Origin of the sequence: Nostoc sp. LPT, from assembly GCF_017115165.1 — a bacterium.
Taxonomy (GTDB): Bacteria; Cyanobacteriota; Cyanobacteriia; order Cyanobacteriales; family Nostocaceae; genus Nostoc.
Window position 1 is genome coordinate 1 of sequence record NZ_JABXKF010000017.1, and the last position, 57,671, is coordinate 57,671.

Annotated in this window: 49 protein-coding genes, 1 tRNA gene and 3 pseudogenes (1 of these 53 running past the window's edge); 26 read left to right on the forward strand and 27 right to left on the reverse strand. The window is 42.4% G+C overall.

Annotated elements, in window-relative coordinates:
- From HWQ58_RS03040 to HWQ58_RS03050, 3 genes are all read left to right on the forward strand, one after another.
- Positions 1 to 319 (forward strand): hypothetical protein (locus HWQ58_RS03040; protein WP_292857581.1); only part of this gene is annotated, 319 nt, incomplete at its 5' end.
- A gap of 94 nt (positions 320 to 413) precedes the next feature.
- A complete protein-coding gene (locus tag HWQ58_RS03045) occupies positions 414 to 710 on the forward strand; it encodes a transposase (RefSeq protein WP_292857582.1) in 297 nt (98 codons plus the stop codon).
- A gap of 324 nt (positions 711 to 1,034) precedes the next feature.
- Positions 1,035 to 1,295 carry a four helix bundle protein gene (locus tag HWQ58_RS03050; RefSeq protein WP_292857583.1) on the forward strand — a complete coding sequence of 87 codons (261 nt, stop codon included), beginning with the start codon at positions 1,035 to 1,037 and terminating at the stop codon, positions 1,293 to 1,295.
- 341 nt (positions 1,296 to 1,636) lie between these two features.
- Here HWQ58_RS03050 and HWQ58_RS03055 read toward each other — a convergent pair whose 3' ends face one another.
- Complete coding sequence (locus tag HWQ58_RS03055) at positions 1,637 to 1,867, reverse strand: glucose-repressible protein Grg1 (RefSeq protein ID WP_292857584.1); 231 nt, start codon at positions 1,865 to 1,867, stop codon at positions 1,637 to 1,639.
- 498 nt (positions 1,868 to 2,365) lie between these two features.
- The gene (locus tag HWQ58_RS03060) at positions 2,366 to 3,544 is read right to left on the reverse strand and encodes a GNAT family N-acetyltransferase (RefSeq protein ID WP_292857585.1); all 1,179 of its coding nucleotides are present in this window, start codon (positions 3,542 to 3,544) and stop codon (positions 2,366 to 2,368) included.
- 435 nt (positions 3,545 to 3,979) lie between these two features.
- Between HWQ58_RS03060 and HWQ58_RS03065 the strand changes: the two genes are divergently transcribed.
- The gene (locus tag HWQ58_RS03065; protein ID WP_292857586.1) at positions 3,980 to 4,300 is read left to right on the forward strand and encodes a multidrug efflux SMR transporter; all 321 of its coding nucleotides are present in this window, start codon (positions 3,980 to 3,982) and stop codon (positions 4,298 to 4,300) included.
- Positions 4,301 to 4,538: 238 nt separating this feature from the next.
- Positions 4,539 to 5,219, forward strand: a complete 681-nt coding sequence (locus tag HWQ58_RS03070) for a RibD family protein (protein WP_292857587.1) — start codon at positions 4,539 to 4,541, stop codon at positions 5,217 to 5,219.
- Between the two features lie 273 nt (positions 5,220 to 5,492).
- Here the strand turns inward: HWQ58_RS03070 and HWQ58_RS03075 are convergent, their stop codons facing one another.
- From HWQ58_RS03075 to HWQ58_RS03095, 5 genes are all read right to left on the reverse strand, one after another.
- Positions 5,493 to 5,843: a histidine triad nucleotide-binding protein gene (locus tag HWQ58_RS03075; RefSeq protein ID WP_292857588.1), complete on the reverse strand. Its 351-nt coding sequence runs from the start codon at positions 5,841 to 5,843 to the stop codon at positions 5,493 to 5,495.
- Between the two features lie 181 nt (positions 5,844 to 6,024).
- A tRNA-Pro gene (locus tag HWQ58_RS03080) sits at positions 6,025 to 6,098 on the reverse strand.
- A gap of 50 nt (positions 6,099 to 6,148) precedes the next feature.
- Entirely contained in the window at positions 6,149 to 6,514 is a 366-nt protein-coding gene (locus HWQ58_RS03085) for a DUF1818 family protein (RefSeq protein ID WP_289796143.1), read from the reverse strand.
- 65 nt (positions 6,515 to 6,579) lie between these two features.
- Entirely contained in the window at positions 6,580 to 7,119 is a 540-nt protein-coding gene (locus HWQ58_RS03090; RefSeq protein ID WP_292857712.1) for a hypothetical protein, read from the reverse strand.
- Between the two features lie 183 nt (positions 7,120 to 7,302).
- On the reverse strand, positions 7,303 to 7,539 hold the full coding sequence (locus HWQ58_RS03095; protein WP_094351515.1) for a DNA-directed RNA polymerase subunit omega: 237 nt from the start codon (positions 7,537 to 7,539) through the stop codon (positions 7,303 to 7,305).
- A 150-nt stretch (positions 7,540 to 7,689) separates the two neighbouring features.
- Here HWQ58_RS03095 and HWQ58_RS03100 point away from each other — a divergent pair, with 150 nt between their 5' ends.
- Positions 7,690 to 8,109 carry a fasciclin domain-containing protein gene (locus tag HWQ58_RS03100; protein ID WP_292776510.1) on the forward strand — a complete coding sequence of 140 codons (420 nt, stop codon included), beginning with the start codon at positions 7,690 to 7,692 and terminating at the stop codon, positions 8,107 to 8,109.
- A 97-nt stretch (positions 8,110 to 8,206) separates the two neighbouring features.
- On the opposite strand, the gene HWQ58_RS03105 is transcribed toward HWQ58_RS03100, so the two are convergent.
- Positions 8,207 to 9,673 carry a glycoside hydrolase family 13 protein gene (locus HWQ58_RS03105; protein WP_292857589.1) on the reverse strand — a complete coding sequence of 489 codons (1,467 nt, stop codon included), beginning with the start codon at positions 9,671 to 9,673 and terminating at the stop codon, positions 8,207 to 8,209.
- A 607-nt stretch (positions 9,674 to 10,280) separates the two neighbouring features.
- Between HWQ58_RS03105 and HWQ58_RS03110 the strand changes: the two genes are divergently transcribed.
- Both HWQ58_RS03110 and HWQ58_RS03115 read left to right on the forward strand, forming a co-directional pair.
- Positions 10,281 to 12,008: a S8 family peptidase gene (locus HWQ58_RS03110; protein ID WP_292857590.1), complete on the forward strand. Its 1,728-nt coding sequence runs from the start codon at positions 10,281 to 10,283 to the stop codon at positions 12,006 to 12,008.
- 114 nt (positions 12,009 to 12,122) lie between these two features.
- Complete coding sequence (locus HWQ58_RS03115) at positions 12,123 to 12,422, forward strand: hypothetical protein (RefSeq protein WP_292857592.1); 300 nt, start codon at positions 12,123 to 12,125, stop codon at positions 12,420 to 12,422.
- 43 nt (positions 12,423 to 12,465) lie between these two features.
- On the opposite strand, the gene HWQ58_RS03120 is transcribed toward HWQ58_RS03115, so the two are convergent.
- Positions 12,466 to 12,837 carry a CU044_2847 family protein gene (locus HWQ58_RS03120; RefSeq protein ID WP_292857594.1) on the reverse strand — a complete coding sequence of 124 codons (372 nt, stop codon included), beginning with the start codon at positions 12,835 to 12,837 and terminating at the stop codon, positions 12,466 to 12,468.
- Between the two features lie 147 nt (positions 12,838 to 12,984).
- On the opposite strand from HWQ58_RS03120, the gene HWQ58_RS03125 reads away from it, so the two are divergent.
- From HWQ58_RS03125 to HWQ58_RS03140, 4 genes are all read left to right on the forward strand, one after another.
- Complete coding sequence (locus tag HWQ58_RS03125; RefSeq protein ID WP_292857596.1) at positions 12,985 to 15,843, forward strand: caspase family protein; 2,859 nt, start codon at positions 12,985 to 12,987, stop codon at positions 15,841 to 15,843.
- Between the two features lie 493 nt (positions 15,844 to 16,336).
- Positions 16,337 to 17,626, forward strand: a complete 1,290-nt coding sequence (locus tag HWQ58_RS03130) for a glucose-1-phosphate adenylyltransferase (protein WP_292857598.1) — start codon at positions 16,337 to 16,339, stop codon at positions 17,624 to 17,626.
- Positions 17,627 to 17,673: 47 nt separating this feature from the next.
- Positions 17,674 to 18,264 (forward strand): AAA family ATPase, encoded by a 591-nt coding sequence (locus HWQ58_RS03135; protein ID WP_292857600.1) that lies wholly within the window; start codon positions 17,674 to 17,676, stop codon positions 18,262 to 18,264.
- A 127-nt stretch (positions 18,265 to 18,391) separates the two neighbouring features.
- Positions 18,392 to 19,408 carry a J domain-containing protein gene (locus HWQ58_RS03140; RefSeq protein WP_292857602.1) on the forward strand — a complete coding sequence of 339 codons (1,017 nt, stop codon included), beginning with the start codon at positions 18,392 to 18,394 and terminating at the stop codon, positions 19,406 to 19,408.
- A gap of 464 nt (positions 19,409 to 19,872) precedes the next feature.
- On the opposite strand, the gene HWQ58_RS03145 is transcribed toward HWQ58_RS03140, so the two are convergent.
- Together HWQ58_RS03145 and HWQ58_RS03150 are read right to left on the reverse strand one after the other, a co-directional pair.
- Positions 19,873 to 20,409 (reverse strand): peroxiredoxin, encoded by a 537-nt coding sequence (locus tag HWQ58_RS03145; RefSeq protein WP_292857604.1) that lies wholly within the window; start codon positions 20,407 to 20,409, stop codon positions 19,873 to 19,875.
- Between the two features lie 176 nt (positions 20,410 to 20,585).
- A complete protein-coding gene (locus HWQ58_RS03150; protein ID WP_292857606.1) occupies positions 20,586 to 21,197 on the reverse strand; it encodes a peroxiredoxin in 612 nt (203 codons plus the stop codon).
- A gap of 131 nt (positions 21,198 to 21,328) precedes the next feature.
- Between HWQ58_RS03150 and HWQ58_RS03155 the strand changes: the two genes are divergently transcribed.
- The 4 genes and pseudogenes from HWQ58_RS03155 to HWQ58_RS03170 all read left to right on the forward strand — a co-directional run.
- Positions 21,329 to 23,677 (forward strand): amylo-alpha-1,6-glucosidase, encoded by a 2,349-nt coding sequence (locus tag HWQ58_RS03155; protein WP_292857608.1) that lies wholly within the window; start codon positions 21,329 to 21,331, stop codon positions 23,675 to 23,677.
- A gap of 463 nt (positions 23,678 to 24,140) precedes the next feature.
- Positions 24,141 to 25,625: a galactose oxidase-like domain-containing protein gene (locus tag HWQ58_RS03160; protein ID WP_292857610.1), complete on the forward strand. Its 1,485-nt coding sequence runs from the start codon at positions 24,141 to 24,143 to the stop codon at positions 25,623 to 25,625.
- A gap of 61 nt (positions 25,626 to 25,686) precedes the next feature.
- A complete protein-coding gene (locus HWQ58_RS03165) occupies positions 25,687 to 26,622 on the forward strand; it encodes a hypothetical protein (protein ID WP_292857612.1) in 936 nt (311 codons plus the stop codon).
- A 271-nt stretch (positions 26,623 to 26,893) separates the two neighbouring features.
- Positions 26,894 to 27,790 (forward strand): annotated as a pseudogene (locus tag HWQ58_RS03170) (transposase); the annotation flags it as partial.
- Between the two features lie 490 nt (positions 27,791 to 28,280).
- Here the strand turns inward: HWQ58_RS03170 and HWQ58_RS03175 are convergent.
- Positions 28,281 to 28,598, reverse strand: a complete 318-nt coding sequence (locus tag HWQ58_RS03175) for an RNA-binding protein (protein WP_292857615.1) — start codon at positions 28,596 to 28,598, stop codon at positions 28,281 to 28,283.
- Positions 28,599 to 28,957: 359 nt separating this feature from the next.
- Here HWQ58_RS03175 and HWQ58_RS03180 point away from each other — a divergent pair, with 359 nt between their 5' ends.
- The gene (locus tag HWQ58_RS03180; protein WP_292857618.1) at positions 28,958 to 30,352 is read left to right on the forward strand and encodes a TldD/PmbA family protein; all 1,395 of its coding nucleotides are present in this window, start codon (positions 28,958 to 28,960) and stop codon (positions 30,350 to 30,352) included.
- Between the two features lie 149 nt (positions 30,353 to 30,501).
- Here HWQ58_RS03180 and HWQ58_RS03185 read toward each other — a convergent pair whose 3' ends face one another.
- The gene (locus tag HWQ58_RS03185) at positions 30,502 to 31,392 is read right to left on the reverse strand and encodes a hypothetical protein (protein ID WP_292857621.1); all 891 of its coding nucleotides are present in this window, start codon (positions 31,390 to 31,392) and stop codon (positions 30,502 to 30,504) included.
- A 422-nt stretch (positions 31,393 to 31,814) separates the two neighbouring features.
- On the opposite strand from HWQ58_RS03185, the gene HWQ58_RS03190 reads away from it, so the two are divergent.
- The 4 genes from HWQ58_RS03190 to HWQ58_RS03205 all read left to right on the forward strand — a co-directional run bounded on the left by HWQ58_RS03190 (position 31,815) and on the right by HWQ58_RS03205 (position 35,770).
- On the forward strand, positions 31,815 to 32,345 hold the full coding sequence (locus HWQ58_RS03190) for a pentapeptide repeat-containing protein (protein ID WP_292857624.1): 531 nt from the start codon (positions 31,815 to 31,817) through the stop codon (positions 32,343 to 32,345).
- 615 nt (positions 32,346 to 32,960) lie between these two features.
- Positions 32,961 to 33,173 (forward strand): hypothetical protein, encoded by a 213-nt coding sequence (locus tag HWQ58_RS03195; RefSeq protein WP_292857627.1) that lies wholly within the window; start codon positions 32,961 to 32,963, stop codon positions 33,171 to 33,173.
- A 152-nt stretch (positions 33,174 to 33,325) separates the two neighbouring features.
- Positions 33,326 to 34,843: a DUF1565 domain-containing protein gene (locus tag HWQ58_RS03200; RefSeq protein ID WP_292857630.1), complete on the forward strand. Its 1,518-nt coding sequence runs from the start codon at positions 33,326 to 33,328 to the stop codon at positions 34,841 to 34,843.
- Positions 34,844 to 34,975: 132 nt separating this feature from the next.
- Complete coding sequence (locus HWQ58_RS03205; protein WP_292857633.1) at positions 34,976 to 35,770, forward strand: hypothetical protein; 795 nt, start codon at positions 34,976 to 34,978, stop codon at positions 35,768 to 35,770.
- Between the two features lie 103 nt (positions 35,771 to 35,873).
- Here the strand turns inward: HWQ58_RS03205 and HWQ58_RS03210 are convergent, their stop codons facing one another.
- Positions 35,874 to 37,943 carry a tetratricopeptide repeat protein gene (locus tag HWQ58_RS03210; protein ID WP_292857715.1) on the reverse strand — a complete coding sequence of 690 codons (2,070 nt, stop codon included), beginning with the start codon at positions 37,941 to 37,943 and terminating at the stop codon, positions 35,874 to 35,876.
- 483 nt (positions 37,944 to 38,426) lie between these two features.
- Here HWQ58_RS03210 and HWQ58_RS03215 point away from each other — a divergent pair, with 483 nt between their 5' ends.
- Both HWQ58_RS03215 and HWQ58_RS03220 read left to right on the forward strand, forming a co-directional pair.
- On the forward strand, positions 38,427 to 38,687 hold the full coding sequence (locus HWQ58_RS03215) for a hypothetical protein (protein ID WP_179068682.1): 261 nt from the start codon (positions 38,427 to 38,429) through the stop codon (positions 38,685 to 38,687).
- 319 nt (positions 38,688 to 39,006) lie between these two features.
- Positions 39,007 to 39,552 (forward strand): PEP-CTERM sorting domain-containing protein, encoded by a 546-nt coding sequence (locus tag HWQ58_RS03220; protein ID WP_292857637.1) that lies wholly within the window; start codon positions 39,007 to 39,009, stop codon positions 39,550 to 39,552.
- Positions 39,553 to 39,624: 72 nt separating this feature from the next.
- On the opposite strand, the gene HWQ58_RS03225 is transcribed toward HWQ58_RS03220, so the two are convergent.
- Positions 39,625 to 41,985: a PhoX family phosphatase gene (locus HWQ58_RS03225; RefSeq protein WP_292857640.1), complete on the reverse strand. Its 2,361-nt coding sequence runs from the start codon at positions 41,983 to 41,985 to the stop codon at positions 39,625 to 39,627.
- 357 nt (positions 41,986 to 42,342) lie between these two features.
- Entirely contained in the window at positions 42,343 to 44,682 is a 2,340-nt protein-coding gene (locus HWQ58_RS03230; protein WP_292857643.1) for a PhoX family phosphatase, read from the reverse strand.
- Between the two features lie 267 nt (positions 44,683 to 44,949).
- Here HWQ58_RS03230 and HWQ58_RS03235 point away from each other — a divergent pair, with 267 nt between their 5' ends.
- The gene (locus HWQ58_RS03235) at positions 44,950 to 45,903 is read left to right on the forward strand and encodes a glycosyltransferase (RefSeq protein ID WP_292857646.1); all 954 of its coding nucleotides are present in this window, start codon (positions 44,950 to 44,952) and stop codon (positions 45,901 to 45,903) included.
- A 128-nt stretch (positions 45,904 to 46,031) separates the two neighbouring features.
- Here HWQ58_RS03235 and HWQ58_RS03240 read toward each other — a convergent pair whose 3' ends face one another.
- The 7 genes from HWQ58_RS03240 to HWQ58_RS03270 all read right to left on the reverse strand — a co-directional run bounded on the left by HWQ58_RS03240 (position 46,032) and on the right by HWQ58_RS03270 (position 54,173).
- Positions 46,032 to 46,442 carry a GNAT family N-acetyltransferase gene (locus HWQ58_RS03240; RefSeq protein WP_292857648.1) on the reverse strand — a complete coding sequence of 137 codons (411 nt, stop codon included), beginning with the start codon at positions 46,440 to 46,442 and terminating at the stop codon, positions 46,032 to 46,034.
- 341 nt (positions 46,443 to 46,783) lie between these two features.
- Positions 46,784 to 49,264: an ATP-dependent DNA helicase RecG gene (gene recG / locus HWQ58_RS03245; RefSeq protein ID WP_292857651.1), complete on the reverse strand. Its 2,481-nt coding sequence runs from the start codon at positions 49,262 to 49,264 to the stop codon at positions 46,784 to 46,786.
- 94 nt (positions 49,265 to 49,358) lie between these two features.
- Positions 49,359 to 50,201 (reverse strand): hypothetical protein, encoded by an 843-nt coding sequence (locus HWQ58_RS03250; protein ID WP_292857654.1) that lies wholly within the window; start codon positions 50,199 to 50,201, stop codon positions 49,359 to 49,361.
- Between the two features lie 219 nt (positions 50,202 to 50,420).
- Positions 50,421 to 51,365 carry a translation elongation factor Ts gene (tsf, locus tag HWQ58_RS03255; protein WP_292857657.1) on the reverse strand — a complete coding sequence of 315 codons (945 nt, stop codon included), beginning with the start codon at positions 51,363 to 51,365 and terminating at the stop codon, positions 50,421 to 50,423.
- A gap of 238 nt (positions 51,366 to 51,603) precedes the next feature.
- Positions 51,604 to 52,398, reverse strand: a complete 795-nt coding sequence (gene rpsB / locus HWQ58_RS03260; protein WP_292857718.1) for a 30S ribosomal protein S2 — start codon at positions 52,396 to 52,398, stop codon at positions 51,604 to 51,606.
- A gap of 216 nt (positions 52,399 to 52,614) precedes the next feature.
- The gene (locus HWQ58_RS03265) at positions 52,615 to 52,782 is read right to left on the reverse strand and encodes a hypothetical protein (RefSeq protein WP_292857660.1); all 168 of its coding nucleotides are present in this window, start codon (positions 52,780 to 52,782) and stop codon (positions 52,615 to 52,617) included.
- A gap of 476 nt (positions 52,783 to 53,258) precedes the next feature.
- Positions 53,259 to 54,173 (reverse strand): AraC family transcriptional regulator, encoded by a 915-nt coding sequence (locus tag HWQ58_RS03270; RefSeq protein WP_292857663.1) that lies wholly within the window; start codon positions 54,171 to 54,173, stop codon positions 53,259 to 53,261.
- 151 nt (positions 54,174 to 54,324) lie between these two features.
- Here HWQ58_RS03270 and HWQ58_RS03275 point away from each other — a divergent pair, with 151 nt between their 5' ends.
- Positions 54,325 to 54,831 carry an MAPEG family protein gene (locus tag HWQ58_RS03275; RefSeq protein ID WP_292857666.1) on the forward strand — a complete coding sequence of 169 codons (507 nt, stop codon included), beginning with the start codon at positions 54,325 to 54,327 and terminating at the stop codon, positions 54,829 to 54,831.
- Positions 54,832 to 54,876: 45 nt separating this feature from the next.
- On the opposite strand, the pseudogene HWQ58_RS03280 reads toward HWQ58_RS03275, so the two are convergent.
- The 3 genes and pseudogenes from HWQ58_RS03280 to HWQ58_RS03290 all read right to left on the reverse strand — a co-directional run.
- Positions 54,877 to 55,242: pseudogene (locus HWQ58_RS03280) on the reverse strand (Uma2 family endonuclease); the annotation flags it as partial.
- Between the two features lie 151 nt (positions 55,243 to 55,393).
- A pseudogene (locus HWQ58_RS03285) lies at positions 55,394 to 55,483 on the reverse strand (Uma2 family endonuclease); the annotation flags it as partial.
- An 83-nt stretch (positions 55,484 to 55,566) separates the two neighbouring features.
- Entirely contained in the window at positions 55,567 to 56,364 is a 798-nt protein-coding gene (locus HWQ58_RS03290; protein WP_292857669.1) for an HAD family hydrolase, read from the reverse strand.
- A gap of 104 nt (positions 56,365 to 56,468) precedes the next feature.
- Here HWQ58_RS03290 and HWQ58_RS03295 point away from each other — a divergent pair, with 104 nt between their 5' ends.
- A complete protein-coding gene (locus HWQ58_RS03295) occupies positions 56,469 to 57,293 on the forward strand; it encodes a hypothetical protein (RefSeq protein WP_292857671.1) in 825 nt (274 codons plus the stop codon).
- A gap of 73 nt (positions 57,294 to 57,366) precedes the next feature.
- On the opposite strand, the gene HWQ58_RS03300 is transcribed toward HWQ58_RS03295, so the two are convergent.
- Positions 57,367 to 57,671, reverse strand: partial view of a DevA family ABC transporter ATP-binding protein gene (locus HWQ58_RS03300; RefSeq protein ID WP_292857721.1) — the 3' portion only. It continues 403 nt past the right edge of the window; the window shows 305 of its 708 coding nt (coding positions 404-708); the start codon falls outside the window, past its right edge; the stop codon is at positions 57,367 to 57,369.

Below are 57,671 nucleotides of genomic sequence, written 5' to 3' on the forward strand. Positions count from 1 at the left end.
TCATTTGTTATTTTGGCGAACTCATTTGTTATTTTGGCGAACTCATTTGTTATTTTGGCGGACTCATTTGTTATTTCGGCGTGTCCAGAACGCACTCTACTGGCGTGTCATTACTCAAATGTTGCAAAAAAATGTAGGTTGGGTTGACGTAAGGAAACCCAACCTACACCTTTTGACCACCCGCAACTGTTCGTTCCCAATGGACATCCGGGTAATGAGAGATCCGTTACCAACGATGGTACGGGCAAAGCTACAGATAGCCTACTGGAAATTCCTGCTGTTGGTAGGTATGGCGGTAGTGGTATACGAAATTTCTTGAATTAATACCATTTCACGAAATACCTGATACCGATCAAGGTGTAGGGCACGGCACTGCCGTGCCCCTACGGGTGTACTTCACGTAAACGAGAACTATGAGTCGCCAACCGAGAAATTTTCAACCAGGATTCTCTTATCACGTTACTACTCGCTGCAATAACCGCGAGTTTAATCTGGCGCAGCGAGAATGTCGGGAGGTCTTTTTGTATGCTATCAAAAAGGCTTTGGACAAATATGGTTTTAAGCTTTATGCTCTGTGCATTCTGTCAAACCACGTACACTATCTCATAGAACCTGCCGCCCACCAAGACTTGCCCAAAATCATGCATTTCTTGAATTGGTACAGCCCCTTTGGGGAATTCAAAAATCAAAAGTCAAAAGTTAAAAAATAGGTACTTTCATCTCGTAGTGTGATGATATTTTTGCCAGATTATGTTTTTAGTATGAATAATCACATACCAATTTCTGATAGAACATTTGAGTTTGCTGTTAGAATAAGCAAACTTTGTTCTTATCTAGATAAGCAACCAGGAACACCCCTTCTCTGCGAGACGCTACGCGTAGCTTGCTTCCCCGCAGGGGTACGGGGAAGTCAAAAGTATCAATTCAAAAGTCAAAATTAATAACCCTAAAAATAAATATGAGGATTTATAATCGGGACATAGTATTTCTTGTACCACGGAGTTTTTTATTTTTTGACTTTTGGCTTTTGACTTTTGAATTTGAGCGCAGCGAGTGGTACATCAATAGGCGCAAATATTGAAGAATCTCGTTCGGCTGAAAGTGATAGAGATTTTATAAGTAAGCAGTCTATAGCTTTGAAAGAGGCAAAAGAAACAAGATATTGGCTAAAGCTCTTAATTAAATCAGAAATGATGTCTGAAGAGAAAATATTAAGTCTTTTGGATGAATGCGAACAGTTGATTAAAATTATTGCTAAATCAATAATAACAACTAAAGAAAAGTTGAAGAAATAATTTTTTGACTTTTGACTTTTGACTTTTGACTTCCCGATAGGGAGTGGCATCCAGCTTTTTTACAACTGGGTAAAACATTAGATGAATGTGCCAAAAAGTATCGCGGGTTTTGCCAAAGGTATAAACCGAAATTAAAAACAGCCAGCAAGTCCTACTGGGGTAGTAAGCTGCTGGCTGGTCATCAGGTTCATAAAGGCAAGGGCAAATGTTCACCTGGTCAACTAGCATTGCCGATTGGGCAGTGCAGAAGTGGTACAGAAATTCGTCCAAGCAAATCGAGGTTGTAGGTTTGATGTGCGGGTGTGAGGTATTATGTACAGAAATCCGACACAACAAGCCAACTATATCGCTTGTTTGTGCCCTTTTTCTTCTTTTTTGTGTTTTCTTTCCTTGGCTTTGTCTCCAAGCGCATCTTTCGCAGCGCTTGCTCGAGATCCTATGCCAATCTCTTCATCCTCTTCATGTCTCTCTTCATGTCTGGTAAAGTCAGTAGTGTCCCTAACCAACTCGCCTACCACGTTTGCCGCATTTTTAATACTTTCTATCCCATTTTCCATTTTCTCTAATTCCACGTGTGTTGTATTATTTTAATTATATGCTATTAGCTGCATGATAAGACATTGGGCAGTGCCCTAGACGACAAGTCTATCGATTTTTTACCGTTGCGACAACGGAGCCTACTCAACTCCAACAAGCTTTTTCTACGCGACGCAGAGCGACCCATTTTTCTAGAGAGAGTGATGGAAGAGTGTTAGGGATTTCCAATAACGCCTTTAAGGGTGGGCATCTTGCCCGCTTTTGGCTGCGGGCGGGCGAGACGCCATACATGTCAACTTAAGGTCAAACCCTTGTAATGACGTGATGAATGAATTCACTCACGTACCATCATTCTTCGCATTACCCCACCCCGGCTTTGCTAACGCAAAACCTCCCCTCCCCGATGCTTTGGGGAGGGGTTGGGGGTGGGGTATAACCGTTGTGGAACAAAGGTTTGAGCTGAAGTTGACACCAATGGCGAGACGCCCACCCCACAAGAAGTAGTTGAGTATTTTTTTTTATTTGTCAGTCCTTTAAAAGAAATCAGCCACCCAAGGAGAACTACCTGCAAATATTTGCTCCGCTGCTGAAATAGCGGTTTGTGTCCCATGCAGTTTTCCAGCTATTTGCAAATGGTAGGGAGAGAACAAACTTGTATATAGTGGTGCTAGTTCTCGGATATCTAACTGCAACTCACCCTTTCCCCCTTTTGTAACTTCACCGCGTCCATTGGCGACAGAAAGAATGAATTTACCATTATTTCCAGGTAGTAAATTATCTTGAATATCTAAGTGCAGTTCAGTTTCAATTCCCGATGGATAACCCCGCATCTCCAGCGCCTTGACTACATCTACTACCCGCAGCATCCAACGCATCGTATTCTTAAGTTTGGCAGTTTGCTCTGGTAGCAGCAATGTCAAAGAATCAATTGCAGAACTCCGCCATCGCACCTGTTCAATTTGGGAGCGATGACTGGCAAGAAAAGACCAGAATGTTTGTGCAGCCGCAACTGTGAGAATTACCCAATCCTTTACTCGCAAGATTGCGCCATCCTCTTTTGAATGTTGACTGAAGAGGATGTAGCCTTCGGGTTTGTTTTTTGTACCGATAAAATATGCGTAAAATGTTTCTTTCTCATCTGGCTGGATTAACCGCTCCCAGATTGCTCGATGTCGGTCTAAATATCCATGCGTTAGTCTGGCCTGCTGCTGATATAGTTGATGAAAAACTTGATGATTGATACTCACTATTGGTTGCAAAGGTAGGAGTTGCTCTCGTACTTGGATACTCTTAGTAGAAACTTCCCAATTACACCAGCTACCCCCCTGCTCATACCCAACTTTTCGATACAAGCTTTGCACAGCTGGATAAAGAGTAGAGAGCGGTATACCTCTAGCATAAAGTTCCTTGAGCGTCTGCTGCATGAGAGCGATCGCAGCTCCCGAACCACGGTATTCTGGAGCAATACCCACAGAGGCAATTCCTGTCATTGGTACACGCACACCACCCCACCACTGACCCATATCCAGAGTTGCCAATCCACCAATTAATTGCCCAAATCCCCGAATAATACGGAAATTTTCTACGCCAATGAGATTGATATAAGCTTTTTCGCCACCGCCTCCGGTGATGAAACACTGCTCAAGGATATAAATTAGCTGCTGAATATCCTTTGGATCGGCAAGAGTACTGTATTCAAATTGAGCCGTCATCTCTTATACCATTAGTAGGATAAAAACACAATCATACTACAGCAGACGTTGCCCCAATGCTTGAGCAATTTCATCACCATAAAGCCCCGGAATCAGCCTCAATTATACTACTGCACGTTTGGTTTTAAATGTTGGTACTTATATCGCAATATGCTCGATTAAAGGTTATTGGTGTAGATAATTAGTTTTTCAAAACGCGATAAATCTGCGATAAATCGCGTCTCTACATTTGGGTTTTGTTGCTCATTCTGAACTGTATTTACTTAGATCGTTTCTTTGTGAGGCTGCATATATTTACCCTCGGCTACGCCTTGCCCCCAAAGCATCTTCATGGAGAATTAAGGTTATACTTGTAAAAATTTTTCATGAGTTACTTCAGGACTGTTTCTTCTATTTTTAGGGCCAGTTGCTCTTAACAAATTACTTACAAAAAATATGTCAACAAGTTGGATTTACCTTATATTAGCAATCCTTTTTGAGGTTTCAGGCACAACTTGCATGAAATTATCACAGGGATTTACTAAAATAGTTCCTTCAGTATTAATATTTGTCTTCTATGGACTTTGTTTTACTTTTTTGACCTTTGCCCTCAAAAGACTTGAAGTAAGTGTCGCCTATTCTGTCTGGGCTGGATTGGGAACTATTTTAATTGCTCTTATTGGTATTATTTGGTTTCGGGAATCTGCCACATTAATCAAACTTGTGTCGATCGCCTTAATCATCATCGGGGTAATTGGCATCAACGCAAGTCAATGAAGGAGGCAGGGGAGAGGGTTTACAGATTTTACACAGCTTAGTATTCGCTGCTTTTGCATTGCTGCTTGTCCAGCAGAGTTTGCCCCGCCTACCAAGTAAACCTCTTCGTTGGTGCAGGCGATCGCCTCAGTCATGGCAGCACCGTAATAAATTCCTGCTCCTGTGAGCTTCTCTGCTCCTGGAACCTATGGAGGGGATTCAAAAAGGTAAAATTATAAAGAATCGTTACAACATACTCATGTCAGCTATCCAAACAACTGTAGTTCTTGCCATGACAGCCGATGGAAAAATTAGTGCCGTAGATCCGAAAGCGCCTCGTGAACCCAATGTAGTCGATCAAGCACACTTGGAGTATCAAGTCTCCCTTGCCGATCTAGTCCTGGTAGGAGCAGGGACAATTCGGGCTGAGGGGGGAACCTTTACAATTCGCAATCCCGAACTGTTGGCAGGACGTGAGGTTCGGGGTCAATCTCCCCAGCCGATTACTTGTGTTGTTTCAGGTTCCCTTGACTTATCGCCGGACTTGCCTTTTTTGAGTCAGGACATTGAGCGATGGATATTTACGACACGGGCTGCTTTGCAGCGCAGTTCTGATACAACAACTTTGCAAAAACTGGCTGAATTAATTGATTTGGGAGATACAGACCTGGACTGGGATCGGGCCTACACCTTGATGGCAGAGCGGGGTATTCACAAAGTCGTTGCTTTGGGAGGTGGCTCTTTAACAGCTGCTCTAGTTCAGGCAGGGCGAATTGACGATTGGTGGTTGACCATTTGGCCCGTCATTTATGGAGGAAAGGACGCCCCTAGCCCAGTGGAGGGAGAGGGTTTTCTTCCCAATGCTGCTCCTCATCTCCAACTCATAGAAACTCGTCAGGTTGGAAGTGATTTGTTTTTACATTACCGCACAGTCAAGTGAAAACGCGCTGCCAGAATTAAGCACTATGATCCTTGATATTAAAAAGCAGGGGAGCAGAGGTACTTTTGCCCACAATTCCACTCAGTTTGTACCTTTATACCGTAAATCAAAGGGTTTAAGACCCCTACCTCTACAGGTAGCGCGGAGTCGGAGCCACTCCGCCTCCGATCATTTTCAGACGGGGATTTAAACCCCGACTGAAAATGTCTTTAATTTTGAATTTTGAATTTTGAATTTTGAATTTTTAACCTGCCCCCTGCCTGCTGTCTCTCATCAACCAGGGGGCCAATCCAACTGCCGTCCTCCCAAAATATGCAAATGTAAATGATCGACTGTTTGACCGCCGTCATCACCAGCATTGATGACAACTCGATAACCATTTTTTAGTCCAGCTTCTTCTGCAACACGTTTAGCAGTCAACAAAAGATGCCCCAACAAAGCATGATCCTCGGATTCCGTGTCAGCTAGTGTAGCAATGGTTTTTTTGGGAATGATCAGGATGTGAACGGGCGCTTGGGGATGGATATCTTTGAATGCCAGGGCTAAATTATCCTCATAAACAATATCAGCGGGAATTTCCCGACTAATGATTTTGCTGAAAATCGTTTCTGTACTTTCACTCATGCCAATCTACCTACTAATCTGCTAGAGATTTTATATTAAGTCCGCCTAATTACTTATCATTGAAGAAATTTGATTGTGCGGGTATATCCCAATTTACTGTTCGGTTAGGTTTTTTCAGGTAAAAGCTATGAAAAAACCTGCTAATCTTTTAAAAAGACTAGCAGGTATGGCTTATCATCAATCGGAGCGGCGGGATTCGAACCCACGACCTCCACTACCCCAAAGTGGCGCGCTACCAAGCTGCGCTACGCCCCGGTCAGAATTCCTATCGTATAGCAAAACTGTAGGATAATCAAGAGGCGATTTTAAAAAACCTTAAGCATCCCACTAGCTTGCAGTAAATCTGGAACAGCAGAAGCATTCCATTTACCTTCTACACATCGCCCTGTATTCAAGATGAAACGCAGACTGTAATCATGAGGATAGCCTTCCACTTCCATCCATAATAAATCGCTTTCGGCTTCACAAGTAATTTTTTCCTCTTCCATCAATTCAGTTGCGAGTTGCTTCATGGTGTCTGCTAGCTGTGCTAGTAGACGACAAAAATCATTTAACTCGGCTTCGGTTAACTCAATTGCCCAATCATCTGTTCCGACTAAACCTTTAAACTCAGGTGTGTCGGGGTTCCAGCCAATACGCCAACCCGATCCGGTTTTGACAACGCGTTCCATAGTTTAGTTTTTTAAACGCAGAGGTACGCAGAGGTGTAACGCAGAGGGGCGCAATGGAAAATTTATCATTTTAGTAGTTCGGCACCTCCCCGTTGTGGTGGCTGTGGGGTAGTTGATGTAGTCGGACTGGGTGCGGTATTGGGGTTAGGAGATAGGGTATTTTGGGAAGTAGGATTAAATATATTGACTAAGACTTGTACTAGGGCATCTCGTTGGCTGCGGGTGAGACTCTTGATGGCTTTGCGATCGCCTTCTATCGGATTTTCCCGTAGTGCATCATTTCCTGGATAGGTAGTATCATACATAATTTCATTTACACCCAGGTAATCAGCTAAAGTCAGCTTCCAATCTAAGCGATAAATAGGGGCCCGCCCTTTGGTATAAATGTGATATCTAATTAGACGATTTGCTAAAGTATTGTTTTCGGCAACTTTCCCATTTTCTTTGCTGATATACTTATTTTCCTGGGGAAAATCTGGCAATTGCTGATAAACTAGCTGCCAAACATCGCTAGGAGTGATTGTCTGGGCATCAGCAGGTTGGATACTAAATAAATTTCTATGTATTGATTTATCCGCCCCGGAACCTAAAATAATTACACCCATTACCATTAAGGTAAGCAGTAGTGGTGTTAGCGGATAACTAAAGTTGAGCCAGTGCAAAGTTGCGAGTTTTGATAAAATTGATTTAAACAGAAATTTTTTCTCTTTCATAGAACAATATTTTGGGCGTTGCTGAGTGAAAATATGAATTTGCCTGATTCAGAATTCAGCACTCAGCACTCTATCTTATAGTTCGCCGATAATTTCTGGTTGAGTCAATTCATCGGACATTTCGATTATTGCCCTTAGCACTGGCTTCATCATTGCATCTTCGTTACTTTCAAAGTCTTCGTAACGCCGACGTTTAGCACGATTTGCTACCTGAACCGTAATGCGATAACGATTTGAGGCTGCACTAATCAGATCCTCAGCACGGTGCATAATCTGAGATTGAGTTGTCTCGAATTTAGAACGCTTTAGCATAATCAGTGGTTCTTAGGGTCATTCTCCAGTGTAACAGTACTAAATCAGTCTGCTGCTGTCTGTTAAATCGCCAGCAACCTCTCTATTGATAGAGGCTAAGATATTTTAGTCACTTTATAAGTAACTTGTAGTATTAAATAACGCACCCTCATGGCTGATCTTGTGGAAACTGCGATCGCAGCAGGTAATTTCAATACCCTAATAAAGGCTGCTAAAGCTGTAAATTTCATCGAAACTTTGAAAAGCCCTGGTTCTTTCACGCTCTTTGCACCAACTGACGAAGCTTTTGCTAATCTACCAGAGGGAACTTTAGACTCGCTACTACAAGATATCCCCAAGCTCCAGAAAATTGTGGCGTATCATATCGCTAGTGGGGATGTTAGGTCTGATGATTTAGTACAGATTAACGAGGCAGAGACCCTTGAAGGTTCAATTGTAGCCATTGAATCTGCCGACGGCAAATTTAAGGTAAATAACGCCAATGTCCTGAAAACAGATATTCTGACAGACAATGGCGTGATCCATATCATTGATGCGGTGTTGATGCCTGCAATGGTGGCAGGGAAGTAATTTATGGGATGTGGGGCATGGGGCATGGTGCATCGGGCATTGGGGCAGAGGGAAAAAACTTACTGCAACTTCTCCCCAGTTCCCCAGTCCCCAATACCTAATCCCCAGTCCCCAAAATGCACCCACTCCGTGCGGGAACAGTCAATGACAACTGTTGAGTTTCTTCTTTACTATTCCACTCAACTTCAGCATTACCATATAAAAGTTTGTTGGGTTGAGTACGCAAAGTAGCGACATCTGCATTCGCTGTTGCCGAACTTGTACCAGCATTGATAGCAATTATCAATTCTTCTGTCCCCAAAGTTCGCGCAAAGATATAAAGTTGTCCTTGAGCATGGAGGACTTGGTAATCACCTGTACGCAAGGCTGGGTATGTGTGGCGCAGGGCAATTAATTGACGATGAGTATTGAAAATTTCTTGATTCCAATTACTCTCTAAAGGAAAACCACGGCGTGAGTCGGGATCTATTGCACCAGGTAAACCAACTTCATCACCATAGTAGATGCTGGGGGCACCGGGAAAAGTGAGTAACAGTAGAGTTGACAATTCTATACTGCCTATATCACCGCCTGCAATAGTCATCAATCGCGCTGTATCGTGACTTGCAAGCAAATTGAGTTGAGTTAGCTGAATTTCCCAAGGATAAAGTTGCAGTACTTCTTGAATTTTGGTGGCGTACTCGGCGGCAAATAAGGGTGGGTAGGGTTGATAGTCGCGGCTTTGGACTTGTTCTAAGACTACACGATCGCCTGCTGCAAAGGCAATTGTCGGCCCGGCAAATAAATAATTCATCACGCCGTCAAATTGCGTCCCATCCAACCACTCACGTGAATCTCCCCAGACTTCGCCCACAATGTAAGCTTCGGGATTGACTGCTTTAACGCGATCGCGAAATTCCTGCCAAAAACCAGGAGTTTTAATTTCAAATGGTACATCTAATCGCCAACCATCAATGCCGAATTTAATCCAATATTCGGCAATTTCCATAATGTATTCTCGTACTTCTGGATTATCGTGGTTAAATTCTGGCAAGGCACGATTTTCCGCCCAACCCACGTAGTTTGCAGGGAATTCACCATTGTAAGGTGAAAGCGGCCAGCCTTCTATTTTGAACCAATTTACCCAAGGCGAATGGGGGCCATTCTCTAAAACATCGTGGAAAAAGAAAAAACCACGGCTGGAATGGTTAAATACCCCATCTAGAACAACTTTGATATTCCGTTGATGGGCTGCATCAAGCAATTCTTTAAAAGCCTCGTTGCCCCCTAGCATGGGGTCAACTAGATAATAATCGTGGGTATGATAGCGATGATTGCTGGCGGATTGAAAAATGGGTGTGAAATAAATTGCATTAATTCCCAAATCCTGGATGTAGTCTAAACCCTCCATGATGCCCCATAAATCACCGCCTTTATAACCCTGGAGTGTTGGTATAGAGTCCCAATCTTCCCAACGGGCTTCACGCAGCAGCCGTTTGCGCGGCTGTTTGCTTCTAGCAAAGCGGTCTGGGAAGATTTGGTAGAAAACAGCGTGCTTTACCCAGTCTGGTGTTTGAATTTGCATGAATAACTTTTTGTACTTCAGAAGCGATCGTTGCAAATATTAGCTTCTTTATGGCTCTTACTTATGATAGAGAATCTGTCATTTCTCAGTATTCATTAGTGATTTAGCCTTTTTCATGCTGTTTTATACGCAAATGTTATCAGTCTTAACTATTTTGACTACAATTTGTTTTAGTTTTTAACAGGTCAACTAGATAGACTCGTCACTGATTGCATTCTGACTCCTAAATTCTTCTTTAAGAAATTTATTTATTACTTAATTATTCTTAATTTTATTTTCCTCACTTTGTCCGTAATGATTTAGGCAGACAATGGATTAGTTTAATAGCTTCATAAAAATTGCCTATTATCTCAGATTTCGGTAATTCTTAGATGCACCCGATCAAAGATGTCTCATGAACCACAGAAAATCACGATGATGGATACTTAATTCAAGAATATGAGTTATAAACTAGCAATTGTCTTAGGAATAACTTACCACTTCCTAAGCTTATTTGATGTTATCTATGAAAAAAATAGATAACTATAGTCTGCATTAATGTTAAAGCGACTTATCCTACTAAAATCACTACTTCGTTGACAGCAAATAAATTGAGTTTGAGGTAAAAATGAGACACGAAAAACTTTCTCCTGGACTACTTTTGGCATATCAAGACTATCAAAATGAAGGAGATAAAGCTTTAGTTACACATAAGCGATCGCTTGGCATCATTGCCCACAAAAGCCCGGTCAAGCCCACTAAAAGCGTCGTTTTTATTTACTGCGACCCTGATGCAGACTTAAGTTATCTATCACAATATAATATTGAAGTCAATCAAAACTCTGGGAGTGTGCGGACAGCTTTCTTACCGATAGAGAGTTTAGATGTCTTATCTGAAGAAGATGTGATTCAGCGGATTAAGCCATCACGCAAACTTCATTTGCGGATGGACAGTGCAATGAAAACAGTTAAACTGCCGGAGTTCCAGAATAAAACCGGACTGACTGGAAAAGGAGTAATCATCGGCATTATAGACAGTGGTATCGATCCCAAACACCCCGCCTTTGCTGGACGAATTTTACACATTTGGGATCAAACATTGCCAGGCCCAGGAGTCACAGAGGGCGGCTATGGGGCTGAATTTACGGGAGCGCAACTGACAGTTTCTCAGGATACTGGTGGTCATGGTACTCACGTTGCGGGAATTGCTGCCGGTGCCGATGCTAGTTATAGTGGTGTCGCACCAGAAGCGGAATTAGTTGTCGTCAGGTCTGATTTACAGGATGCCCACATCGCAGATGGTGTGCGTTATATTTTCCGAGTTGCTAGGGAGTTGGGACGCCCAGCAGTGGTAAATCTCAGCTTGGGTGGACACGCTGATGCCCATGATGGTAGTGATTCCTTATCCAAAGTCATCGACGCCGAAACTGGCCCTGGAAGAATTGTTTGCTGTGCTGCGGGTAACGAAGGAAACGATAACATTCATGGACAAGCGACGATACCCAGTGGACGCACTCGTGGTATGCGGTTTAATGTTCCTTTGAATCAAGTAGGTATAGTTTGGTTAAACGCTTGGTATGCCAAAGACAGCGAATTGGAAGTATCTGTGCGGAGTCCTAACGGTTTTGTCACCCCCTTTCAAAAAATCATTACTGAAGGTAATGCTGCCCAAGATTACCAATTACCAGATGCACGGGTGCAATTAGCGACACCAGCGCCAGACCAAGCCAACGGCGACCATAATTTCTTTGTGCAAATCCGGGGTATTGGCCCCTCACAAGTAATGGGAGGTGTTTGGCAGCTGCGAGTCCGCAACCCTTCTTCAACTGACACATGTTTAAATGTATGGACACTAGATGACAGTTCATCAGTGTTTTTCACAGGTAAAAGTGTGAAGGATGCGTTAAAAATTGGTTCGCCGGGAGCCGCCAGCAGTGCAATTACAGTTGCCGCCTATACTACTAAAACCAAATACACAGATATTGATAACCAAGTGCGAGAAATGGGCTTAGAATTGGATACTATTTCGGAATTCAGTAGTGAAGGGCCTCTACGCAATAATGGACAGAAGCCGGATGTAGCAGCACCAGGCGCAATGATCGTTTCGACACTTTCCGCCGATGCAAATTTTGACCGCTCATCGATGATTAATTCCAAGTTTGTGGTTCAGGCTGGTACGAGTATGGCGACACCGTTTGTTAGTGGGTTAGTGGCACTGCTGTTGCAGCGAGATCCTAAACTTGATCCGGCTGCGGTGAAAGACTTGCTACGTAAAAATAGTGCCATTCCCGGAAAACCCGCAGGCACATTTGATGACAAATGGGGTTATGGAGTCATTAACGCAGCTAATCTGTAATTAGACTGAGAAAGGTAGATATTATTTCTGCACAAGGGTAGGCGATAAAAACCTACAACTTTGATAGATTAGGGTAGGCAATTGTTGCCTGCCCTATTTACCAAGGAATTACTGATGAATTATCATAAACTAGATGCCGCTCTTGCTACAGCGCTGAATGATGTTCAAAATTCAGAAGAACCGAATTTAGGGGTTTTCATCCATACTGAACCAGTTTTAAACTCTGCTGCAACTGCTGTTTTAGAAAGTTTAGGCGTTAATGGTGTTAGCAGTGGCAAAGATATTTTCACCGCAACACTTTCACCAAATGCCATTTCTCAGTTATCAGAGCAACCTTGGGTGATGAGTCTGAAGCGATCGCAGCAATTGCGTTTGGTTAATAGGAAGATAAATACACCGAAGTTAGGTGTTTAATGGGCATTGCCTACCCTTACAATGTGTAGATAATTTTTTGCTGTTACTGTGAATCCGGTTTTGGTTTTTCTGGAAACTTACACTTCACCTCAATTTCCAAATTACTTTCAGCAGAGCCTTCGGTAATGTAAGGAATACCTGCTTTGCCACCCAACTTAATGCCAAATTTAAGTTTTACCTCCTCAATCTCAGCAGTATTGAAGTCTTTAAAAGCACTTAGAGCATAGATAGTATAAGAGCGAATCATTTGACGAGCTTGTTGCATCCGAGCGATCGCATCTGTTCGTACATCTTTGTATTTTATGCCATCGTCGTCCTCCTCAATTTCCGAAGTTGTTTCAGTGGCTGTAACGTTAATCTCAATCTGCTCAATCTCTCTGTCTGCTTGGAAAAATAGTTGCTGCACTTCTGACATAAGCCACCTCGATTAAAGTTTTGTAACGTATCTGAATAAATTTCAGCTTGCTTGCAGAAAACTAACAGATGGTATTGTTTCTAATAACACAGCCATTGATTGTGTCTGTCAAGATTATCCCGCATTTACCAAGCCAAGGTGTGTTAAATGGCACGATATGCGCTTGTTATTGGCATCGCTGAGTATCTCAGCCCATCATTACCGCGTTTGTCGAAGACTACAAATGATGCTGAGGCTGTAGCGCAACTTCTAGAGCAATATGGTGATTTCCAGTCTGTGCAAAGACTACCACAGCGCTGGAATAAAGATAAAAACGGCTATGAAATGGCAGTGCAAAAAGTTACTGGCGCTCAACTGGGCCAAGATTTGAGAACTTTTTTACTAGAGCAAGCTGCTAATAATGAAGCACTAATTTATTTTAGCGGGCACGGTTTTACCATTTCCGACAATTTGGGACAACAAAAGGGATATTTAGCAAGTTCCGATTGTCAGATTGAATTTAAAGAAAACGAAAATGTTGAACAAAAATATGGCATTCCCTTGGATAGCCTTAACGACTTAATTCGAGATTCGCAATTGAGTAGTTTAGTGATGCTCCTCGATTGCTGTCATAGCGGCTATTTCCTGGAAAGACAGTTAATAGAAAAAAGTCTTAACGCTTTCAGTTCGCAAAAGGATTATTACTTAATTACAGCTTGTCGTGGCTTTGAACGCGCCGGAGTGATTAAAAGTGAAGAATACAGCATTTTCACAGGTGCAGTTGTTAAGGGATTGGCGGCAGAAAATGCAAGTAGTAGTAGGCGAATTAGTGGCGATCGCTTGTTTGATTTTGTCAGCAATGAACTTAAAGGTTCTGTACAGGAGCCGATTCGCATGGGTTGGGGACGTTCGATTACCTTGGTGACTTATCCCAAATTAGATATTTTTACAAAAGAAAAAATTGCTTTCAATCAGGAAAATCCTTATCGGGGACTTTATGCTTTTGAATCAGAACAAGCGCAATATTTTCGTGGACGAGATGAAGCAGTTCGTACCCTAATTTCACGTTTAGCAGAGAGTCATTTTTTGGCTGTAATTGGCTATTCAGGTAGTGGTAAATCTTCCTTAGTAAAAGCAGGTTTGTTACCGCAACTGAAAGGCGATCGCCTTCCTGGAAGCAGTCAATGGGAAATCGCATCTTTTACACTAGGAGAGCATCCTTTAGGTAAATTAGTTGATATTTTAGCTAGGCAACAGCAGCAAAATAAACCGCATCTATTATTTATCGATCAATTTGAAGAAGTATTTACACTTTGTCAAGACGATGAGGAACGCAAAGCTTTTATCCGCTTAGTGGCACAGGAAGTAAAAAAAGGTGAGGGAGAAACGCGGATAATTTTGACAATTCGCGGTGATTTCTTAAATCGTTGTGCTGACTATTTAGAAATTATTACTCTCATCAATAGCATTCCTCCCACATCATTCATCGTCACACCAATGTCTTTTGCTGAGTTAGAAGAAGCAATTGAAAAACCAGCAAAATTACATGGGGTAACATTTGAGCGTGGTTTAGTTTCGCAAATTTCCGCCGATGTCGTCAACCGTCCGGGTGCATTACCCATACTGCAATATGCACTCAAAGAGTTGTGGCGAGTTTGCATTGAAGAACCTGAATCGCCACAACCGCTTTTAACTCGCAAAGGCTATGAAGAAATTGGTGGAGTTAAAGGAGCTTTAGACAAACGAGCGACAATTTTGTATCAAAGTTTAACAACTATAGATCAAGCCTTTGCGCGTTGCTTGTTTATGGAATTGGTGCAATTAGGTGAAGCTGGAGAAGTGACGCGGCGGCGTGCTAGCTGGGATAGATTAGAAGCAATTTCAGATTCTCCACAACAATTACAACGGGTTGTAGGATTACTGGCAGGTTCTCAACAACGCTTAATTATCACTGATGAAAAGACGGTTGAAGTTGCTCATGAAGCACTTTTATCTGAGTGGAAATTATTAAATAGTTGGATTGCTGAAAATCTGGAGAATATTCGTCTCAGTCGTTCTTTAGAGGAAGATTGCCAGGAATGGCTACAAAGATTTAATAAATCGGATGAAGCACTATTGACAGGTGCAAAATTGGCTGTAATTTCTGAATGGGTGAATAAGATTCAGCCAAGACTTACGCCATTAGAAGCGGAATTTTTGCATAAGAGTTTGGAGAGACGCGATCGCCAAAATCAGGCAGAATTAGAGCAAGCAAAAAAACTCCAACAGCAAGCAGAAGCTAAAGCCAAAGCTGAATCACAAAGAACTAGATTTGCGATCGCCTCTGCAATACTTGTAGCTGTATGTGGGGGATTAGGAGCGTTTACATGGCAACTTAGCACAAAGAATAGCCTGAAGGATAAGATCGCTTCTGGAGCATTAATTGCATTGCCTGAGCTACTTTTGCAAACAGGGAATCAGCTTGATGCGATGATAGCAAGTGTACAAGTACTTAAGCAATTTCAAGATTTAGGTATAGACAATGCTGACGCACTTAATCGACTTAAATTAGTGATAGATAAAGTGCAAGAACACAATCGTTTACAGGGACATACAGATTCTGTTAGCAGTGTAAGTGTTAGTCCTACAGAAAACCTTATTGTTTCTGCAAGTCATGATAAAACTGTGAAACTTTGGAAGTTGGATGGCACTCTGGTTAAAACTATGAGACATGATGCTGCTGTCTATAGTGTAAGTTTTAGTCCTGATGGTCAGTATATAGTCTCTGGTGGTGGTGATAAAAAAGTTAAGCTTTGGAAGAAAGATGGTACTTTCCTTGATTCGGTTACAGAAGACAAAAATATCTATTTTGTCAATTTTAGTCCTGACAATAAAATAATTTCTACTAGGGAAGATGGCACTGTAAGGTTATGGGAATATAATTCATCAAAAATTATACAAAAACCTTATAAAACCATACTAGGAAATGGCAAAGACGGAGTTTGGAGTGCAGAATTTAGTCATAATAATAGTAGTAAAATTCATTAATTAGATTCTTCTCGTACAATTCTCTTTGGAGGGAATTTTATTGCTTAACTGATTTCAAGCGATCGCCTGAATCCATAACCATAACTACCAAATGGGTTATTAGCAAATAGACCTCTTGCAAAAGTCAAAAAATTAAAAATGTCATTCTGAGCGGAACGCAGTGACAGAAGAATCTCACTACTCTGTTTAGCTCCGCTCGATATGACAATTTAAGCATTTATGCAAGAGGTCTGATCTCTTTAAACTTATGTTTTTTTACCATAACCTGAAATTTAGTTATGTCTCTCAGCATGAGTGTAGTCTAGCGATCGCACCCCCTTCCTCATCCCAATTAATACAAACGTTCTATTTTTTCTCTTGATCGCCCCCACTATCCATCATCAGTAGGATTCTGTAAAATTCATCCCAAAGAATCAGATGATCCCCCTTACCTGTGGTGGCAGACAGTCCTAAACTTAAGATGAGAGTTGAACAGGCAGTCGGGAGAAATTTTGTGAAAAAAGTATTATCAATCATTCTTGGTGGTGGCGCGGGTACTCGACTTTACCCACTAACCAAACTCCGCGCTAAACCAGCAGTACCAGTAGCGGGGAAGTACCGCCTAATCGATATCCCTGTTAGTAACTGCATAAATTCCGAAATATTCAAAATCTATGTCCTGACACAATTCAACTCAGCTTCCTTGAATCGTCATATCGCCCGTACCTACAACTTTACTGGCTTCAATGAAGGGTTTGTGGAAGTGCTAGCCGCACAACAAACACCAGAAAACCCTAACTGGTTCCAAGGTACAGCAGATGCTGTACGTCAGTATCTGTGGTTAATGGAAGAATGGGATGTAGAAGAATATCTAATTCTCTCAGGCGATCACCTCTACCGCATGGATTATCGCCAGTTTATCCAGCGCCATAGAGAAACCGGGGCTGATATTACTCTCTCAGTCATCCCCATTGATGAGCGTCGCGCCTCAGATTTTGGCTTGATGAAAATTGACGATTCTGGTAGAGTAATCGATTTTAGCGAAAAACCTAAAGGTGAAGCGTTACTCCAAATGCAAGTTGATACAAGTGTACTGGGATTATCAAAAGAACAAGCCCAGCAACAGCCTTACATCGCTTCAATGGGGATTTATGTCTTTAAAAAAGATGTTTTGTTCAAGTTGTTGAGAGAAGGTATAGAAAGGACTGATTTCGGCAAAGAAATTATTCCTGATGCCTCTAAAGATTACAACGTTCAAGCTTACCTTTTTGATGACTACTGGGAAGATATTGGAACAATCGAAGCATTTTATCATGCCAATTTAGCCCTAACTCAGCAGCCTCAGCCACCTTTTAGTTTCTACGATGAAGAAGCACCAATTTATACCCGTGCTCGCTACTTACCTCCAAGTAAACTTTTAGATTGCCAGGTGACAGAATCAATTATCGGCGAAGGTTGTATTTTGAAAAATTGCCGCATTCAACATTCAGTGTTGGGAGTGCGATCGCGAATTGAATCTGGCTGCGTCATCGAAGAGTCCCTACTCATGGGTGCAGATTTTTATCAAGCTTCTGTAGAACGCCAATCTAATGTAGAAAAAGGCGACACTCCTGTAGGTATTGGTACTGACTCGATTATTCGCGGTGCGATCATTGATAAAAACGCCAGTATCGGCCACGATGTTAAAATCATCAATAAAGATAACGTGCAAGAAGCTGACCGAGAAAGTCAAGGTTTCTACATCCGTAGTGGCATCGTTGTCGTGCTGAAAAATGCTGTAATTGCCGATGGAACCATCATTTAATAGTGCTGAGTGCTGAGTTGTGAGTGCTGAGTTAGGAGTTATGAGTTATGAATAAAACTTCTAATCACTCTTCACTCCTAACTTCTAACTCCTCATTCTTAACCTCTTACTCAGCACTCAGCACTCAACACTCAGCACTGATCTTACTGATTGGTCTTCCAGGTAGCGGTAAGTCAACTTTGGCAAAACAATTACTGGCAGAATGCCCCCAAATGGCGCTAATTTCTACAGATGCCATTCGGGGGCAATTGTTCGGTTCCCAAGCCGTTCAAGGGCCGTGGCTACTGATTTGGCGCGAAATTGAGCGGCAATTTCAGCAAGCTATTTCCACAACTAATACAGCTATTTTTGATGCCACCAATGCCCAGCGTCGCCATCGTCGTGAAGTGATTACTTTCGCCCGTAACCTGGGCTTTACCCACATTAGGGGAATTTGGGTAGATACACCAGTTTGGCTGTGTTTGGCACGGAATAAAAAGCGATCGCGCCAAGTTCCAGAAGAAATTATTTTGCGGATGCACCGTCAACTCCGGGATGCTCCCCCAAGCCAGGAAGAAGGACTAGACAGCCTGAGCCGCTTATCAGAAAAATCGGAGTACGGGAATTGCTATCCCTTGGTGAGCGAGAACCACACTTGATTTTCTATATTTTTTGTTAATTTAAAATCAGATTCTTGATTCTTTTTGTTTGGCACTATACCAGGCAAATTAAACATCTCTCATCTTAAAAAAAAACATAACGGGAATTTCTATAGGAGGCTGGTAAATGGCTGCAACCGACTTCAAGGACTATTACGCTATTTTGGGAGTCAGTAAGACTGCCAGTTCAGAGGAAATTAAACAAGCCTTTCGTAAACTAGCCCGCAAATATCACCCTGATGTCAACCCAAACAACAAACAGGCAGAGGCACGCTTCAAAGAAGTTAGCGAAGCCTACGAAGTTATATCAGATCCAGATAAACGTAAAAAGTACGACCAATTCGGTCAATATTGGAAACAAGCTGGTGAAGGTTTCCCATCTGGCGGCGCTGGCCCCGATATGGGTAACTTTGACTTCAGTCAATACGGCAATTTTGATGAGTTCATTAATGAGTTGCTAGGACGCTTTGGTGGTGCTACCCCTCGTGGTGGGGCGCGACAAAGTCACTCACGAAGTTACTCTTACCGCACTTCTCCAGGTACGTCAACTAATTTTAACAGCAGCTTTAACAACGATTTTGGGTTTCAAGATGGAAGTGTGGGTAGTACCCAGGATAGTGAAGCTGCGATCGCTCTAACTTTTGCTGAAGCATTTAATGGTGTGAAAAAGCGTTTCAGTTTAGGTAATGAAACAATAGATGTCAACATCCCATCTGGGGCTAAAACTGGTACTCGCCTACGAGTGCGGGGCAAAGGTCAGATCAACCCCATGACTCAACAACGGGGGGATTTATACTTAAAAGTCGAACTTCAGCCGCACACGTTCTTCCAAATGGAAGGCGATAACTTGGTATGCGAAGTGCCAATCACACCAGATGAAGCTACTCTGGGAGCGTCTATTGATGTACCTACTCCCGATGGTTCAGTTAATGTCAAACTACCAGCAGGAGTGCGTTCTGGTCAATCTCTACGTTTACGTGGCAAAGGTTGGCCTCTCGCCAAAGGTGGACGCGGCGATCAGTTGGTGAAAGTGGCGATCGTTCCACCAAAAGACCTCAGCCAACAAGAACGGGAATATTATGAAAAAATCCGGGCTATACGAACTTATAATCCCCGTAGTCATTTGAACCAATTCAGGCTTTAATAAGCAAAAAGGGAATCCCCATAATTAAAATCTCGTCATTACCCACATTTTGGTAACAGTCAAAGTATTATGCTAAACCACATCTTGTCTAAAACTTAAGTTCTGCGGCTCAGAGCTACTGTTCACTCAAGTGGACTTGAATGATGTTCGGGTGAATGTTTAACCGAACTTAAGATGAATTGTTGTTTAGTCCAGTTAAGAGAACTTGAACTATTAGCCTTTGAATTGTATTCCGAGGTTGAATAGCAACGAAGCTAAAGATAAAACAGATGTGGGTAATGACAAATAATAATAAAGGGATTTTTGTGGCGATCAACTAGCGTCAACTTCGCTCACTATTAAAGCCGAGCGAAGTCGAACTCTTAAGATTTGATTAGGGTCTGATTACAATTCAAATCTTAAAAGTTCTCAATTCCCGATCCCTAGTTTTCAGCACCAATTCAAGTTATTTTGAATATTTATAATCAATTGAATTGTTCTAACAATGTTTCAACACTGGCATTGTGAGCCAAAAAAGAAAATAAATGCCAGTAGCGCAGTTTTCCTTCTTTATCTAATACAAACTGTGCTGGTAAAGGCGCTCCTAGTGCTTGTCCTACTTGATATGTACGAAAAATTCGACAACTAGGATCGCTCAATAAAGGCATTTGTAAGCCTAAATTTTTCACAACTATTTGACTCTGCCGTTCATCAGTACTAGTAATCATTAAAACTTCTATACCGCGATTTTTGAATTGCTCGTAGTTTTCATTCAAGGCTTTGATATGAGGAAAACAAAAAGGGCAATATTGCTTTTCGGTAAAGATGCGAGTAAAGGCGAGTAATACTGGTTGTTTGCCTTTATAATCAGACAATTTTACTAAAGTTCCGTTGGTAATATCTGGCAATTGAAAGTCAGGTGTTCCCACTCCAAATCTGAGTTGATTGCTAGCTGGGACTGGTAAAAGATTGCGGAAGAATCGCTCATTTAATAAGCCACTAAAGTCAGTTGAAGTCAGCATATTTTTAACCTTGATTCTTGATTATTTAAATACAATTTTATAAATAAACCACAGATATATGACGGAGGTTGACATTGTTTAATGTGTATCTCTGTTTATCTGTGGTTTATCTGTGGTTTTCATTGATTTTGCTTTCAACTCCAAAAGGCTGGATTAGAGTTTTTTAGCCAGCTAAATTAGACAGCAGAGAAGTAGACTTTAGACTTCACTGGGTCAGGATTCATTGTCTTGTCACCAGGTTGCCAACCAGCTGGGCAAACTTCGTCAGGGTGAGACTGAACATACTGAATTGCTTGTAATGTCCGCAGCGTTTCATCAACGCTACGACCAAAAGCTAGATTGTTAATGGTGGCGTGCTGTATGATACCATCTTTATCGATGATGAACAGACCACGCAAGGCAATGCCTGCTGCTGGGTCAAGAACGTTGTAAGCGGCGCTAATCTCTTTCTTGATGTCGGAGACTAGAGGATAATTCAGGTCGCCAACGCCACCAGACTTACGATCTGTTTGAATCCAAGCGAGGTGAGAAAATTCACTGTCAACCGAAGCCCCAAGGACTTCAGTATTGATTTTCTTGAATTCTTCGTAGCGATCGCTAAATGCTGTAATTTCAGTAGGACAAACAAAGGTAAAGTCTAGTGGGTAGAAAAACACAACGACATACTTACCGCGATAATCGGAAAGTTTGATTGTCTTAAATTCCTGATCTACCACAGCCGTTGCTGTGAAATCGGGAGCTTGTTGACCAACGCGGAGGCTTCCTTCGGTTCCGTAAGTAAGGGACATTAATCTAATTCTCCTTTATCGGTTTAGTAGCGTTGGAATTTGGGTCAAGTACAATTTACCCATCCACGCTCTCACAGTTTAATTACGATCTGTTACGACTATATCATACTCATAACGATTTTGAGTAGCAAATGCCTGATTTAGATACAAGAGAATGGTTGCTTACCAATGGCTTGGGAAGTTTTGCCAGCGGTACAGTTTCTGATGTCCGCACGCGCACATATCATGGTTGGCTATTTGCCGCGACAAACCCACCTTCTGGAAGGACTCTGCTGTTTTCGCACCTAGAAGCTAGCTTGGAAATATTAGGGAGGGTTGTGGCACTAGGGACAAATGTTTGGGGTAACGGTGAGATTGAGCCAACAGGTTACGAACAGCTACGCCGTTTTGATATTAACCCAGTTCCCAAATGGACTTGGGGTCAAGATAACTGGCAATTAACTAGACAATTGGTGATGCCCTATGGTTTGGTGGGGACTGGGGGCTGGGGATTGAGGATTGGGGACGCAGGGACGAAGGGACAAGGGGGCAAGGAGACAAGGGGGTGGGGGAGCGGGGGAGCAGGGGGAGATGAGGAGGATAAGCGGGATAAGGGAGACAAAAGGGAATTATTGAATAAATCTCTCCCTTATCTCCCCCCTCTTGCTTGTCTCCCTCATCTCTTCTCCATGCCCAATGCCCAATTTTGCCATCGAATTTTAATCCAGTATCACTATGAGGGAAGTGAAACAGCTATTTTACGGTTGCGACTGTTGATAGCAGAACGTGACTTTCACCACCAGCAAACTGCTAGTCAAGAATTACAGTTTTCACAATTGCTAGGGCAACAGCAAGTCTGTTTACAAGCAATCAATTCTGGGCGCTTCGGCATACCTTGGCACTTACGCTGGACACAAGGAAATTATCAACCAGATGCAGTTTGGTATTGGGATTATAGATTGTGTGAGGAGACAAAACGGGGGTTAGGCGACAAGGAAGACCTCCACAGTCCTGGTTACTTGATAGTCACACTTCAACCAGGAGATACGGTGACTTTAGAAGCACGAGTCGGTTTTCCCGACTCAGTGCCAAGTGTTCTCACCCTCAAAACTTTTACAGAAGCTGTGGAGGCAGAGCAAGAAAGGCTCTCACAGATTTTTGGATGGAGAGAGGAAGCAGGGGAGCAGGGGGGACTCGGGGCCCCCTCTGGGGATAGGGGGGAGAGGGGAGCAGGGGAGCAGGGGAGACAAGGGGGAATTATTGAACAAGTCTCTCCCTTATTTCCCCCCTCTTCCTTGTCTACCTTGTCTGTTCTCAATGCCCAATGCCCAATACCCAATGCCCACTCCCCAATCTGGCAACAACTACTTAAAGCAAGCGATCAATTTATCGTCTATCGAGCCTCAATTGCAGGCCCCACAGTTATTGCTGGTTATCACTGGTTTAATGACTGGGGACGCGATACATTAATCGCTTTACCGGGGTTGGCACTAGTTCCACAGCGCTTTGACCTAGCAAAAGGAGTATTGCGAACTTTTGGGCATTATTGTCGCCACGGTTTGATTGCGAATGCATTTCCCGATCTCAATGGCGAACCAATTTATAACAGTATTGATGCGGCATTGTGGTGGATTGAAACTTTAGGACTTTATTTAGAAGCTACCCAAGACTGGGATTTTTTGACAGAGCAATTCCCTGTAGTACAGCAAATCTATAAAGCATTTGTCGGTGGTACACATTTCAATATCCAGGTCGATGCTACCGATGGGCTAGTTAGTTGGGATGCTCGTGGTGTAGCTCTCACCTGGATGGATGTGGTAATTGGGGCACACCCCGTCACACCCCGTTATGGGAAGCCAGTGGAAATCAATGCGCTGTGGTATTCTGCTCTATGTTGGCTGAGTCAGTGGGCAGAGCGCTTGAGCCAAATGGAATATGGCTCACCAGTGCGTCTCACTAAGCAAGCACAGCGTTATGCTAACCAAGCACAACACGTAAAAATCTCACTGCAAAAATTCTGGAATCCTCAGCTAGGTTATCTGTACGATACTATTGAGCCGGACGATCGCCGGAATTTTCAAATTCGTCCGAATGCCGTTTTGGCGCTGTCGTTACACCATTGTGGGTTTTCTGAACAGCAAGGGTGTCAGATATTAGATTTGGCAACTACTAGCTTGCTCACACCTTATGGTCTTCGCAGTCTCGATCCAGGAGATCCCGAATATAAAGGGAAATATGAGGGCAATCAACAGCAACGCGATCGCGCTTATCACCAAGGCACTGTTTGGACTTGGCTAATTGGACCATATATTCGGGCTTGGCAACGTTTTTATCCACAACAAGCGTTGCCTTTTGATTGGCAACCCTTGCTAGATCACTTTTTCTTTGACGCTTGTCTTGGTTCTATTTCTGAGATTTTTGATGGCGATTCACCTCACACACCCAGAGGAGCGATCGCTCAAGCTTGGTCAGTTGCCGAAGTAATCCGCTACATTAAATAGTTATAGGGATACAGATGGTCTTGGATAATCATTCTTGATTAACATACATCCACAAATTAATGTTGCTAGTTTTAATCTACAAAACCCTTACTATATAAGCTTTTTATTAATTTATCTGATTATCCAAAAGTGACTAGAGATTTTCGATGATTTCACAAATTGAGGCCGCAAAACCAAAAATTTTTATTTTCTTCTGTGAGAAAATAAAATATGAAAAAAGTTTATCAACGAGATGTAGTATTCTTAATAGTAGCAATGTATTTCAGGCTTAATTAGATGCTCTACAGGATGGATGATTGACAGTGCAATTACTATTGATAAAGCTGATTTTACATTTATTTATTATAAACACATCATATCTTAACGCTAAATAAGCCTAAAGAAGTATAGATATGAATTGAGAAATAAATTAATAAAATAAAGTACAAAAAATCAAGTTCACGTAGGAAGAATTGTAAATAAAGTGACTCAACCTAATAACAAGACTAACCTTCAAGAGGAAATCGATTTAGGGACTTCTATTGCTCTGGCTACTACTACAGATAAATGGCAAGTATTGTCGTACAATGCTCCAATCCTACCTATACATGCCGCTCTACTTCGTACTGGTAAGGTATTCTTGTTCTGTGGCTCAGGTAACGATCCCAATCGGTTAAATACTCCCTATGACAGTGTGGTCTGGGATGTAAACAAGGGAACCTTTTCCCCTCAAGCGCCTCCATTGGATAGTAACAATCAACCTATGGATATTTTTTGCGCTGGTCACTCCTTCCGCCCTGATGGTATGTTACTGGTTGCAGGTGGAACTTTGCGCTATGACCCATTTTATGGTTCACCCTATGCTCTGATGTTTGATCCCATTGCTGAGAAATGGGTCAAGATACGATCAATGAATAATGGTCGCTGGTATCCTACTGTGTTAACACTAGGCAGCGGTCGAGTCTTAGCAGTATCTGGGCCGGATAAAGATGGCAAGCTCAATAGACAACCAGAAATTTATTCTGCTTTCTTTGCAAATGGTTGGAAAGCTTTTCCAACAACTAGTGCCTTACCAGCATACGCACATCTGTTTCTACTAAGTAGTGGAAAAGTTTTTTATTCAGGTGCTCAGATGGGTGGCACTGCAGTGACACCAAGGATATTGACCCTGCCAGAGACATTTACACAATCCATTACAGAAACAGTGGTGACAGGGCTGCAAGACATAGCTTTTGGCGATCAAGCTGCCAGTTTGCTTTTACCACCTGCACAAGACCAAAAGGTGATGATTCTCGGTGGGGGTAGTGGTAAGACAGCAACAAAGAGGGTAAATATTGTCGATTTAAAAGTTAGTAATCCAACTTACGTAGCAGCAAAGCCTTTAAATTATCCCCGGATGCATCACAGCGCAGTTTTATTGCCCGATCGCACAGTGTTTGTTTGCAATGGTAGCAAAATGAATGAGGACACAACACAATCAATGCTGCCAGCAGAAATCTACAATCCAGCTACAAATACTTGGACAGTAGTAGCTAAACAAAATGTCCCCCGCGTATATCACTCGGTGGCCTTGCTACTACCAGATGGTAGGGTCGTCACAGCTGGGGGGAACCCTCTACGGAGGGTCAATGAACTGCGATTAGAAATCTACAGTCCGGCGTATATGTCGCGATCGCGACCAGTTATTCAGAGCGCTCCTCAAATATTGAACTACGGGCAGCAATTTACGATTCAGACACCCCAAGCTGCAAATATTAAATGGGTTAGTCTGATTAGACCAATCGCAACTACCCATTCTTGCGATACAGAACAAAGGTTAGTAGATGCACCCATTATTTCTAGAAACGCTACTTCTGTTAAGGTCACGCTAACAAACAATCGAAACATCGCACCCCCAGGCTGGTACATGCTTTTTATTAGTAACAACAATGGAACACCCTCAGTAGCAACTTGGACGCAAATACATTAGCGTTATCTGTTTACGTTGCCACTGCTACCTAATAAAAGTCATTAATTCTAGGAAGGAAAATATGAATTACAAGCTATCACGTCGAAAGTTTGGACAGTTGGCACTTGCTGGAACTGTAGTATCTGGACTTAGTTATCTCACCAAGAAAGCCTTGGCAGAAACACCAAGTGTAAATATTGTAGGTATAGGTTCTAGCCCGATCGTTACTGCTGACCAAACGGTTATTACAGAGGTAAACACCACTGAATTAGTAGAGAACACTGCCCTAAACAGTGTAAGCACAGATATTAAGCCTGTAGGACTAGTTTTGCAATCCTTAATGACAGGAAAAGCTCAGGTACTTACAGATAAAAGTACACCTCTATTAGAACCTAATGAGATATTGAGTGGTTTTACCTCTTTAAGTGATGGCACACTTGTTGTAGCCATTACTCCAGTTGCGCTTAGTCGAAGACAGGCGACACCTACTCGCATTACATTTTTGGGTACGCCTGTAAAAACTTTGATAGTCTCAGGACTTAAACCAAATCAACAGCTTGGGAGCTTGCTAGGTACTAATGATGGGCGACTCATTGGTCTAGTAGGTAAGAAGAACGGTACACCACCAATCAGATTGGTAGATATTAACCTTCAAACAGGAGAGATAAGTTCTATTAGTAAGATTAAATTCATGGACGATGAGCGGGTCAGCAATTTAGCTGAGTGCCCAGATGGAATACTTTATACCTCTTTAGTTGGTGCGTATGGTGATACAACTCTGGTGCAGCTAGATTCCAATCAAAAAAAGCCGATCAGACTAGGACAATTGAAAGTTAATGGTCAAGCATGGAATAATGGCTTACAAAGCTTAGTTTGCTCTGCAACAGGTCAACTCCTCGCCTTTGGAGCTATGAGATATGAGACACCTAATGCTGTGTATATTGTTGATAAGAACAGTGGAAATATGACTCGGCTGCAAGACTTTGATACTACTCAGATTACGCGTGCTCGTGCTTAGAAGGAATTGAGCTTGATATTTCTAATAAAAAACTGCCTAGCCCTCATCTTTGCTTGAGGGCTTTTTATTAGCATTGATTGGTACAGCTTATCCCTAATTACCACTGCTTTATCTGCGCCAAATGGCTAAGAAGACAGCACCTGAAGCGTTCCCTTGCTTCATTTGTGATTTCAGTCCTCAGTAGCCGTGATTTACATCACTTTTAGGAGTGACGTGAATCACGGTTGCTGGATTGAATTGGTATTAGTTACCCCTGGAAATTCTAATTGTTGGGAAGAAAGGTTTTCCCCAATTCCAAAAAGATTGTCGTTCGGTTGAGTACAAAACATCAGGATGGAAGCTTGCTCCTGATCGCAAATCTATAACTTTTACCGACAAAAAAGGTATCGGGACTTTTAAACTCAAAGGTACTCGTGACTTGCACTTCTACCAAATTAATCAAATTAAACGGATTAGATTGGTAAAGCGGGCTACGTCGGTGTACGTTCAATTTTGTATTGATGTAAATCGTTCTGAAAACGTAGAACCTACTGGTAATACAGTCGGGTTAGATGTTGGTTTAAAGGAATACTATACCGATTCTGATGGCGTGATGGTCGAGAATCCTAAATTTCTCGCCCAAGGAGAAAAAGTTCTTAAGCGTTCACAGCGTCGTGTTTCCAAAAAGGTAAAAGGTTCAAATAACAGAGGCAAGGCTAAACAAATTTTAGGCAAGCGCCACCTCAAAATAAGTAGGCAATCGTATTGCACCATGCAGTGAAGCTTGCACAGTGCGTAGTTCAGTCTAACAACTTGATAGCCGTGCGTTGACTTGAGGATTAAAAATATGGCGAAAAATCACTGTTTAGCCAAGTCAATAAATGAGGCATCTTGGTATCAGTTTCGTGTCTGGGTTAAGTACTTTGGAAAGGTATTTAAGCGCGTCACGGTTGCGGTTAATCCACAATATACGAGCCAGGAATGTTCTAGCTGCGGTGAAATTGTTAAGAAAACACTATCCACCAGAACTCACGCCTGTGAATGTGGTTGTGTCCTGGATAGAGATGAAAATGCAGCTAGAATTATCCTTAGTCGAGGATTGGGTACGGTAGGGCATATCGGAACCTCTGCACTAGATGTAGGCAACGCTTGCAAAGATGAAACCTCTACTCTAGTTGGTGCAAACTGAAGAGAGCAAGTTATGTCTTAGATTCAAGAATCCCCGTCCATTTATGGCGGGAAGTGTCAATCTATTAGATTCTCCTTTGGAGTACGGCGATCGCCTTTTCGACAGCTAAGAATCTTTATCATCTACCAATACGCTTGGGTTAGCGTCAACAACGATAAACTGCGTAGGTTGGGTTGAACTTTAGTGTTACCCAACAAACCACTGAAAATGTTGGGTTTCGTTCCTCAAACGCCACTTGCTTCTCCCTTGGCGCTAGCCTCTCCCTTTGGGAGAAGGGGAGACGCTGCGCGAACAAGCCGGGAAACCCGTCCAACGCAGTGGCTCCCCAACCTACGATTCTACGATTCTCCTTAACCCAAGCGTATTGTATCATCTCCAACTTAATTGGTACTGGGCAATTTAAGCCATCCAGTAGACCGGAGCGCAAAAAGAAAGGGCAGAATCATTATCTGCCCTTTAGACATTAAAACTTAATTTTTGATTTTAAAGCTTAGTAGCGCGATCTATTGTATCCACCGCCACCACTGCCGCGACGATCGCCACCACCAAAAGAACCACCTCTATCTTCCTTTGGTTTAGCTTTATTCACTTTCAGGTCGCGTCCCATCCATTCAGCTCCATCAAGAGCATCAATGGCAGCTGTTTCTTCTGCTTCTGTGCCCATCTCTACAAAGGCAAAGCCGCGTGGACGTCCTGTTTCACGGTCAGTAGGCAACTGAACCCGCTTTACAGTACCGTGTTCGGCAAAAACAGAATTGAGGTCTTCTTGTGTGACCTCGTAGGATAGATTACCTACATAAATTGACATGCATTATCTCCAAAATCATAGGTGTGTAGAGATTTAGATTTCGGAGGCAAGCTTGTTAAGACCAAAAGGGAAAAGCCTGTCAATACTAAAAACAAACAATGTAACCGAATTTTATTCTCACTTAATTACCTTAGCACATCATTGAGTTCTTACCCATCGTAACTAAAGATTGGGGATTGGAGATTGGGCACAAGAGACAGAGGTGCAAAGGGGTACAGAGGAAAAACTTACTGCAACTTCTCCCCTGTTTTTCCACTCACTCATCTCCCCCAGTACCTAGTCTCCTCATAATATTGATTAGCAGAAATTCCCCAAATAATTGCAAAATAAATGCAGTTCGTCATTGTTACTAATTGGAAATGCCGACTACACTTGCTGAGGCACAAAATTTACTTTCTGACCTGATCGCCCGCTACTCTGAGCGTGTAGATTATCTGATGATTCGCCTTGAAGAAGCAGAAGGGACTGATATCTTGTTGCGTGGCGACAAGGTAGAAACCCTTAGTGAAGGTCTCTCCATTGGTGGACATATTCGCGCTTGTTATAAAGGCGGATGGGGGTTGAGCTGCTTTAACCAGCTGGCAACAATCAAGGATCGCATAGAAGAAGCGATCGCTGCTGCGCGGATGGTTGGTGATGAAGAAACTTTACTTGCACCTATTGACCCGGTGCAAGCAGTATGCATTCTACCCCTAAAAGGTACTGACCCCCGAAACATCCCACTCTCGCAGAAAAAACAATTGTGCGATCGCTATGCCCAACTGCTTAAAAGCGTCGATCCCCGAATTACCACTACCTCAGTGCGTTATGGTGACAGCGCCCAAAAAGTAATCATTGCTACTTCCGAAGGTACTTTGATCGAGCAATCTTGGGTGGATATGGAAATGCGCTTTGCCGCCACCGCCAGAAATGGCGAAACCGTACAAACTGGACGGGAAACTACTGGCTCTCGCAAAGCTTACGAAGATTTAACTGGTTTGGATGAACAGGTAAAAGGTGCGGCTCAAAGAGCGATCGCTGCTTTATCTCTACCATCAGTCAAAGGCAATACTTACACTGTAGTCATTGACCCAATTCTCACAGGTTTATTCGTCCACGAAGCCTTTGGACATCTTTCTGAGGCTGATATGGCTTACGAAAACCCCGATCTGCTGGAAGTGATGACCATCGGACGGCGGTTTGGCCCAGCAGAACTCCAAATTTTTGATGGTGCGGCTCCAGAGGGACATCGCGGTAGCTATTTTTACGACGATGAAGGCACACCAGCTACTACTACTCAACTAATTAAAGATGGAGTTTTAGTGGGACGTTTACATTCTCGTGAAACTGCTGGCAAATTGGAGGAAGCGCCTACAGGTAACGCCCGCTGTCTCAACTATCACTTTACTCCTATTGTGCGGATGACAAATACCTGGATTGAACGGGGTAAAACACCAGTCACAGACTTATTCACCGATATCAAAGAAGGAGTTTATGCCCGTAATTGGTTGGGTGGGATGACGAATGGGGAAATGTTCACCTTTAGTGCTGGGGAAGCCTGGATGATTAGGAACGGTAAAATTGCTGAACCTGTCCGGGATGTGACGCTTTCAGGAAATGTATTCCAAACCTTAGCGGATATTGAGGCACTTGGTGATGATTTTTACTGGGATGAATCTGGCGGTTGTGGTAAGGGAGGGCAAAATGGCTTGTCAGTAGGTTGTGGTGGCCCTAGCCTCCGAATTCGAGATGTAGTGGTTGGTGGGGAAACATGAACTATCCGCTGCGATCGCAATCCTGAATCAAACGCGCAAAAACAAGATCCCCGACAACTTTTACGAAGTCGGGGATCTGCGAGTTGCAATTCTTACAAATCAAGTAGGATTGCTATATACCCGTGGTCTTACGGCAATTAATAAAAAAATCAATTTGCTAGCCAGAAAGCGACGTTACGCACATAGGTTTTGATATCTTCTAAGGCGCGTGGCTCTTTTTTCATCCCATCTCCTGGTGGTTCATCTACAAAAGTGGGGCAACCTTTATTAATATCCCAGTTGTAATCTACTAAATGATGGAAGCTAGAGTTAGCGACTGCTCGTCCTAGTATATTCCCCTGCTGATCTTGATGATGCTCGATCGCTACCACCAGATTGAAGTGACGATCTGTAACTAAACTTTTACCAAGGGCAATTACCCGCGCGTTTGCATTGCCCAAAGGTACGCCAATACCGCCTTCGTGGGGATGTGTTGGGAAAAATTCAATACTTCCCAAAGGTGAATTGGGATTTTTTAAAAGTTCATGAATGGGTTCAATAATGGTAATTTTTTGATAATCGCCGTTAGCTCCAGAATGATAGTTGGGCCAGGAGATATAAGTTGTGTATGAGTCATCTCGGCTCCAACGAGATTCATCGGGATCGGGATTTTTGGTGTTGAAATAGTGGATATCACCAATATCAGCTAAACCACACATCGAACAGCCCATATCCTGATGATCACGTGTTGTCAAAATCCCGCCGCCGCGTTGCCGAAAAGCATTAATTCCGGCAATGTCTTTTTCGGTTAAACCGTTATCTACCTCTAGGCCAAATAGCCAAAGTTCATCAAAATCTGATTTGTCGAGACTACTTAAAACTGAGTCACCACCGACTGCATCTGATTCGTAATCGCGTCCCGTAACTTCAAATAAGGAGTTTCCGGCTTCGTCTTTAATCGATGTTAAGTAATCTTGTAACATCGAGAAACGAAAAATACTCCAGTCATCTTCAGTCGTAGGAATCGTAGTCTGCAAAAGAATACGAATTGGTTTTGCCATAACCTCTGCCAGACGAACACCAGAATTAAGTATAGCGATCGCTTTGCAATAATGCTTAAATTTTTAAGGTGAGCAACATCCCTCCCAAGTATGAAATTAACTCACAACTCTAGGTAGTAGCGCTAGTAGTTAAAAATAGCTAGTCTAGACAAAGTTGATTCAATATCCACTCTAGTTTGATTCATCACACTAATCCTCCGTGGCGCGCGCTGGGGATTTACTGTTAGTCTGGATAGTCCAAAATTATTCGTAATCAATCGCTTGCAGACTCCCTACTACTGCGCTAACGTAATTCGTAATAAAGACTGTTTCAGACTTTTATTTAGACCCAAACTGAAATAAAGCCACGTATATAGATAAAAAAGGGCAATTACACTCAAAAATTACGAATTAGTTAAACGTTCCTTAGCACAGTGACAGATATGAAAGCAGATCAACTCCTGAAAAACTATGCCGCAGGTGTCAGAGACTTTACTGGTGTCAACTTGAGCGAGGCCAACTTAAGAGAAGCCAATCTCAGTGGCGTAATTTTAGATCGAGCAATTTTAGATGGAGCTAATCTGAGTCACGCTAATTTAACCGACGCCAGTTTGATTGAAGCAGACTTAAATGGAGCAGATTTGAGCAATGCGGATCTCAGTAATAGCAACTTAAGCAAAGCTATTTTGGATGGAGCTATCTTGGATGAAGCTATCTTGGATGGAGCTAATTTGAGTCACGCTGATTTGACGGTTGCTAAATTGATTGAAACTAAATTGAGTGAGGCGGATTTGCAGGAAGCAAACTTGATAGCAGCAAATCTAAATGGAGCGGATTTAAGTGGTGCAGATTTAACTGTAGCCGACTTATCCCAGGCAAATCTCACTCAAGCAGATTTGAGCCAGACAAATTTGAGCGGAGCCAATTTGGATGGAGCCAATATAGAAGCAACTATTCTGGATGAGAATGTTTAATCTCGTTTCTATACAGAGCATGGTTTCTGGGTTGCTGACTCAATATATTAACCCAAACAGTAGCTCGAAACACCGAGAGCAAAACTCGAAACTTTAGCTTCATATAGCAGATTGCAACAGGCGTGAGGTACAGATAATTGTAGGGACACAACATGTTGTGCCCCTACCGTGTACTTCATTTACCTGAAATACGCTGTATTATGTTTGTTTGATTACTTAATTAAACCCGCAGAACCCCACACGCCAGATACTCGACTTGGGGAGACACCAAGGGCGATGGGATCTCCCCTTCTGCCAAAGCTACTGTGTATACACAAGTCTGAAATAGCTGAGAAATCACGGTTTTACCCCACCCTAACCCTCCCCGTATGTATTGGGGAGGGAACTAGATTCCTGTTTCCCCCCAATGCATCGGGGGGATTAAGGGGGTTAATTCGACTTCTGTATACACTCTAGTTCTCCTAAAGGGAGAGGCTAGCGCCTTTCCTTCGGAACGCTACGCGAACGCGGAGCGTCTCGTAGAGAAGGGAGAATACCGCACTGGCTCCCCTTAATCTCCTTTCTACAGGCGCTACACTTTACACACAAGTCTTTTGGAGTTGCAATGGCTTTGTTTTGACTGACAATGCGATTGTTTCAGCTGACAATGCGATTGTTTTGACTGACAATGCGATTGTTTCAGCTGACAATGCGATTGTTTTGACTAACAATGCGATTGTTTCGACTAACAATGCGATTGTTTCGACTAACAATGCGATTGTTTCAGATGACAATGCCATTGTTGCGACTGACAATGCCATTGAGATGAGAACTTGGAATGTTGCATAAGAGTCTATAACTTATGTGTACACACAATCTGCTTGTCAAAAAAAGTCAGGTGGATATATTTTCTATACACAAAGATATTACTGTGAAAAAGTTTGCTACAAGTAGTGTTATTTACGATTGTCATAATTAAAACAATTGACTCTCAACTATCAATGGTGAACTCTACCCTCGTTGTCACACTCTATGTCAACCCTATGACAGGGAATGATACCAACAATACTGGTTCACGGTTGAGTCCGTTTAAAAGCCTCACCCGTGCTTTAAAAGTAACCAAAATCCTGACGATAATTCATCTGGAGTCAGGGACTTACAACGTCACTAGTGGTGAGGTGTTTCCACTAATCGTCCCTAGAGGAGTGACAGTGGTGGGTGATGAAGCAAACATTGGTGTAGGGATTGTAATTTCCGGGAGTGGTGAGTATCAAAGTCCCAGTTTTGGTATACAAAATATTACGCTGCTCTTGGTAGATAATGCCAGTATTTTAGGTGTAACTGTCACCAATCCCTCAGCCAAAGGTACTGGTATCTGGATTGAATCGGCTGCACCTACTTTAAGTAACAATACTCTGAGCAACTGTGGGCGGGAAGGTGTGTTTACCACTGGTACTGCCAAACCCACAATTTTAGATAACGTATTTGTGCAAAATACTGCTAGCGGGTTAGTAATGGCAGGTCATAGCCAGGGAGAAGTATTGCGGAATGTATTTCAAAGAAACCCTTTAGGTATAGCAATTAGTGACTTTGCTGCGCCGACGATCGCTAATAACAAATTATCAGAAAATCGCACAGCGATCGCACTTTCTCGCAACGCCCAACCTGTGCTACGTCAAAATCTCATTGCTAAAAATACCCAAGGTGGTTTATTAGTTAATGGCAATGCAGTCCCCGATTTAGGTAATACCGAAGATCCAGGTGATAATATTTTTCGCGATCATAGTGAATTTGATTTATATAATGCCACTACACAAAAGCTAGTTTCCGTAGGTAATCAATTAAATCCGTCTTTAGTCAAGGGTTTGGTAGAATTACTCCCAATCAATCAAGTAGCAGGTAACACCAGTTCTTCTAACGCTTTAACAGAATCCGCCTCTCCCGAATTAAACGGACATTGGGCAGAACCATTTATTCAGGCATTTGCGAGCATGGATTTAACTCATGCTTTTGCCGATGGTAGCTACCAGCCAGATAAACCCATGACTCGCGCCCAGTATGCAGCTTTGGTGGCGATCGCTTTTAACCCATTTCCGAAAATCCCAGCTCCTGATTTTACGGATGTACCCAAGGATTTTTGGGCTTATAGCGCTATCCAAATCGCGGCTAGCGGTGGCTTTGTTGGCGGATTTAGCGATCGCACTTTCCGCCCCGATCAAAGTGTGCAGCGGCTACAGGTGATTGTCTCCTTAGTAAACGGACTGGGACTACCAGCTGTCGAGCGCGATGTTTTAGAAATATATAGCGATCGTCATACCATTCCCGACTACGCCCGAACAGCCGTTGCCACTGCAACACAACAGGGAATAGTTGTCAACTATCCAGAGCCGAAAGTGCTTGCACCTTTACGTTCGGCAACAGGCGCTGAAGTTGCAGCTATGGTTTATCAGGCATTAGTTGCCATTGGGCGAACATCTGCGATTAAATCAGTCTATGTGGGGTTGCATTCTAAAAGTTGATAAGTAGAATAGGGAACACTTGCCTATCGGCTTGGCAACTCTTGGAAAAATAAACCATGTAGTTAAAAGCACGCTAGGCTAATATGCGATGGGTGACAAATCTTAGACCTATTGCCTAAAGCTAATAGCCCCATGTTAACAACACTTCCAGACACCTCTGCCAACTTGGCGATCGCCTTATTAATTAACTATAGTTTCGATCTCGGTGGATATAGTGCCAATGAGCTAGTTGAGCGTTGGCAAACGCAATACCCTCTTAATTGGCTACACCTGGCAGTGATTGAGGCACTATATCAAGGTCGTTATAAAGCGGTTTCCGTGCAGCAAATTTTAGTATTTTGGCAGCGCCGGGATCAGGCTACATATCATTTCAACATGGAATTTGAACGGATGATTTGTAGCAAATTTCCTCAAAGCTTAACCTCATCGGCTGCGCCAGCTCTTGCGCCAGCCAAGAGAGAACCCACTGTAGAGCAAGTGACGAGTCCTCAATTACCACCAGCTAAGATTGGCAACGGCTATCAACACAGCAATACTGCGACTCTCCAACTGAAAAGTTATGAACCAAAGACATCTTTGAGTGAAGAAGAGGGAAAGCAAAAAGATAGAGACAATAAAACCGTCTTGAAATCTCCGCTTTCTGGGAAATTTGCCTCTTCGGCAACCCTTGAGCGATTATCTGCTGTCAGCCAAAGGCAAACTTCACAAGAAAGTCCAGCACCTTCCCCATCACCAAACCATCATCAACGACAGCCAAAACTTCTCCCACCTGCTCCTATTCATGCCCCAATCGGGCAATTTACTCCCGAAAAAAGCGATCGCTCTGAGTCTTTTACATCTAAACTCAAAGCCATGTCAGGGGAGCAAGGGAGCAGGGAGCAGGGGAAGCAGGGGAGCACGGGGAGCACGGGGAGCAGGGGGAGATGAGGGGGAATTATTGAATAAATCTCTCCCTTATCTCCCCCCTCTCCCTTATCTACCTTGTCTCTTCTCAATGCCCAATGACAAATGACAAATTCCTTTTAGATTTTTATTCTGCAACTAACAGCTTAAAGCGCTCATCGTCGGCAATATCATCAAAATCGAGGTCAGTTGCTGCATCTTCTTTATACCTGGGATTAAGTTCAATCGCTTGTTGTAGAGTTAACAGAGATCGGTCAACTTGTCTTTGCAGTGCGTAACAGGCTGCTTTGTTGTAATAGGCACTGGCGTAATCTGGCTTAATTTCTAAGGCTTTGTTAAAACTAGCGATCGCTTCATCATCGCGTCCCAATCTTACCAATGTATAACCGTGTTTATCCCAGATTTTGGGAGAATTGGGTTGGAATTCTAGCGCTTTCTCAAAGGAGATTATTGCCTCTTCATATTGTTCTAATGCTACTAGGGAAAGACCGCGATTTAACCAGGCAACAGCATCGTCAGGTTTGATTTGTGTGGCTTTGTCAAATGAGGCAAAGGCTTGCTGATGTTGTTGTAAGTTTCCAAAAGCAACGCCGCGATCGCACCAAGCTTGATGATAATCTGGCTGAATCGCAATCGCTTGATCATAAGATGCGATCGCATCTTGGTAGCGTTTCAACCTTCCCAGAGTTAGACCCCGTTTTAACCAACTCACAGGTTCATCAGGTTGGATTTTAACCGCTTGGTTGTAAGCTGCGATCGCATCTTCATAGCGCCTTTGAGAAAACAGATCGTCTCCCTGTTTTACATACTCATCAGCAGAGAATTCCGGTTGTTGCGGCTGTTCTTGTATTTCTTCTTCAACTTCAGAATTTACCACCTCTAGAATGGATTCAGGCGTAATTTCAGATAGTTCTTGAAGAATCAGATCCTTTCTTTCTTGGGCATCCAATTGTAACTCAGAGAGTTGAGATACAAACTCAGTTTCTAATCTTTCTAACTTCTCCAGAATGAGAATCTTTTGTTGTTGAGCATTCCATTGTAATTCTGAAAATTGCGAACTAAACTCAGAACCAGATTTTTCTAAATTTTCAATGATTAGCTCTTTGGATTTTTGAGCATCGACTTGTAATTCAGATAATTGAGATTTAAATTCTGACTGTAATACTTCTAAACTTGCAATAATTTTATTTTTTTGTTCTTGAGCATCTACCTGTAATTCAGATAATTGAGATTTAAGTTCCTGCTCAAATATGCCTAAACTGTCAACAGCAATCTCTTTTTGCTTTTGAGAATCAATCTGTAATTCGGATAACTTTTCTACAAACTCTGACTGCAATTTTGTTAAACTTTCAAAAATTATATCTTTTTGTTGTTGAGCATCAGACTGCCATCTTGAAAGTTGAGATGTGAACTCAGACTTTGATATTTCTAAATCAGCAACGGCTAGTTTTTGCTGTTGTTGCACACCTAACTTTAACTTAGACAGTTCATCTGCGATCGCAGATGCTAATTTTCCTAAATTATCCAGTGCTATATCTTTTTGTTGTTGAGCATCAAATTCTAACTTAGATAACCCCGAAGCCAATTTTGACTCTAAATTTTCTATATTTTCTTGAGATTTTTTTAGTTCCGCTTCTAATCTACTTAATACCTGTGCTTTAGCTAAATCTAGATCGGATATCAGAATAGATACATTTTCTTGTTCATTTTTAATTTTTTGTTGTAAAGCAGTCGTTTCCTGTTCTAATTCATAATTTATTTTTTTCGCATCTTGAATAACATTTTCAGCTTCTTGTTTAACGGTGGTTAGCTGATTTTGTAATTTTTCCATTCCCTGGACTTGTTGCATTGCCCTATCAACAATTTCTCGGATTATCACCCGTCGCAACAGCCATAACAAAGCAATGACTGCGACTGGAAAGAGACTTAATATAACTAGCCAAACATCGAATAATATGGTTGTGCGACTAAAAGTGCTCTTAAAATCAGATTGGACTTGCTGTTGAATTCGTTTTTCTGCTCGTAGTCGTGCTAATTCTTCCCGTTCTGAATTCGATAACACCTGAGTCGGAGTTAGTGCTGGGTTGGGTGATGGTGCAGATTGTCCACTGGCAATTCCAACGGATAACAGTAAGGGTAAAAATACAATAGTGCTTTTTACAATTAAAGCGAAAACAGCTTGATTTTTGCTCTGCATAACAACCATCTGAGTCTGTTGGTCAGTTTTTGAAGCGGCGTGCCTCTTTCCAATCTATAACAGAATTAAGTAGTTAAATGGTGTAGAGGCAGTGTAAAATTCTGAGCAATCTTTAACTAATCCGTTTCCTCGTCCTTAATCTACGTACAACTTTAGTCGTAGAGTGCAGTCAAGTTTGTGACAAGTTTTGGTGAGGTACTACTATAATATTACTACGTTGTGATTACTGCTAAAGATGGTGAAAGTCAAGCAGTAAAAATAATAATTTATCAACCAGTGGAAGACAAAATGCGAAGCATCGACGCTTTCTTAAACCATCGAGCAAAGATGGTTCGGACTTTGTTTTTACAGATAACAGGGCGGTGAAACTGGAAGTTCTACCTGTATGGGAAGTGTCAGGTGTGGTTACTTCGCATTAACATTAGATTATCTACAGTAAGTAGATTACTTGTCCTCAAATTAACTTAACAAAGGCGGTAGAAAATGGGTCGCATAAATCCTTATACACTGCAATTGCAGATTACCCGAATGTTTGAGCAAGGGCAATCATTTTTTGCCACAACCAAGGTACAGGAATGGTTGAAAGAACATAAACACAATCCAGAAGATTATGACATTATTTTCCATAAAAAACCTGCACCTCCTGGTTCCAAAGAAGTGATGGTAGTGGAAATTGAATTACGCCGCAAAGATGGACAACCTGTCGATCCGTGGTTGCAGGAACAAGCAAATCTCCATGCCTGATTTTCGCAACTATAGCAGTCCTAAATTAGATGTGAAAACTTCTTTTTCTTTTCTTGGCATTTTGCAGAAAAAGTGGTTTGTTCATTTTCACAACTTAGATAGGATTGCTATGTGTAAGGGCTACGCCTACGCCCATAAAAACATAAGCTACTGTAAATATTGAAATAAGTTTACACAAATTTTATATATACCTGACAACCTTAAAGATTTAACAAAGATAGTTTTTTGTTGGTTATTTCTTAACCTATATACATTGGTTAAAAGTTTATTTAAGTGAAATTACAAAATTATTCATTTTTTAGCTTCGGAGCATTTTCTGATGAAATTAGCTAAAGATATTAGCATTGCTGCTTTTGCTGTTGCGATCGCGGTTGCTGCTGTTGTTAAACCGACGCAAGCTGCCTTAGTTAATTATGATTTCACCGTAAATGCGACATCTGGCGATCGCCCCGGTCAGTATTTCGGCTCTTTTCGGTATGATGACTCGACCTTAAGCGGGTTAGGCGAGGAAACTCTAGGCGTTAACAATGGATTATCTATCTTGTTTGACTACTTGGGTACTCAGTATACAGGGGCAAGTGATTTTGATTACCCATCATCTCCTGTAGTCAGCTTTACAAATCGCAACCTGTCAGGACTGAGCTATTTGGTTGAAGATCGGTTTTTTATTGGCAACAATCCAGGTAATCCAAATACAGGAGGAACAAAATTTTATAGCATTCTCAGTGCTGACTTATTGTCTACAACAGAGGTGGGTACAGTAACTTACTCTAAAAGTACGTCCGTACCAGAACCGATGACTCTTGGTGGTATAGCGATCGCTGGTGCTATGGCGTTGGGAATGAAACCCAAAAAAACTATCTAGAGTAACAAATTAATAGTCCTACTTTGAAAATTAATGTAGAGACGTTAGATAATAACGTCTCTACACACATAGTTAAGTAAAATTGCCAGTAGGATTTTTACGTCTGATAGCAATTACAGATGGTTTGGGAACACTTCTCGGTTGACCCTTACCACCGTCAGCAGTTGGGATGTTACTTGGCCAACTACTACCACGAGGGACAGTCCGGGTCTGATTGAATGTAACACCATTCAAATCCAGTAGTTCAATCTCACGACTCAAAATCGTACCATCATTAATTGGGCTATCTTCGCCGGGATGCTGTACGGAAATAATCAGCGTGTCTCCCACAAAAGTTGGCCCTGTCATCTCACAACGCACTGGCCCATGAGCAAAGGGTATTACCTCTCCCGCGTGAGTACCAGTAGTAGGAATATAGAATAGCCAGTTATTACCGAAAACTCCTGTAAAATTGGAAACATTACCACTGGCTGTGTGGTCGATGATAGTTACAGTACCAGCAGCACCAACATTAAAACCATTGTGAGTGGTGGTAGACATATCCGTTACCCCCCAAATATTTGCTTTATTGTCGAACACTAGGTTATCTACATTTGCAAAACCAGCACCAGAAATTGATCCGGCTTCTCCACCCTGAGCAAATCTTTGCCAACGGAAGGTTAGACCAGTACCATCGGCACTATCTTCAATAATTTTGTACAATCCCCCGGATTGCTGCGTTGCGTTGACGTTTGTACTTAACTTAGCAACCTGAAAAATGCGCGAATCTGGATAACCGTCGCCTCCTGGGGCACCATCGGTATATGCAATGAATACTTCTTTGGTGGTCGGATGCACTTCTATATCTTCTGGACGTGCTGTCGGAGTTCCGCCGGCTAAATTCGCTGCTAAAAAAGCATCACTGAGAATAGCACCTTGGGAAGTGTAGAAGTCAGATAGCTTCTTACCTTGATAAGCAGGTAGTCTCTCTGCTTCATTGGTGCGATCGACTGCGAGGGAACCACCATCTGTAGTTTGACCTGCAATACCATTGCGTTTTGGTAGGGGTAAAAGACCATTTCTTTGAGCAGAACCCAAAGCATCAAACTCCACAGAAGAAATTAACGATGGCGAAATGGGATTGGTAGGACTGTTTAAACGTAACGGTATCCATTCACCCGTACCATTTGGATTGTAACGGGCGGCATACAATGTACCACTTTCCCATAAACTGCTGTTGGCTTTATTGGTTGGTGAAGAAATCACACCTGCACTGACAAATTTCCAGGTGTGTCCGCCACGTCTATCATCACCCATGTAGGCGATTAATGGTTTCCTAGCTTCGGCACGGATGGCAACGTTTTCATGGCGGAAACGACCCAATGAAGTATGTTTGCGAGGGCGGAAATTTGGATTAACGGGGTCAATTTCGACAATCCAACCGTATTTTTCACCAACTAAACCGAAGGTCTTACCAGTAGTACCATCGGTGTAAGCTGTTTGAGTTCCATTAGGGTTGACTGATTCTGTAACACCCACAAAAGCTCCTACACTTCCTTGAAAGTTCTCTTCGCCACTTAAAATAGTTCCCCAAGGAGTTGTACCGCCAGAACAGTTATAGCTAGTGCCAATAATTTTGTCGCCTAGTCCATCGGAGGAGAGGTTAAATACTTGGGTTGCAGCTGGGCCAGTTGCGATGAGATAGTTTTGATCGCCTTTTTGGTAGCTACGACTTCCCCAAGAAGTGACATTTTTATATTCATCACTCCTTTGGCTATTAACTCCCAACCCAGAAAGACCATGAAGGCGACGATTTCTCGCATCACCTTTAACCACAGCATAACGGTTACTAGAATTACGTCGGGAGATGCGGACGATTGATCCGCCTAAGTTATATAGAACTTCGCCGTCAAATTCAAGACTTCTGGTGGCAGGTAAAGCCCAACCAATCACTGATTCAAAGGTGGTAGTCAATCCTTTAACATCAGCAGGAGCTTCTGGTGCTAGATCGGAAAATGGAAAACTCACATATTCGTGATTAACCCATAAATAGCCGACATCGTTGGTTCTGCCCAGAGGAATAAAACCCGTATAATCGTTGTTGTAACCAAAATATTCATCTTTGTTAGGAAAGACGCGATCGCCCCAGCTGATAATTACATAACGTTCGTACTCTGGTGGCACTACCAGATCATCAACTACGTTGTAGCTATTTAATTTCGTATTTGCAGATGCATTGATTACCTGTCCCTGACCGATTCCCGTTGGCAAGAAACTTTTTTGCTGTTTATAAACGGGTAAGGAATGGGGTAAGCGCACTGGTGTAAAGCTCAGTCGCCTGTTGTTTGCTCCGGCAATACTAGAAACACCATCTAGAATTGTGTCTCCCAACACAGCAGCACCAGCACTGCCAGCAAAAAATACTAAAATTTGTCTGCGACTTAATTTAGACATCAAATTCTCCTCTCTTGTGACATCAAGAATTTCGTAAAGGCAAATCTTGATTACTGACAGAAAAAGCCATCAATTATTTACGTGAAATGCCACAGATTTTGAATAGTAAATAACCTGTTATTAACAAAAGGTTGTTTTTTATTTAGGTTACATAACCAGACAAAAATTTTTACTTTTTCATATAATCTAATGACCAAAAATTAACCCAAGGTTATATCTGGATTAATGGAGATTTATTCTATAATTAACTAAAACCTTTGTTGTCTATGAAATCTCACAAGAATAAGTCACGTTGCATCTTTACGATATGCAACGCATAACTTTTTCGTTCAAAATTTAATTCTGAATTCTGTCTTGTTAAATAAACTTACTGCGAGAATTTTTTGGGCGGATACCAATTACAGATGGTCGGGGAACACCTGTAGCTTGCTCCTTACCACCATCAGTTTTCGAGATATTACTTGGCCAACTACTGCCACGAGGTAAACTCCGAGTTTGATTGAATGTAGTACCATTCAAATCTAGTAATTCAATGCCGCGACTCAGCATTGTGCCATCGTTAATTGGACAATCTTCACCAGGATGCTGTACAGAAATAATCAGTGTATTTCCGACAAAACTTGGCCCGGTCATCTCACAACGCACTGGCCCATGAGCAAATGGTATTACCTGTCCGGCATTTACACCACTGGTAGGGATAAAAAATAGCCAGTTATTACCGAAAACTCCAGTAAAATCGGAAACATTACCACTAACGGTATGATCGATTTTGGTTTGCTTACCTTCAGCACCTACATCAAAACCGTTGTGAGTGCCGGTAGACATATCCGTGACACCCCAAACATTTCCCTGATTGTCAAAAACTAAATTATCAACGTTGGCAAAACCAGCACCATTAACAGTTCCAGCTTCGCCACCTTGAGCAAATCTTTGCCACCGGAAGGTTAAACCTGTAGCATCGGCACTATCTTCAATAATCTTGTACAGTCCTCCTGATTGCTGAGTCGCATTGGCATCTGTACTTAACTTGGCAACTTGAAAAATCCGCGAATCAGGATAACCATCGCTTCCCGGTGCACCATCAGTATAGGCAATGAATACTTCTTTGGTGGTTGGATGCACTTCTATATCTTCTGGACGCGCTGTAGGAGTTCCCCCGACTAAGTTTGCAGCTAAAAAGGCATCACTCAGAACAGCACCTTGGCTAGAGTAGAAGTCAGATAGTTTCTTATTTTGATAATCAGGTAGTGCTTTTGCTTCGTTAGTGCGATCGCATTTAAATGTACCACCATCTTTGTTTTCACCTGCAACCCCATTACGTCTCGGTAGTGGTAAAAGACCTTCTTTTTGGACTTTCTGCAACGCAGCAAATTCTACAGAAGATAGAACTGTCGGCGTAATTGGATTGGTAACAGTAGTTAAAAGTAACGGTATCCATTTACCTGTACCGTCTGGATTGTAACGGGCAACATACAAAGTCCCATTTTCCCACAACCTACTGTTGGTTTTACTCATTGGTGAAGCAATAGTGCTTGCACTGACAAATTTCCAAGTGTGTCCCCCACGTCTGTCATCACCCAAGTAAGCAACCAATTTCTTGCCTTTTTCAACACGCAGGGCAACATTTTCATGGCGAAAACGACCCAACAAAGTATGTTTGCGGGGGCGAAATTTCGGATTTTTCGGGTCAATTTCTACAATCCAGCCGTATTTTTCGCCAACTAAACCAAAAGTCTTGCCGATCGTTTTGTCTGTATAATCTGTCTGAGTACCATTAGCTTTGACTCCTTCTGTGACGCTATTTTGGAAGTTCTCTTCCGCAGATAAAATCGTACCCCAAGGAGTTTTACCACCAGAACAGTTGAAAGCAGTACCAATAATTTTGTTGCCCAATTTATCAGAGGAGAGATTAAAAACTTGGGTTGCAGCTGGGCCAGTTCCGATTAGATAATTTTTGTCACCTTTTTGGTGGTTACGACTTCCCCAAGTGGTGATATTTTTGTAGTCATCATTGCGTTGGTTATTGATTCCCAACCCAGACAGACCATAAATGCGGCGATTTTTGGCATCTTTGACTACAGCAAAACGTTTATTCTTATTCTGGCGAGAAATGCGAACGATTGAACCGCCTTGATTATATAAAAATTCCCCTTCAACTTCAATATTTCTGCTGGAGGGTAAAGCCCAACCAATTACCTTTTCAAATGCGTCAGGCAGTCCTTTCAGATCGGATGAATCTTCTACGACTAAACTAGAAAATGGAAAACTAACGTATTCATGATTCACCCATAAATACCCGACATCATTAGTTTTACCAAGGGGAATAAACCCAGTGAAATCGTTGTTGTAACCAAAATAATCATCTTTGTTAGGAAAGATGCGATCGCCCCAACTGACAATCACATAACGTTCGTACTCTGGCGGCACCACCACATCATCAATAACGTTGTAGCTACTTAACTTAATATCCGCAGATGCTTTAACTACTTCTCCCTGACTAATTCCTGTTGGCAAGAAATTTTTCTGTTGTTGATAAATTGGTAGGGGATGTGGTAAGCGTACAGGTGTAAAGCTTATACTCGCGGTTTTTGCTTCTGCAACTCTAGCAAAATTATTTAGAAGTTTATCTCCCAAAATAGCAGCACCAGTACTGCCAGCAAAAAATATTAAAAGTTCTCTCCGACTTAATTTAGACATTAAACTTTCCTCTGGTGGGGCAGAAAAATTTAGTATAAATAAACTCTAATTTCTGAAAACATGTGGTATTTGAAATAATTAATAAGCTATTAATAATAAGAAGATAATTATTTTATTATTTACTCTAGTTGACAATGATTAAGCTTAGGTTATAAACTAATTAACTAAAAATTATCACCTTTTACTATTTTCTTAGCTCGAATCAAGTAAGGAACAGTGTCAGCGCCCCATCTGTCCTATCCTGGAGAAGGATAAATCAATAGTGTTGTGGGTGAGACTGTGTTTTTCAGCGTTGTGATACCGACTTATAATCGCCAACCGATTTTAGAAAAGTGCCTCCGCGCCTTGGAGGTGCAGGAGTTAAGTCAGCCAAGTTCGGTTACTGATTACGAGATTGTCTTAGTAGATGATGGTTCTACTGATGGCACATTGGAGTGGTTAGCAGCACACAAAGAAGAGTTTCCCCATGTGCGCTGGTTTGAGCAAGATCATGCTGGTCCAGCTGCGGCTCGGAATTTGGGAGTAAAACAGGCACTAGGAGACACAATTATCTTTATTGATAGTGATTTAGTCGTGCTGAAGAATTTCCTGCAAGCTCATGCTAGCGCACTAGTGGAGGGGAAAGAGAAATTGGGGAGCGATCGCTTTTTCACTTACGGTGCAGTTATTAATACTTGTAATTTCGACAATCCAACGGCCGAACCCTACAAAGTCACAGATTTTTCAGCAGCTTTTTTTGCTACGGGAAATGTAGCAATCCCCAAACATTGGTTAGATAAAGCAGGACTTTTTGATACTAGTTTTCAACTCTACGGCTGGGAAGATTTAGAATTAGGTGTGCGGCTAAAAAAACTAGGTTTGACACTAATTAAATGTCCAGAAGCCGTAGGATATCACTGGCATCCACCATTTAATTTAGAACAAATTAAAAGCTTAATCGACAAAGAAATTCAACGCGGACGAATGGGAGTTTTGTTTTATCAAAAACATCCGACATGGGAAGTGCGAATGATGATTCAAATGACTTGGCTGCATCGCTTACTTTGGGGGATTCTTTCACTCAATGGCACACTGAATGAACGGACAATGGCTCCTTTTTTGCAATGGCTAATTAATTTAGGTAAACCACAATTGGCTTTAGAAATTGCCCGAATTTTTCTCAACTGGTACAACGTGAAAGGCGTTTATGAAGCCTATGCCGAAATGCAGCAAACATCGTAATTACAAAATTCCTTTCCCTAATACCTTACGCTTTAACACCACTATTCGAGGTCTTGCTCCTTGACCTAAAAAACATAAACCTTCACGAAAGATTTCCCTGTGCAGTGCCTTGTTATGGCGTTGTCATCTTACTCGAACTTGATTAACCCAGCAGAGGTGGGGTAGAAGCCACAGTTTTGATAGAAGTTTTGCAAATGTGGCTCATAATCTACATGAACCCACTTAACTTTCTTATGCCGAGCGACATCAATGGCTTGGCGCACTAACTGGCTACCAATGCCGCGCCTTTGGAAGTCCTGATGAACGACGGCCTCTGAAATAAAGGTGTGAAAACCTCCATCCCACGCCAAATTCACAAAGCCAATCAAACGCTCTGAACAATAAGCGCAAGTATAGGCGATGCTCCGCTCAAGCATTGGTTGGAAGTCATTGTGGAGATCTTGCGGCCAACCCCAAGCACTGGCAAACAGTGCGTTCAGATCGTCATTCGACACTGCTGGATTCACACTGAAGAAAATATTATCTATGTTCGTGTGCATACAATGACTGGACTAAGTTCAGGGTTTGTTGGGTTTGACTTCGTTCAACCCAACCTACAATTATCCTTAACTGAACCGTATTGGTTTAAAATAACTAATTCTATTAAGAAATTAAAGATGAATTGCGCCGTTTATGACGAGCTGCTCAGAGAGGGAGTGTCTGTGGAAGTTTGCCCGAGTCACTGAGTTTTCAGTTCAACAGGTACAACAATTAGAAATTGCTGAAGCTGAAAAACAACAAGAGGAGGAATAATTTTACATACACAGCTGATAATTTTATCAGGCGATCGCAATACTCCTATCTAACTTACTCAAGGCTATTGAGATGTAATCGGACATAGTTATGTCAAAATCGCCCCACCCATTAACTGCTCATACCGATACTTCAATTCTTCTTTCATCAAATACCAACGCTCTAAAGTAACATCCATCTCTATAATTTTCTCCGCTGCTTGCCGCGCTAAAAGTAAAACTTCCTCATCGTCAACCAAACTCGCCAAGGTAAAATCTGGCACTCCTGATTGACGAGTTCCCAGTACTTGCCCTGGCCCACGAAAACGCATATCCATCTCGGAAATAAAAAAACCATCCTGAGATTGTTCCAATACCTTCAACCGTTGTTGAGCATCAGGACTTCTGGAACTGCTCATCAACAGACAATAGGACTGAGCCGCACCACGACCAACGCGCCCCCGTAGTTGGTGCAGTTGCGATAGTCCAAATCGCTCTGCATTTTCAATGAGCATTACTGTAGCATTAGGTACGTCTACACCAACCTCAACAACGGTAGTAGAAACCAAAATTTGCGTTTGGTTATCGCGGAATTTGGTTATGGCGTCGTCCTTTTCGGCTGAACTCATGCGACCGTGCAGCAACCCAACTTGAAAGTCGGGAAAAACACTTTCTTGTAACTTTTGATGCTCCTCCACAGCCGATCGCAAATCCAGTTTTTCTGATTCTTCCACCAAGGGCAAAACCACATAAACTTGCCTACCTTGGGCAATTTCTCGGCGGATGAGGTCGTAAGCATGGTTGCGTTGCTGACCTGACAATACTGTTGTCTGAATCTTTTGTCGTCCCGGTGGTAACTCATCAATTTGACTCACATCCAAATCCCCGTGTATCGTCAGTGCTAAGGTTCGGGGAATTGGGGTAGCTGTCATAGTTAACACATGAGGTTGATTGCCTTTTTGCTGCAAACGTGCCCGTTGTTCTACCCCAAAGCGATGCTGTTCATCTATGACTACTAACCCCAGTTGATGGAAGTTTACGGGGTCTTGAATCAGGGCATGAGTTCCCACTAACAGAGGTAATTCACCAGTTCCTAACTGAGAATGTATTTGCTTTCGTTTAGCAGTTTTAGTCGAACCTGTTAGTAATTCCACTGGTAAATGCAGTAGATTAAACCAGCTAACTAACTTGCGATAATGTTGTTCTGCCAAAACTTCTGTAGGAGCCATCAGCGCCGCTTGGTAGCCAGATTGAATTGCTGCAAGGATAGCCAGCACGGCGACGACTGTTTTACCAGAACCGACATCACCTTGCACCAAACGATTCATTGGCACGGGTTTTTGTAAATCGTTGAGAATGTCGTTGAGAACTCGTTGCTGTGCGCCAGTGAGTTGAAAAGGCAGTATTTCGTGAAATTTCTTTACAAGTTGACCGCGTGGGACAAGGATGGCGCTGGTTTGAATCGCTCTTGCTTGCTGTTGACGTTGGAGTAACCCAAGTTGCAGGTAGAAAAATTCGTCAAAAACTAGGCGACGACGGGCAACTTGTAGGGCGGCGCTATCGCTGGGAAAATGGATATTAGCGATCGCATCTTTTAATTCCATCAAACCATACTTCTGCCGCAAACCACTTGGCAAAGGGTCTTTCAGGTTAGCCGCAGCGGGTAAAGCAGCAATTACCGCCTGTCGCACTGTATTCGCCACCACGCCCTCAGTCAGTCCATAAATTGGTACTACCCGCCCAATATTTAGCGACTCAATCGTATCTCCTGGATTTGCCAAAACCTCTAGTTCTGGATTATCCAGTGTCAATCCGTATTTACTTTCTTTCACCAACCCACACGCCGCCAAAATACTACCTACTGGATAACGGCGTTTTAAACTTTCTTGCCAAGCGCGACTGCTAAAGCGCGTACCTGCGTAAAAACGGCCAATTTTGATTTGACCGCTGTTATCTTTTACTACCAATTCTAAAATTGATAATTTCTGATTTTTCGGGCTAGTAAAGCAGTTGCAACGCTTCACTGTAGCGATTATTGTCACCGTATCACCCGCCTGTAACTCGCGGATATTCACCTGACGCGCATAATCAATATGGTCACGAGGATAGTAGAAAAGCAAATCACGGACGGTATGTAAACCAAGCCGTGCCAAATTATCAGCTTTTTTAAAACCTATTTCTGGTAAATCACTGAGTTTTTGCTCAATTTTTGGTGCAAGTCTCCGACTCACCTCAGTAACAATTGGAGATTTTGGATTTTTAATTTTGGATTTATAAATTCTCCCTTGCTCCCCCTGCTCCCCCTCCTTCCGCTGCTCCTCTTGCTGTAGTTGGGAAAGATACCTACGAGTCTCTGCTACTAAATGCTGCCTTTCTTCCAGTGCTAGATGTGGATAACTAGCAAATTGCACCGCTAATCCTTGCCAACGGCGGCGTTCAATTTGGGGTAAGCCTGTTGGGAATTTGCCCAAAGTTAGGCTCAGAAATTCACTGAAACGGTATTCTCTGCCCATCAAGTCTGTAAAGCCACGTTCAGCTTCTATTGCTAAGGCTTTGTGCAATCGTATCCAATCTGGTTTTTCATTAATCATTGGTCATTGGTCATTGGTCATTAGTCATTGGTCATTTGACTCTGGACAAAGGACATAGACGCGCCAGCGGCTTCCCGCAGGGTAGGACAAATGACTAATCCTCAAACCAACTAGCACGCCATGCAGCTTCCGCTTCAGCGATCGCCTTTTCTTTATATCTCTTTTTATACTCTCGTCCTAGTTTGTTTAGCTGAACTAAAATACTGCGGATTCGCTTGCGCTCAGAGGAAAGTGTCACATCAGCAAATTCAATTTCTCCTAGCCGCAGGTTAATAGCCATGATTTGAGTCAGTCCAGAATCTTCTGACTGTTGCTCATTTTCAATTTCAATTACTAAATTTAATAAATTGGGTGGCCCTGGCATCACCTCAGCAGATGCTTCTGATGCTGCCGCCGCTGCTGCTAAAATCGGTTCTGGTAATTTTTTCCGTAATACTCCAGCTTTTTGTAACAAAAGATTAGCATCATGCGAAAGTTTTTTCAGTATCTCTTGCGCAGCCTCTTCTAATTTCTGTTGCCATTTTGCCAGTTCTATAGGATCGGAGGTGTTGGCAGTGAGATACTGAGAATTAGAAGTGAAAAATAGTGAAGATGAAGAGGATGTTACTTCCTCATCCACCTCATCTGCCTCATCTCCCTCATCTTCCCCTGATTCTTCACTTTTAAGATAAATGAGCAATTGTTCAGCTGCCAGTTGACCCAACTTACGAATAGCTTGTTGCAATTGTTGGCGCTGATTCAATGACAAATGCAAAAAGTTTTCGGGATACCCTTGGGTACAGAGGTGGTAACTTGCGAGAATCAACTGTTTGCGTACAGCTAGCCCCAAGGTGTTTAGATAGCTAGCATAAGCGCTTTGTAGTTCGATTGCGATCGCCCGGATCGCTTCTTCGAGTGCTGCAATATCCTGCTCAATTCGCTCGATTGCTCTTGCCATATTTTTTCGCTCTTGCCCATCTGAACCATTACATAGTACAAATGTACAAACTTATTTTAGGATAACTTTTTAGAGAATTTTAGATTTTAAATTAAATGCAAAATTTTCTGTCTTTACTAAATAAAATACAGGTCAAGCAAATAACCTGACCTGTTTTGTAAAGAGTCATTAGTCATTCGTCATTTGTCCTTGGTAGAGACTAATAACTAATGACTAATATTACTTGGTACCCATTTGTGCAGCGACTTCATCAGCAAAGCTCATTTCTTGCTTTTCAATGCCTTCGCCCAGTATATAACGGACAAAGCGAGTCACTTGAATCTCTTCGCCTAATTGTGCCTTCACTTGCTTTATCAAGTCTTCCACGGAAATACTCTGATCGCGAATGTAAGGCTGATCAAGCAAAGTCAATTCTTTCAAGCGTTTTTCAATCCGTCCCTGAACAATCTTTTCTTTGATGTTTTCAGGCTTGTTCGCCAAATCATCCTTGCCCATTTCAATGTCTTTTTCCTTTTGGGCAACTTCGGCGGGGATTTGGTCTACACTCACATACTCGACATTAGGACAAGCCGCAACTTGCATTGCAGTGTTCCGTGCCAAGGTTTGGAACTCTGAATTAGCAGCCACTGACTCAGTTTTGGAACCTAGTTCTACTAATACACCAACTCGACCGCCAGTGTGAATGTAGCTGTCTACTACACCTTGTGTGCCTTCTGCTATTGCAAAATTAACAAAGCGGCGCACTTGGATGTTTTCACCAAGGGTGGCAATGGTTTGCTTGATAAATTCTTCTACAGTCGCACTTTCATTATCAATATAGGGTTGAGCCAACAAAGACTCAACACTATCAGCAGTAGCTGCTTGCTTTGCTAGATTCTTAACTAAAGCTTTAAAAGCCTCGTTACGAGCAACAAAGTCGGTTTGGCAGTTGACTTCTATGAGTACACCCACTCGGCCTTTGGGCTGAATGTAAGTGTCTACTAGCCCTTCTGCCGCAATGCGATCGCTTTTTGCCCCTGCCTTAGAGATGCCCTTTTTCCGTAGCCAGTCTGCGGCTTCTTCTACGTTGCCTTCAGTCTCTATCAGCGCCTTTTTGCAGTCCATCATGCCGGCACCAGTTTTTTGGCGTAGCTCTTGGACGAGTTTTGCAGATATTTCCGCCATTTTGCCTCAATTCCTAACTTGACCTCGAGTTGTAATCACTCACCTAATTTAGTACTGAGTACTGAGTTTTGTTAGCGTTAGCGGGACGTTTAGCCCGTGCTGAGTTTTGAGTGTTCAGTTATCAATTTTATTCTTCATTGACAAATCACAACTTACAACTTCAAAAATCAAGACTCAGCACTATCGAATTTGCTGAGTCTTTCTATCTTACTCAGCACTCAGCACTCTTGACTCAGCACTATTCTTCTGCTTCCTCGTCGGGAATTACGGCATCAGTATATTCGGTTTCTTCGTAGTCATCGTCATACTCACTACCGTCGTAATCTTCGTAATCATCTTCAACATCCAGCTGACCGTGACGACCTTCATAAATGGCATCTGCCAATTTTCCGACTATCAGCTTAATCGATCTGATAGCATCGTCGTTTGCTGGGATGGGGATATCTACTACATCGGGGTCACAGTTTGTATCCAACATGGACACAATGGGAATATTCAGCTTTTGGCATTCTTGAACTGCGTTATATTCCCGGCGTTGGTCTACGATTACCACGATATCGGGCACTTTCCGCATTGTTTTAATGCCACCCAAGTATTTCTGAAGCTTCGTCATTTCCCGACGTAGCATTGATGCTTCTTTTTTCGGTAATAAATCTAGTGCGCCAGTTTCTTCACGGCGTTCTAAATCTTTCAGACGGTCAACCCGTGTTTTGATGGTTGCCCAGTTGGTCAACATTCCGCCCAACCAGCGTTGGTTAATGTAGTGGGAACCACAACGGCTGGCTTCTTGGGCAATAATTCCAGCTGCTTGGCGCTTGGTGCCGACAAAAAGAAATTTCTTCCCTTGTTCTGCGTGCGATCGCATGTAGTTGTAAGCATTATCCATCAACTGGGCAGTTTGCACCAAGTCGATAATATGCACGCCATTGCGGGAAGTATAAATGTAAGGAGACATTTTTGGGTTCCAACGCCGGGTCTGATGCCCAAAGTGAACACCTGACTCCATCATTTGAGCCAATGAAACTACTGGCATATATTTTTCAACTCCAATTCGGGTTAAACCTCCATCCAAGTGCATTTCCCAATCGGGAAACACCCGAATTCTTAGATGTGCGAGATTAGTTAACCATACTAGGTTAGCATATTCTGAAGAGTTGTAATTGCTTGACCGAGTGAGGTCAAGAAAATAGTGCTGCCTACTCAACAATCAGGCAGCACTTACTAATGAAAATCTTACTTTTTTAAAGGTCTACTCGCGGTCTTCTCGATCTTTGGGTTTGGGTTTTTGTCGCCGTTGTTCGATCTGATCGTCGATAGTTTCTCTCATTTTGCGATCAGCAGCGTCCATCGCAGAATACTTAAAGCGGTTGATTATGCCACTGAACAAGTTGCCAAAGAATCTTTCAATTTCTTGCATAATTTTATACCTCAATATCTAAAGGTAAATTCTTGACTCTACATTGATCTTGGACTTTCTAGTGGAAGTAGGAAATAAAACGCTAACCTATCCTTGAAGTATCTGTTAATCTCTTAGCGTCTCTGGGTGCTTAAAGGCTGGCGGTTTATTTATCCTTTGATTCAATTTTGTTTGGGAATTACTGTATAAAACAGTCTTCTCAATCAAAGCAGTATTGTTGAGACTCACTAGATTGAAACGCGCTAGAGATTCATCTATTGTATTCTGTCTCAGGTAATAAATGTAGCAAAAATACAGGTAACAAATTGTTTACTTGGTATTTAGCTAAGATATAACCAAAAATCTGCAAGATCATCTCGAAAGGCATGATTTTCCGTTGTAAATGATGGCTGAAAAACTTAGATGTAGCAAATTGTAAACCCAGACAGGATAAAGTTTTTCAAACCGGCTTGCAGAAAACTACACATATATCGGTTTTATACATGGTCTAAAATACTACTTATTTCTTGCTGATAACGCTTGGGGGTTGTGTGTAGCATTCGTTGAAACACAGATGTCATGTGACTTTGGTTGCCAAATCCTGCTTCTACGGCTACCTGCGCCAGCGATCGCCTTTGGTTTTGTAACAGTTGTTGGGCAAGTTCCAACCGACACCGGAGGACATACTGATAAGGTGACAGTCCAGTTGTGACTTTAAATGCTCGTGCAAAATGGTAGGGACTGAATCCTACCGTAGCAGCAATCTGGTTCAGGTTAAGTTCCTGGGATAGATGCGCTCTGATGTATTCCAAGGCAAACTTTAACAAATTTGGTTCTAAAAACTCTGGTGGACGTTTGAGCCGTCCAGATAGGTTTGAACGCCGGTGAATAATCTGTGCCAACACCGCCGTTGCAACTGATTCTAAGTAAAATGCACCACCAATTTGTCCATTATAAAAAAACTCTTGTATAGCGATCGCAGCACTCAAGCCCCAGTGAGTTTTGGGAATTTGCCCTGGCTGTAATTCAATTGTCTGTCCCTCTGCTTCCACTTTAACTATCCGCTCTAGAAAAGATTGGGAATATCCAAACACCACAAAACAAGAAGCATCTTCCACCGAACTATAAGTACTACCTTGAGGCACAATATCAAAATCTCCTGGTAGGGCTTGGTAAGGTTGCAGTCGATCAGCATTGAAGGCAGCAATCCCACGAGTTTCTCCAAAACTTGTGACCACAAGGTTAAGTGGTGAGCGAATATTAACTTCTAAATGTCCTGGCGGAATGATTGCTACCATCAACTCTGGTGTTTCTAACCAGTGTCCCCACTGGGGTAAAGCTTCTAGTGGGGGCTGATCGAGGGGAATTTTCCGTTCTGGGGGATTGAACAAAAACTCTTTTAGCAAATTCATGGGCAGAGGCAATCAAGTATTAACAGCAATTTAAATGCTTCAACCTTATTGTCTCAAAAAGCAAATTTCAATATTCCGCAAGAATTGAAAAGACAGTAACAATTGCAGCCAAGTATTTTCAAAGTTAGGATTTCGATTTGAGTGATTGTCAATGCCTGTTTTGATTCCTATTTCAACCTTCTTTATCGGCTGTCATGGGCTACTTGCTTTGGGTTTATCTTACCGAGTGGCAATGGAACGCACCCGTACTCGGATTTGGCATGGTGCATCTCCATCTGAGGTTGCTTCACAGCCCAATTACCTAGATCATCCGAATGTTTGGGCAGAGTTTGTGGAAAAAATGACACAACAATCTATTGTCACCAAAAACATAGAAGATGGGGTGTTGCAGCGTACTATCCGAGCGCATGGTAACTTTACAGAATACGTACCACTTAGCCTTATATTCCTAATTGCCCTAGAGTGGATGCAGGCTGGGGAGGGACTGTTGTGGATGCTAGGTACTCTATTGACACTAGCTCGGATTGCCCATGCTTGGGGATTAATACAGACTTATGGGCCATCACTGGGCAGGGCAATCGGTTTTTTCGGAACTTGGCTAGTTTATATCGTCGGCAGTCTAGCTTGTCTTTACTACAGCGTGCAGCAATTTTTATAGTCCAGCGACGACCCTAAGTAAAAAATGATAATGCTTAAAGCAATGTTACTGAATAGTATCGGGGTCTACATTGAGCGATGGCTGCGCCAACGCCAAAGGCGAACGCAACCTTGCCTTTAACTGTTCTATCTGCAATTCTGCCTGTTTTGCTCGTTGGCGTTCTTGTTCTGTTCGTTGGCGTTCCTGTTCTGTTCGTTGGCGTTCCTGTTCTACTAGTTCTTCTGCTTGTTGTCTTGCTAAAATTTCCTGCCTTAAAGCTTCTACCAGTTCACCAGGGATCAGTAATTTTTCCCCTGTATCCTCTCGATAAAACCCAATTAGCCTTCCCTCAACCACCAAGCGTAGTTGTAACGGTTCACTGCGTCCATCTTGTATAGGTTCGTAGATTTCTCCCCGCAGGCGATAGCCACGTATAGCAAAGTGCTGAGTGCTGTTAGCGATAGTGGGGCGTTTAGCCCGTGCTGTTAGCGTCAGCGGGGCGTTTAGCCCGTGCTGAGTAGAAACCCAGTTAAATAAAGGCTTTTAGCAATCAATATTGTCCTAACCTATGTGGCTACGGCTATAACTGTTGTTCCACCCACTCGCCTTTAGGGTCAAATAGCCAGCATTCCTTGACACCTAACTGTTGATAGAGGGTCTTTTTGAAGATTTCTGATTTGACACTAACAGGTAGAGTAGCTGTCATGGTTGTAAACTCAGTGCTACGAGATTATTGTAGAACAACTCTACTTCTTTCTAACTTGGGATGTACAAGCTTTTTAAAATATAACTAGATAACTCACAAAAACCTTCCCCTTCGGCAGCAGTAGTAATGTAAGCAGGCTGATATTTCAATTGATTCACATATTCCAGGACGTTGGCCACGCCTACAGAAACAGGAAAATAATGCCGATCAAATAAACTTTCATCATTGGGGCTATCACCCACAGTGACAATTTGTTCTAATGAGTACTGGGGCAAATATTCGCGCAATACCTGCAACAATCCCACAGCTTTATCTTGTCCTTGGGGTTTAATGTGACACTGCACGTTGCTATAGGTAAATCCCCAGCCCATTTGTTGACAGAGATTATCTAGGGTTTGTACTTCGTCTTGACGCAAACCAGCTACATCAAAAGTCCAGTCGGTGATGCGAAAGCGATTATCAGCAGATTCTTGGATTTGGGGAAATTTAGTTTGTAAATTCTCAAAAATTGTAGCCAAGTGCTGGCGATGGTGAACTAAATCGGGAATAGGTGTTAAAACTACTGGTTTCTGATTTCCAGGGGGAAAGTACAAACCGCCATTTTCTGCCATCGCACCTGCCACTGGCATCAAACTACTCAATCCACTTACCCACCCAGCAGAACGTCCTGTGACAATTAGCACCTTAATGTCAGCTGCGGCTAAATCCTCTAAAGCTTGTAGCAGTGCGGGAGTAAATTTTCCTCGTCTAGTCAGGGTGCCATCCATATCTGTGGCTATCAGACGAATCTTGCTCAAGCTTGTAGATGAAACCTCAGATAGGGGAGGGAGGCTCAAATGTCTGGACATATACGGTTTGTAAAAGGCTGTAAAAAATATTAATCATACAGCAAGATGACCTTGAAGATTTGGGCATCCTAAACATCAGGAGTCAAGTTTTTCAGTTTCCAACCATGTCCACTTCAATGTTTCTTGCCCAATCCTCCGGGAAAAAGACTACTAAAAAGGCATCCCAGGAAGTGCCAGCAAGTAATCCTGAAATACCACCTTTATTGTTGGTAACTTCTGGAGGACTGGCTTTAATGGTGATTGCTTTGATTGTGTATATTAAACTCCAGAAGGATAAGCTGGAGAAAAAACTTAAGTTTGAACAATTCCGCGCACGAGAACTAGAGAAAAAGTTTAAGCTGGCGCTGGAAACAATTCGCAAAATGGAAACTAATCCTGATTTGGTGAACTCACGAGACTTTAACCTGGATTATCTGCGAATGCGGATGTCAGAGGAGGTGTTTCATTTTGCAATTCTTAATCAAATAAAGATTCAGATCAAAGAAAAAATTTCTCAAGCCCTGCGTCCAAATCAAGCCCAACAAGGATCGGTTGGAATTGCTAATAGTGCTGGACGGCAAGTGGATGAAATTTTTGATGTCGAGTATGAGACTGGTAGTCCAGGGAATTCTGCTAAACGGGTGCTGTTTCGGATTCAAATCAAGTTAATGAAGTTACCGACGCAAGCAACTTCTGCGACTATTAGTCAAATTATTGATTGTATAGAAACTTACCTAAGCCCCATCGAAGACGAAGATAGTTGGCAACCAATAATTCAAGGTCGGATTGCGACCATGCATTGGGATCAAAAGGCTAAACCTACGCCTCTACTAGTGCTGGAACAATCGAACGAAGGTGTGAATGTAACTTTCCGTACCAGTCGCCAACCAAATACTCCAACTCCACCAAAGTCACCTGGAATTAAAAAATCAGGCTCGGCTAGACAATAAATTATCGCTGTCATTGGTCATTAGTCATTAGTGATTGGTTATTGGTCATTCACAAAGGACAAATGACTAAAAGTCATGACTGAATAAGTGTATTAGAGGAATTACGGGTTAGAAGACCATCTTCCATTTCTACGATGCGATCGGCTATGTCTAAAATGCGGTTGTCGTGTGTCACTAATAAGATAGTAGTTCCCTGATTTTTGGCTAGACTCTGCATTATTTCCACAACATCGCGTCCTGATTGTTTGTCTAATGCTGCTGTTGGTTCGTCTGCTAGTACCAAGGGGGGACGGTTCACCAAGGCGCGGGCGATCGCAATTCTTTGTTTTTGTCCACCAGAAAGATTGTCTGGGTAGTAATCAACTCGTTCTTCTAGAC

What these genes read in the sequence shown, in the direction of transcription:
- HWQ58_RS03115 (WP_292857592.1), top strand. Translation starts at nt 12,123, where the DNA reads ATGAATTATCATAAACTAGATGCCGCTCTTGCTACAGCGCTGAATGAT.
- HWQ58_RS03250 (WP_292857654.1), bottom strand. Translation starts at nt 50,201, where the DNA reads ATGGCAAGAGCAATCGAGCGAATTGAGCAGGATATTGCAGCACTCGAA.
- HWQ58_RS03275 (WP_292857666.1), top strand. Translation starts at nt 54,325, where the DNA reads ATGCCTGTTTTGATTCCTATTTCAACCTTCTTTATCGGCTGTCATGGG.
- HWQ58_RS03150 (WP_292857606.1), bottom strand. Translation starts at nt 21,197, where the DNA reads ATGTCCCTTACTTACGGAACCGAAGGAAGCCTCCGCGTTGGTCAACAA.
- HWQ58_RS03105 (WP_292857589.1), bottom strand. Translation starts at nt 9,673, where the DNA reads ATGCAAATTCAAACACCAGACTGGGTAAAGCACGCTGTTTTCTACCAA.
- HWQ58_RS03210 (WP_292857715.1), bottom strand. Translation starts at nt 37,943, where the DNA reads ATGCAGAGCAAAAATCAAGCTGTTTTCGCTTTAATTGTAAAAAGCACT.
- HWQ58_RS03145 (WP_292857604.1), bottom strand. Translation starts at nt 20,409, where the DNA reads ATGCTGACTTCAACTGACTTTAGTGGCTTATTAAATGAGCGATTCTTC.
- HWQ58_RS03075 (WP_292857588.1), bottom strand. Translation starts at nt 5,843, where the DNA reads ATGAGTGAAAGTACAGAAACGATTTTCAGCAAAATCATTAGTCGGGAA.
- HWQ58_RS03295 (WP_292857671.1), top strand. Translation starts at nt 56,469, where the DNA reads ATGTCCACTTCAATGTTTCTTGCCCAATCCTCCGGGAAAAAGACTACT.
- HWQ58_RS03165 (WP_292857612.1), top strand. Translation starts at nt 25,687, where the DNA reads ATGAATTACAAGCTATCACGTCGAAAGTTTGGACAGTTGGCACTTGCT.
- HWQ58_RS03240 (WP_292857648.1), bottom strand. Translation starts at nt 46,442, where the DNA reads ATGCACACGAACATAGATAATATTTTCTTCAGTGTGAATCCAGCAGTG.
- HWQ58_RS03140 (WP_292857602.1), top strand. Translation starts at nt 18,392, where the DNA reads ATGGCTGCAACCGACTTCAAGGACTATTACGCTATTTTGGGAGTCAGT.
- HWQ58_RS03095 (WP_094351515.1), bottom strand. Translation starts at nt 7,539, where the DNA reads ATGCTAAAGCGTTCTAAATTCGAGACAACTCAATCTCAGATTATGCAC.
- HWQ58_RS03265 (WP_292857660.1), bottom strand. Translation starts at nt 52,782, where the DNA reads ATGCAAGAAATTGAAAGATTCTTTGGCAACTTGTTCAGTGGCATAATC.
- HWQ58_RS03190 (WP_292857624.1), top strand. Translation starts at nt 31,815, where the DNA reads ATGAAAGCAGATCAACTCCTGAAAAACTATGCCGCAGGTGTCAGAGAC.
- HWQ58_RS03290 (WP_292857669.1), bottom strand. Translation starts at nt 56,364, where the DNA reads ATGTCCAGACATTTGAGCCTCCCTCCCCTATCTGAGGTTTCATCTACA.
- HWQ58_RS03100 (WP_292776510.1), top strand. Translation starts at nt 7,690, where the DNA reads ATGGCTGATCTTGTGGAAACTGCGATCGCAGCAGGTAATTTCAATACC.
- HWQ58_RS03135 (WP_292857600.1), top strand. Translation starts at nt 17,674, where the DNA reads ATGAATAAAACTTCTAATCACTCTTCACTCCTAACTTCTAACTCCTCA.
- HWQ58_RS03200 (WP_292857630.1), top strand. Translation starts at nt 33,326, where the DNA reads ATGGTGAACTCTACCCTCGTTGTCACACTCTATGTCAACCCTATGACA.
- recG (WP_292857651.1), bottom strand. Translation starts at nt 49,264, where the DNA reads ATGATTAATGAAAAACCAGATTGGATACGATTGCACAAAGCCTTAGCA.
- HWQ58_RS03205 (WP_292857633.1), top strand. Translation starts at nt 34,976, where the DNA reads ATGTTAACAACACTTCCAGACACCTCTGCCAACTTGGCGATCGCCTTA.
- HWQ58_RS03070 (WP_292857587.1), top strand. Translation starts at nt 4,539, where the DNA reads ATGTCAGCTATCCAAACAACTGTAGTTCTTGCCATGACAGCCGATGGA.
- HWQ58_RS03230 (WP_292857643.1), bottom strand. Translation starts at nt 44,682, where the DNA reads ATGTCTAAATTAAGTCGGAGAGAACTTTTAATATTTTTTGCTGGCAGT.
- HWQ58_RS03220 (WP_292857637.1), top strand. Translation starts at nt 39,007, where the DNA reads ATGAAATTAGCTAAAGATATTAGCATTGCTGCTTTTGCTGTTGCGATC.
- HWQ58_RS03215 (WP_179068682.1), top strand. Translation starts at nt 38,427, where the DNA reads ATGGGTCGCATAAATCCTTATACACTGCAATTGCAGATTACCCGAATG.
- HWQ58_RS03085 (WP_289796143.1), bottom strand. Translation starts at nt 6,514, where the DNA reads ATGGAACGCGTTGTCAAAACCGGATCGGGTTGGCGTATTGGCTGGAAC.
- HWQ58_RS03180 (WP_292857618.1), top strand. Translation starts at nt 28,958, where the DNA reads ATGCCGACTACACTTGCTGAGGCACAAAATTTACTTTCTGACCTGATC.
- HWQ58_RS03270 (WP_292857663.1), bottom strand. Translation starts at nt 54,173, where the DNA reads ATGAATTTGCTAAAAGAGTTTTTGTTCAATCCCCCAGAACGGAAAATT.
- rpsB (WP_292857718.1), bottom strand. Translation starts at nt 52,398, where the DNA reads ATGCCAGTAGTTTCATTGGCTCAAATGATGGAGTCAGGTGTTCACTTT.
- tsf (WP_292857657.1), bottom strand. Translation starts at nt 51,365, where the DNA reads ATGGCGGAAATATCTGCAAAACTCGTCCAAGAGCTACGCCAAAAAACT.
- HWQ58_RS03090 (WP_292857712.1), bottom strand. Translation starts at nt 7,119, where the DNA reads ATGGGTGTAATTATTTTAGGTTCCGGGGCGGATAAATCAATACATAGA.
- HWQ58_RS03175 (WP_292857615.1), bottom strand. Translation starts at nt 28,598, where the DNA reads ATGTCAATTTATGTAGGTAATCTATCCTACGAGGTCACACAAGAAGAC.
- HWQ58_RS03185 (WP_292857621.1), bottom strand. Translation starts at nt 31,392, where the DNA reads ATGGCAAAACCAATTCGTATTCTTTTGCAGACTACGATTCCTACGACT.
- HWQ58_RS03155 (WP_292857608.1), top strand. Translation starts at nt 21,329, where the DNA reads ATGCCTGATTTAGATACAAGAGAATGGTTGCTTACCAATGGCTTGGGA.
- HWQ58_RS03110 (WP_292857590.1), top strand. Translation starts at nt 10,281, where the DNA reads ATGAGACACGAAAAACTTTCTCCTGGACTACTTTTGGCATATCAAGAC.
- HWQ58_RS03225 (WP_292857640.1), bottom strand. Translation starts at nt 41,985, where the DNA reads ATGTCTAAATTAAGTCGCAGACAAATTTTAGTATTTTTTGCTGGCAGT.
- HWQ58_RS03060 (WP_292857585.1), bottom strand. Translation starts at nt 3,544, where the DNA reads ATGACGGCTCAATTTGAATACAGTACTCTTGCCGATCCAAAGGATATT.
- HWQ58_RS03120 (WP_292857594.1), bottom strand. Translation starts at nt 12,837, where the DNA reads ATGTCAGAAGTGCAGCAACTATTTTTCCAAGCAGACAGAGAGATTGAG.
- HWQ58_RS03065 (WP_292857586.1), top strand. Translation starts at nt 3,980, where the DNA reads ATGTCAACAAGTTGGATTTACCTTATATTAGCAATCCTTTTTGAGGTT.
- HWQ58_RS03045 (WP_292857582.1), top strand. Translation starts at nt 414, where the DNA reads ATGAGTCGCCAACCGAGAAATTTTCAACCAGGATTCTCTTATCACGTT.
- HWQ58_RS03125 (WP_292857596.1), top strand. Translation starts at nt 12,985, where the DNA reads ATGGCACGATATGCGCTTGTTATTGGCATCGCTGAGTATCTCAGCCCA.